We start from the raw sequence: 57671 nt of genomic DNA, 5'->3' as shown, positions 1-57671 counted from the left end.
CAATTCGGGAAGTTTATTGATCCGATGTTGCACTTGGCGTATCACGGTGTTCATGGGGTGAGTGAACCTCGTTTGATTTCGCAGGAGATGTTTAATAAGGTGATGCTTCCGTATTTTAATCCGCTAACGTTCGGCAATTTTTATTCGGATAAAAATGTGTATGACATGTTGATTACGGATGAGCATCACCCTGACGTTGTGTTGAAGTGTGTGAACAGACAATATTTTGATGATGTGAATAAAGATTTAACACCACAAGAAGCTCGTGACCGCTTGCATCAATATGAAGAGGATTTGATTATAAAAGATAGTAAAGCGAATGATGGTAAAGGTGTCGAGAAGCTTCGTTATCTTGAGGGGCAGTTTGAGTTAGAGGGTGACGTGGTTGACTTTGATAAGTTGCACGAAACATTCGGCAAGGATTACACGATTCAACGTATGATTCGTCAACACGCACTTATGGCGAAACCTCATCCTGAATCGGTAAATACACTTCGCATGGTGACGTTGCGTTGGAATCATGATATTCATTATTTGTTGACGTATGCGCGTTTTGGGTCGGACGGTGCGATTAAAGATAACGGTGGTGAAGGTGGCATCTGTGTCGGTGTGCGTGATGATGGGTCGTTTTTACCGTATGGCGTTTGTAATGACGCGTCAATTGTTCATGAGCATCCAACGAGTGGGGTGTCGTTTGCGGGTTTAGATGCGATCCCTCATTTTGATGAGTTTATTTCGTTTGTTAAAACACTCCACCGACGGATTCTTCATCATAATTACGTGTCGTGGGACATTGCGATGGGTGAAGATGGCAATCCGATTTTCATCGAAATGAATTTCCGTGGGCCAGTGTGGAAATATCAATTGGCAAACGAGAAGCCGTTGTTTGGTGAGATGACGGAGGAGATTATACAAGAAGTTCAGAATCAAAAATAATTTTATATATTGTTCTAAAAAACTCCTTTCTTATGCCGATATAAATAATAGAGTATAGGGAAGGAGTTGTTTTTTGATGAAGGTTGATCACGTTTTATCAAACCCTCAACTCCTGCAGCGGTCGGGGACATCGGAGGGACCATCACAAGCAGAGAAAACGAAACCGAAATTGCAGGCGATGAATCATGAGGCAAGTTCTAGACGCGAGAGTTCTGATGAGGACATGACGCGTGAACGAGCTCAGGAATTAGTCGAGGGAATGAATGAATTTCTGGAGCCTGCCGATACGTCAATTCGTTACGAAATGCATGAAGATTTAGATCGTTATTATATTTCTATAGTAGATAAACAAACCGATGAAGTCGTCAGAGAAATTCCGCCTAAAAAATTGCTCGATGTCTATGCAGCAATGGCAGAATTCATGGGCTTTATCGTTGATGAGAGAATTTAGCGAAAGAGGGTGAAGGTTATATGGTATCAAATAATATGGATACAATGCGTATGACCGGTTTTGCGTCAGGTATGAATATTGAAAGTATGGTTAACCAGTTAATGCAAGCAGAAAGACAACCACTTCAACAAATGAAGCAAGACCAGTTATGGTTAACTCAACAGCGTGATGCCTACCGTGAAGTTAATTCGAAAATGTCAGAGTTTGAAAATATGTTTTTAGATATGAAATTATCTAGTACTTATCAGGGTACTAAATCAGAATCGTCTTCTGATGCAGTATCAGTTTCATCAAGCAGTGACGCAGGTGAGACAAATTTCCAAATCGATGTTCAATCATTAGCTAGTAAGGCGATTCGGAAAACAGATTTAGCAGATGGAGAGCAATTATTTGGTGATAATTTTGATCCTACATCTTCTTTCGAGGATCAGGTGAACGTAACACAAAACCAAATTGATTTTACTTATCATAATGAAAATGGTCCACAAAATGTTAGTGTGGATTTAACTCAAATGGAAGCTGGTTATTCATTAAATGATGTGTTTGATGAAATAGAAACGCAAAGTGATGGTAATGTTAGAGGGTTCTATGATGAAACGGCTGATGAAGTGTTTTTAGAACGTGCAGAATCAGGTAATTTTAACGAAGGTGGAGCTGAAATCCAATTTGCTGCCGGCTCTTTTCTTGATGAAATGTTTAAAATGAACCCTGATGATGCAACAGAGCACGGTGGAACTAATGCTAGTTTTACTTACAATGGTGTGGATATGGAGTCAACTAGCAATAGTTATGAGTTAAATGGTGCGACATTACAGTTCAATCAAACGACTGATACTCCTGCAACTATTTCAATAGAAAAAGACATTGATGGTGCAGTGAAGGATATAACAAATTTTGTCGACAAATATAATGAGTTAATAGGGTTTATGAATGAAAAAGTGAATGAGCCTAGGAATCGTGATTACCCACCATTGACTGAATCTCAGAAAAGTGAGATGAGTGATCGTGAGATAGAACTATGGGAAGAAAGGTCAAAAAGCGGTGAACTTAGAGGTGACACAATTGTCCGTGGGGCTGTTTCAGACATGCGTACCTCGTGGTATGAAGAAGTGAACAATCCTGATAGTGATTATAATTCGATATTCGAAGTTGGGATTACAACTGTCAGTGCGTTAGATGTTGGCCCTAATGACCAAGGTAAATTAGAAGTTGATGAAGAAAAATTAAGAGAAGCTTTAGAAAATGATTCAGAAGGTGTTTATAAATTATTTTCTAATGATACAGAAGACAATAGCCGAGGACTGCTAAATCGCGTAGAGGATTCACTTGAGGGTACTATGGACCGCATAACCGAAAGAGCAGGTCGAGTTACTGATACAGATTTTGAATACACTATGGGCCAAGAATTGATTAGTATGACTGAACGCGTATCAGATTTCGAGCGACGTATGCAACAAACGGAACAGCGTTATTGGGATCAGTTCACTCGTATGGAACAAGCGATTCAAAAAATGAACGCACAATCACAACAAATGCAACAACAATTAGGCGGTATGATGTAATAAAAGGAGTGTGGCACCATGTCTTATGGACAGGCGTATCAAGCGTATCAACAGAACTCGGTAACAACAGCATCACCAGGGGAGCTAACATTACAGTTGTTTAATGGGTGTTTAAAGTTTATAAAAGTTGGTAGAGAAGCTATGGAAAATAAAGAAATAGCGAAAAAAAACACAAATCTACAAAAGGCACAGAATATCATTAATGAATTGATGATAACCCTAAATCCAGATTACGAGATCTCAGATCAACTGATGTCATTATATGATTACATTAACTATTGCTTGCGTCAGGCGAATATTAACAATGACGAGGCTATGTTAGATGAGGCGAATAATATGGTGCGTGAGATGCGTGATACGTGGAAAGAAGCGATTAAGCTTGATCGTCAAAACAAATATGCATCAGGAGCTCAAGGGTAATGTCAGCGGTTAAAGCGCTCTATACTTTAACGAAACAGATGCACGACATGTTTGAGCGTGCCAATGATTACAAGCGTGAAGAGTTAATCGAACAGTTTAATGATTTTGTAGCGAAGCGGGGACAGCTCATTGAGAAGCTCGGTGGCGAGTTGACGGATGAGGAGAAGCGTTTGGCACAAGAGACGATTAAACTTGATGAAACGTTGCGCAAAAAGGCTGAGCAATACATGAATGGGTTCCAAAAAGATATCGCATCGTTTAAGAAACAACAAGCTGGCAATAAAAAATATATCAATCCGTACCAAAGCTTACGCGGCAAAGATGGCGGATTTATTGATAAGCGAAATTAGATGTAAGCCGATGAGAGGTGGAAGCCTTTTGTCGGTTTATTTTATTTGCGTGGAACTAGCGTGGTTGCGGGCTTTTGTCACAATATCGACAAAAAATTCGAAATTTTTTGGAGGTTTAGGCAGGAGTTTTTTGGGGTATTGTTGAATGTAAGCTACATAGACGAAAGGAGGACTTGCATATGATTTACAACGTAAGAGGAGAAAACATCGAGGTAACAGATGCGATCCGCGAATATGTGGAGAAGAAGATTGCGAAGTTGGAGCGTTATTTCGACACGCCACCGTCTTCCGATGTTCATGTTAATTTAAGTGTCCATAATGCAGAGCAACGTATTGAGGTGACGATTCCAATGCCTAACTTATTGTTACGTGCTGAGGAGTCACACAATGATATGTATGCGGCAACTGATTTAGTGGTGGACAAATTAGAGCGACAAATTCGCAAATATAAGACGAAAATTAATCGCAAGTTCCGTCAGCAAGGAGCTCCGAAACACGTATTTGCTGAGCTAGAAAAGGAAGCGATCAGTGACCAAAGACAAGAAACTGAAGATGACGCGATTGAAATCGTGAAGAAAAAACAATTCGACTTAAAACCGATGGACGAGGAAGAAGCTGTCTTACAAATGGACATGCTCGGTCACGCGTTTTATGTCTTTGAGAATTCAGAATCAGGCGAAACAAACGTCGTCTACAAACGTAAAGATGGAAAATATGGCTTAATCGAGCCGAACGCATAAGGTTAGTTGTTTGAAGAGGCGCCCGCTTTGGTCGGGTGCCTCTTTTTCTGTGTTCAGAGGTTGTAAGTTTTGAAATAAATAGGGCGATTTATTTCAAAAATAGCTGTAGTTATTTCAAAAGTGAGTCGATTTATTGAATAAATGCGCGGGGTGCGGCGTTTGAGTCAAGATTTGGACAGTTTGGTGCAAGGGATGCAGGAGGTTGAATCAAGTGTCGCGGAAAGTGAATCAAGATCACCCCAAACACAAACTTAATCAAAATAAATTTTTGTGCTATAAAAAGCATTTATCTCGTTAAAATCATCATGTTTTGACAAAATCGAAAAAATAATCGTCGTTTCAATGAAATTTCCTGATTTGACGGGGGCTACACAGCTTACATAAACCGTGGTATAACTAAGTTACAAGATCATGAAGGGGGAATACGAGATGACTCATCAATTAAAGTGCCTCGAATGTTCAAAGCTTCAAAAGCAGATCGAACGTCAAAGCGAAATGATTTCCCAACTAATGCGTATTGTTGCAGCGACTAACGAACGTGTCGTGTCGTTAGAAGAACATGTAACCTCCGAACCCAATGTTAATGTATCCTTTCCCAACTATCCCTCCACCCACATAAGATAACCGCCTTTGTGGTCTTGTGTTGGAAGACCAGCTTTCCTCACCCGCAAGCTGGTTTTCTTTTTTTATCGAGGGAAGAATCGACAAAATCACCCGTATTCTGTTAGTTGTCATGATAGAAATGGTAGTGTTAATATTAGTATTGGAGCATTGTAAACAAAGGAATACGAGGTGCGAATACATGAAGCAACTATTAACCAAAGTATTTGGGGATTTGAATGAGAAACAATTAAAGAAACTGCGGAAAACAGCAGATCAAATTGAGTCGCTCGAATCGGATATTGAACAGTTGTCTGATGCGACGTTACAGGCGAAAACAGATGAATTTAAATCGCGTTATGAATCAGGGGAATCGCTTGATGCGTTATTACCTGAAGCGTATGCGGTCGTGCGTGAAGCGGCACGTCGTGTGCTTGGCATGCGTCCGTTCTACGTGCAGCTGATCGGAGCGATTGCGATTCATAACGGCGATATTGCCGAGATGAAAACCGGTGAAGGTAAGACGCTTGCTTCGACTATGCCGGCTTATTTAAATGCGTTGTCAGGCCAAGGCGTGCATATTATCACAGTCAACGATTACCTAGCATCGCGTGACGCGGAAGATATGGGCGAGTTGTATAATTGGCTCGGCTTAACAGTCGGTTTAAACACGAACGAATTGGATAAAGAAGAAAAACGTGAAGCGTATAACGCAGATATTACGTACGGAACGAACAACGAGTTTGGTTTTGACTATTTACGCGATAATATGGTGTTGTATAAAGAGCGTCGCGTGCAACGTGAATTAAATTTTGCGATTGTGGACGAAGTGGACTCGATTTTAATTGACGAAGCGCGTACACCGCTTATTATTTCAGGGTCTCAGAAAAAATCGCAAACGAACTATGTCCAAGCCGATGCGTTTGTGTCGACGCTTACTGCAGAAGAGGATTATACGTTTGATGAAAAATCGCGTAATGTCCAGTTGACAGAATCGGGCATTACGAAAGCGGAAAATTATTTTAACATCGAAAACTTATACGACTTAGATAATGTGTCGCTCACGCATCATGTTAATCAAGCGTTAAAAGCACGAGTCGTGATGCAGCGCGATACTGATTATGTCGTGGAGGAAGATCAAGTCGTTATCGTCGACCAATTTACAGGTCGCTTGATGAAAGGTCGTCGTTACAGCGATGGCTTGCACCAAGCGATTGAAGCGAAAGAAGACTTGCAAATTCAAAAGGAAAGCATGACGCTTGCGACGATTACGTTCCAGAACTTTTTCCGTATGTATAACAAGTTAGCAGGTATGACGGGTACGGCGAAAACGGAAGAAGAAGAATTTCGCGATATTTACAATATGAATGTCGTGTCGATTCCAACGAATGAGCCGATTGTTCGTGATGACCGAGCTGATTTAATTTATAAGTCGATCGAAGGTAAATATAAAGCGATGGTGCAAGATATTAAAGAGCGCCATGAAAAAGGTCAACCGATCTTAGTCGGTACGGTATCGGTTGAGTCATCTGAAGTGATTTCGGACCGTTTGAAAAAAGCGGGCGTCAAGCACAATGTGTTGAACGCGAAAAACCACTTTAAAGAGGCTGAAATTATAGAAAAAGCTGGTGAACAAGGTGCTGTGACGATTGCGACAAACATGGCTGGTCGTGGTACGGACATCAAATTAGGCGATGGCGTGAAAGAACTCGGTGGCCTTGCCGTTGTTGGTACAGAGCGTCACGAGTCGCGTCGTATCGATAATCAGTTGCGAGGTCGTTCGGGTCGTCAAGGGGACCCAGGTGTCTCGCAGTTCTATTTATCGATGGAAGATGAGCTCATGCGTCGTTTCGGCTCAGAGCGGATGCACGCAATGATGGACCGTTTCGGTATGAGTGATGATCAGCCGATTGAGAGTAAAATGGTTTCACGTGCGGTTGAATCAGCTCAGAAACGTGTAGAAGGTAACAACTTCGATGCGCGTAAGCAGATCTTGTCTTATGACGATGTGCTTCGTGAACAGCGTGACATTATTTATGAACAGCGTAATGAAGTGCTCGAGTCAGAGAACTTGCGCAGCATTATTATCGGTATGATCCAATCAACGGTGAAGCGTAACGTTGAGGTTTATACGCAAGAAGAAGACGATGAGGATTGGGATTTAGAAAGCTTAGCGCAATTCTTGCAGGCAAATGTGCTTGAAGTGGATGAAATTACAGCCAATGACTTGAAAGGTAAAGAGCCAGATGAAATGGTCGAGCACGTCATGGCGATCGTTGAGAAGAAATACGATGCGCGTGAAGAAGAGTTAACAGACGAACAGATGCGTGAGTTCGAGAAAGTGATTTTACTCCGCACCGTCGACTCGAAGTGGATGGACCATATCGACCAGATGGACCAGCTCCGCCAAGGTATTCACTTGCGCGCGTATGGTCAAAATAATCCGTTGCAAGAGTATCAAATGGAAGGCTTCTCAATGTTCGAAGACATGATTGCGTCGATCGAACAAGAGGTTTCGCGCTATGCGATGAAAGCGCAAATCCGTGAAAACTTGCAGCGTGAAGAAGTCGCACAAGATGCGAAAGCCGTCTCAGGTGGTCGCCCACAAGAAGAGAAGAAACGTCAGCCGATCGTGAAGAAAAAAGAAGTCGGCCGCAACGAACCATGCCCTTGCGGTAGCGGTAAAAAGTATAAACATTGCCACGGTGCATAATATAAACATGATGAAACCCGTTCTGATTTAAGTCAGAGCGGGTTTTGTTTGTGTGATTAAGCGCACAGACAATGGTGAAGGTTTCGTGTATGGTGAGGTTGACTCACATTTGGGTTTTGTTGATTCAGACTTTGAAGTGCTTGCTTCACTTTTATATTCGCTTGCGTAAAACTCAGTGGTTCTTGATTCAAATTAGAACGCGCTTGAACCAGATCACGCTCAGGATGTTCTTGATTCAGATTTCCGAAAACTTGATTCATAATGCTAATGTTTTGCGCCACTTCTTAAATCACTTGCACCAAATTCCAACCCGCTTGACTCAAACTCGAACAATCTTGAATCAACCTCACACTACACTCCACCATAACGACATCGAAATTATGACAATTTGCGTATAGACGGGTGAAGAGGCTGTTATTCCCGCGTTTTAGTGGTATAATATGGTTAGTATTAAAAGTAGAGGTGACAAAACGCGTTATGGATTTAGCAGATATTCGCAATGAATTAGACAAGATGCATGAACAACTCGACAACTTTAGGGGGTCTCTTTGACTTAACGAGTTATCGAGATCGTATCGCTGAGCTGAATGATCAAATGATTGATCCGTCGTTTTGGGATGATCCGTCAGCGGCGCAAAAAGTAATTAATGAATCGAATCAATTAAAAGAGCTCGTGAATGGTTTCGACAAGCTTAAAGAGGACCTCGACAATTTAGAGGTGTCGTATGAGCTTGTGAAAGAAGAAAATGACGCGGAACTATTCGCGGATTTAGAGGAGCAAGTACAGTCAACGCGCCAGGCGATTGATCAGTTTGAATTAAATATTTTACTGAGTGATCCGTATGATTCGAATAGTGCGATTATTGAAATTCACCCAGGTGCTGGTGGCACGGAATCGCAAGACTGGGCGCAAATGTTACTTCGGATGTACACGCGTTACGCTGAGCGAAAAGGCTTTACAGTGGAAACGCTCGATTATTTGCCGGGCGATGAAGCGGGTGTGAAGAGTGCGACGTTGCTTATTAAGGGTCACAACGCATACGGCTATTTGAAGGCGGAAAAAGGCGTGCACCGTCTCGTGCGAATTTCGCCGTTTGATTCGTCAGGTCGTCGTCATACGTCATTTGCGTCGCTTGATGTGATGCCTGAATTTGAGAATGACGAAATCGAAATTGAAGTGAACAATGACGATTTGAAAGTCGATACATTCCGTTCTAGTGGTGCGGGTGGTCAGCACGTCAATACGACTGATTCAGCTGTGCGCATCACCCATATCCCGACGAATACGATCGTGTCTTCTCAAGCCGAACGTTCGCAAATTAAAAACCGCGAACAAGCGATGAAAATGTTGAAGTCGAAATTGTATCAACGAGAGCTTGAGCGTCAACAAGAAGAAATTGACGAAATTCGCGGCGAACAAAAAGAAATCGGCTGGGGTAGCCAAATTCGCTCGTATGTTTTCCATCCGTATAATATGGTGAAAGACCACCGGACGAACGTGGAAAACGGAAATACTGAAGCGGTGATGAACGGCAATTTGGATCCATTTATTAACGCCTATTTACGTTCACAAGTTGATGGTTAATTTGTGAGCGTTTAGGGAACATATAAAGTAAAACTTAAAGGAGGTCAATGACATGAAGAAGTGGTTATTAGTAGGTTTTATCAGTTTCATGATGGTCCTAGCCGCATGTGGCGGTGGCGACGATGGTGGAAGTTCTGACGGTGGAAATGCTGATGGTGGCGATAGCGCTAACGAAACAGCACAAGGTGAAGAGCTTTACCAGCAAAACTGTGTGTCATGCCACGGTGAAGACTTAGGCGGCGGCGCTGGCCCAGATCTTACAACAGCTGGTGACAATTACGACCAAAGTGAAGTCGTTTCAATTATTCTTGAAGGTCAAGGCGGCATGCCAGCCCAAGACGTGAGCGATAGCGAAGCAGAAGCTATTGCAGAGTTTGTTTTAAGTCAATAATGATTCACCTAGTTCCCTTTCAGCCTAATGGTTGAAAGGGAACTTTTTATGTTGTGATTAGTTCATAATATGTATGAATTAATCGGATAGAATAGCGATCTTTATTGTTGATATTGTGAGTAGCGAAGGTGGCGACTCCTGCGGGAACAGCACGAGTCTCGAGATCCCGAGAGATGCACCTGCGTCTTCTAGCATTGCTTCGAAGTAGGCTTCCTCGGTGCAAGTTGCAGGGTAGCATACTCGATGATGTTGCCTGGCTCGAGCCGTGCCCGCGGAAAGCGTCCACCGTAAGCGGATCACAATATCAACAAGGGACTTTTATAGAACATTGTTTTAAAGCTTATCAGTTATTAGTGACAAATCCTCACACAAGTTATCCACAATTGAAAAGAAAATGTAATATAATTCCCGCAGAATATTCGACGTAAACATGTTATAATACCAATTAAGCGCGATTTTATAAAACAAATAGTAAACCATATGTCGTTTATGATAAAATATTGAAAAAGAAATAGAGGAAATAGCGCTTTTTTGGCATGTCTGAAAATGCCTCACTTAACTTCAAGAATAATAATATGTGTTGCATCGCAGCAGGGGGAACAAGGTGAGTCAGTATGATCGAAATGAAAAATGTACATAAAGTGTATGACAACGGAGTGACCGCATTGAGCGGTATCTCAACAAAAATAGAGGCTGGCGAATTCGTATACGTCGTTGGCCAAAGTGGTGCTGGTAAGTCGTCCTTTATCAAATTAATGTATCACGAAGAAGTACCAACAGATGGGAAAGTCAATATTAATCACATTGATATAGGTAAAATGAAAAAGCGACAAGTGCCATATTTGCGACGGAATATTGGGGTGATTTACCAAGATTTTAAATTGCTTCCGAAGTTAACAGCGTACGAAAATGTCGCGTTTGCGTTAGAGGTGATTGAGGAAAATCCGCGCAAAATTCGTCGTCGCGTCATGGATGTGTTGGATAAAGTCGGCTTGAAGCATAAAGCGCGTTTTATTCCAGCACAATTATCGGGTGGTGAACAACAGCGGGTTGCGATTGCGCGCGCTATTGTAAACAATCCGAAAATCGTGATTGCCGATGAGCCAACGGGTAACTTAGACCCGGATACGTCGTGGGAGATCATGCGGATTTTTGAAGAGGTGAATGATACAGGCACGACATTAATTATGGCGACGCACAGCCGTGAGATCGTCAACAGCATTCGCAAGCGTGTCATTGCGATGGAAAATGGACAAATCGTTAGAGATGAGCATCGAGGGGAATACGGCTATGAAGATTAGTACATTATCACGTCATATGCGAGAAGGCGCGAAGAACTTGATCCGAAACAGCTGGATGACCGTCGCAGCTGTCGGGGCGGTTACGACGACACTCGTGTTAGTCGCCGCGTTTTTGATTTTAATGTTAAACTTAAACCAAATTGCTGAAAATATCGAAGCCGACGCGGAAATTAGAGCGTTTATTCAATTAAATACAAATGATGAAGATATTGATGCAGTTGGCCAAAAGATAGAAAGTATCAACCAAGTATCCAGTTATGAATTTTCATCGAAAGAAGACGAGTTAGATAACTTAATCGAAGATCTTGGTGATGAAGGTGAAGCATATGAACTGTTTGAACAGGACAACCCGTTAAATCATGTTTATATTGTGCAAACGGAAGAAGCAGAAGATTTAGCACCTGTGGCAGCTGAGATTGAACAATTCAGCGAAATAGAAAGTGTCGAGTATGGTAGTGAAACGGTCGAGCGGTTACTGCAATTTAATGAGTACGCGCGTTATGTCGGGATTGGTTTCATTGCGGCGTTGTTATTAACAGCGATTTTCTTAATCTCGAACACGATTAAAATGACGATAACAGCACGTAGTGACGAGATTGGGATTATGCGACTCGTCGGTGCGAAAAATAGTTTCATTCGCGGTCCGTTCTTCGTTGAAGGGTTGTTAACAGGTGTGATTGGTTCAATTATTCCGATCACAATCGTGTTAACGGGTTACCACTTCTTATATGTGAACTTGAACGACCGCTTGAATTTCCAATTTATTGAGCTATTACCGTGGAACCCATTTGCTTGGCAGCTGTCACTCATGCTACTAGGTATTGGCGCGTTTATCGGTATTTGGGGAAGCGTCATGAGTGTGCGCAAGTTTTTACGTGTTTAACACATAACCTATCTACCAACATTTAACCACAAAAGGGGAGAAACAATGTTGACGAAAAAATGGATGATCTTTTTGTCGTTAACCGTCGTCTTTGCTGGCGTTATGGTCTGGACTGGAACTACGACAACTGAAGCGAACGAATCGACTGATGAAATCGAACAAGAGTTGAATGAAGTTCAAGAAGAACGTGAATCAATTACAAACGAATTAGATAATTTACAAGAACAACTTGATCAATTAGAGCAACAACAAGCTCAAACAGAGGACGAATTGGCGCAAATTAATAACGAAATTCAACAAGCCGAATTAGAAGTGCGCCAAAAAGAATTAGATATTGAAAAAACAGAAACCGAAATTCGTCAACTTGAAGCAGAAATTCGCAAGTTAGAAAATGAAATCGAACAGTTAGAAGCTGAAATCAAACAACTCGAACAAGAAATTAAAGAAACGAAAGAACGAATTGCCGAACGTGAAGTAGTACTTAAAGACCGACTCCGTTCATTGCAAAAGAATGGCGGTTCCGTACGATACTTAGAAGTGATTTTGGGAGCTAGTGATTTCGGTGACTTTATTAGTCGTACAACGGCTGTTAATAAAGTGATGGAGCAAGACCAGGACATATTAGATCAACATGCGGCTGACAAGAAACATTTAGAAGAAACAGTCGCACAAGTTGAAGAAACGAAAGCGGAAGTAGAAGACAATAAAGCGTCTGTTGAACAAAACAAGCAAGAAGTCGAATCGAAACAAGAAACACTTGTCGCACAAAAACAAGACTTAGATCAATTGATTGCGAATTTAAATGATCGTCGTGAAGAACAAGAAGTGATTTTGGCTAACTTAGAACAAGAAGAAGATGAACTTGAGTCTTACCGCGTGTCGTTAGCTGAAGAGGAAGATATTTTAAAAGCGCGTGAGAACTCGTTACAACGCCAAATCGAGCGAGCAGAGTCTGGACCTCCAGCGAGTAGCAATAGTAGCGCGACATTTATAACACCAATGGATGGCTATTTAACGTCGAATTTCGGTCATCGTTGGGGGCGTCAACACTTCGGAACGGATATAGGTAACTTACCGAACCCGACGACGCCGATTTATGCGGCAGCATCTGGTGAAGTTTATCGTGTCGTTTCAGGCTGTGTCGTCGGTGATCGTAGTTGTGGTGGCGGTTATGGTAACGTCGTTTATATGACGCATTACATTGATGGTGTAGCATATGATACGGTATATGCCCATATGACGAGCGTGAATGTTAGTGTTGGACAAACAGTGGAACAAGGTCAACAAATCGGACGTATGGGTAACACAGGAGCGTCAGGTGGCCCGCACTTGCACTTTGAAATTCACCGTGGTGGTGGATGGAACAATGCGAAGTCGAACGCCGTTGACCCAAGACAATATATTAGTGTTCCGTCACGGTCACAATTTTATTCTCGTTAACGCTTAACGGTCGTTAATTTTAAAGCATCGCACGTTATGTGTGGTGCTTTTGTGTTATACTATGGAAAACGGATTCATAATAACCGTGCAAAGATGAAGGTTGATTTTATAGAAAAGTGGTGAACCGAGTTGAATTTAAGTCGTAAATATTTAGTTGTGTTAATATTAGTTGCTTTCCTAATCGGTGGGGCTCTGTCAGCGACAGCGGTTTCCATGGTTGCTAATGGTGATGAACCAAATGAGGAGACAGCGTCGGAAGAATCAAATGACACGGATCAATCAAGTGATTCGTCGACAGAAGACAATAGTGATAGTGAAGACGTGAGTTCTGATGCATCAGCTGAAGTGGATCAGATCAATCAAATTGTCGATGCCATTAATGAATATTATATCGATGACGTGGACCGTGAAACGTTGTACGAAGGGGCATTACAAGGTGTCGTAAATGCGTTAGACGATCCATTTAGCCAATACATGGATGAGGAAATGACTGATCAGTTTAATCAGTCGCTTGAATCATCGTTTGAAGGCATTGGCGCAGAGGTAACTGAGCGTGACGGGTTTATTACCGTCGTATCCCCGATTAAAGATTCGCCTGCAGAAGCAGCCGGCTTGCGTCCGAACGATCGTATTTTAGCTGTTGATGGTGAATCTGTAGAAGATCAAACGGTACAAGAAGCGGTTCAAATTATACGCGGTGAAAAAGGGACGGATGTTGTGTTAACGATTCAGCGCCCAGGTGACGATGAAACGTTTGATGTCACGATTACACGCGACGAAATCCCGTTAGAAACGGTACATTCATCGGTTCAAGAGTATAACGGCAATACGGTCGGTGTGTTAGAGATTACGTCATTTGGAGAAGGAACTGCGCAAGAGTTTGATGATGCGTTAACATCACTTGAGGAAGATGAGAATATCGATGGTTTAGTCCTCGATGTTCGCGGAAACCCTGGTGGCTTGTTTAACGCAGTGGAGAATATGTTGTCGCATTTCGTTTCAGATGAAGACCCATTCGTTTATACGAAGCGTCATGATGCCGAGCGCGACCCATATTATGTAGACGGTGAAGGGAAACCGGATTACCCTGTGACAGTGTTAATTGATCAAGGTAGTGCGAGTGCTTCGGAAATTTTAGCCGCTGCTTTAAACGAAATTCACGGTTATGATTTAGTCGGGCAAACAACGTTCGGAAAAGGTACGGTTCAACAAACGATGCCACTTAATGAAGGAATGCTTAAGCTAACGGTCTTTAATTGGATTACGCCTGATGGCAACTTAATCCAAGATAAAGGCGTTGACCCGACGATTGAACAGCGTCAGCCGGAGTATTTCTACACAGGATTAATTCAAAGCGACGAACCACTTGAATATGATATGACAGGCAATGAAGTAGAAAAGCTTCAAATCATGTTAGAAGGTCTTGGCTACGATGTGTCACGGACAGATGGCTATTTTGATATGGATACCGTTGCAGCTGTCGAACATTTTCAAGATGAGAATGGTTTAGATGTTACGGGATCTGTCGGCGAAGAGACAGAATTGCAGTTAGAAGATATGATATTAGAAGCCGTACAAAATCCAGAAAATGATGTCCAATTAGATCGTGCAATTGAAGCGTTATATGAGTAAAACGAAGGATGGCTCTGCAGTGGGTCATCTTTTTTGCCTAGATTTGTAGATGTTGCAGGATTTTCATTTTAAATCGCGAAACGAATACGTTAGGTGAACTGGTAAAAGGGGAGATCGAGATGTGGCAGACGTGGTTGACAGAAATCGGACTAGGCATCGCATGGTTGTTTGCGCAACCTGTATTATATATCGCAATTTTGTTTTCATTTCTGATTGGGTGGTCACGGATTAAACAAGATCGCAAACAATTTGGTCACCGCGTGTTTCCGTTACATGCGGAGTGGCGAGGGACGTGGCTCCTCGGGTTAGTTTTGGGGATCATATTATCAGCTGGTTTTGTGTTAACTGGTATGGTTGTCACATGGGAATGGCTCGCATTGTGGACGGCAGTGTTTATCGTCATGTTTTTAACGGGGCAAGTCGCGTTGTTGTCCCCCGCGTACACACTCGGTTTATCGATTGTGATCATCTGGCTTTTAGAACGATTTGATGTTGTTGTTTGGAATGAGGCGGTGACTGATCGATTGTATCAAGTGTCGCTTGAAGACATGGTTTATCTGTTACTCGCGCTATTGTTGGTTGAAGCGATTTTCATTGTGATGACGAAGCGGTCACAAACGTTTCCGAGGTTGTATGCAGGCGATCGTGGTAAAGATGTCGGGGCGCATCGAGTAAGTCGGTTAATGCTTGTGCCATTGTTAATACCGCTACCAGGTGGCCCGTTGTCGTTAGTTGATTCATTTAGTTGGTGGCCTGTGTTTGCCACTGAATCCATTGGCATGCAGTTTGTAATGTTTCCGTATGTCGTTGGTTTCGCGCAAACGTTCCGCGGCGTGTTTAGTGACCAAGGGGCGAAGCGGATTGGTTTAAGTTTGATGTTACTGGTAGTTGTGTTGACCGCTGTATGGGTCCCGCTCGCCACGCTACCATATGTGTTAGTATCGGTTGTCGCTAGTGCGATAGTGTTGCGTGCGGTCATTAGTCTTGTCGTGCGTTTCTTTGACCGTGAGCGTAGACCCGTCTTCAGACCCGAGTCAGAGGGGATTACGATTGTCGGAGTTGTTCCTGGTTCCCCGGCTTCGGATTTAGACGTGCAAATTGGCGAAAAAATCGAGCGTGTCCATGATGTACCGGTACGTAATGAGTATGAATTTTTCGATGTTATGAGCGAAAATCGAGCTTATTGCAAATTAAATGTGCGCGATTTAAATGGCGAGACGAAATTCGTGCAACGGTCGATTTACGAAGGCGAAGATCATCAATTAGGGTTTATTTTCGTGAAAGAAACCCCGCGCTTTTCGTTACAATCATCAGAAACGTTATCTAGATAGGACGACATCTCATCTTATCCCGAGCGGGTAGGATGAGTTTTTTGATTAACGGGAATATTTGATGGCGATATCGTCGGTTTCCGAGCATTTATCGCCGAATTAGCGAATTTATCGTCGCAATCTTAACTATTTCGTCGAGTCAATCATATCTTTTGCAATCAATGGTCTGACAAAATATGCTTAATATATGACTGTTTGCGCAGGGATCCCACTGTGCAAACGAATGTTCGTGTATGTTATAATATAAATTGATGGAATTACATGAAAAAGTGCGGGAATCGAGCTAAAAAGTGCCGGAATCCAAAGGAAAAGTGCAGGAATCAAGCTAAAAAGTGCGTGAATCCCAAGGAAAAGTGCAGGAATCAAGCTTAAAACTGCGAGAATCCTAAAGAAAACTGCTTGAATCAGGCAATGAATATAATGAAACGATGGGGTTGATAATGTGGCGGAAGCATTTCAGTTAGAGTCGCAATTTGAACCACAGGGTGACCAGCCGCAAGCGATTCAACAGCTTGTGAATGGTGTGAATAATGGTAAGCGTCATCAGACGTTGCTCGGTGCGACGGGGACGGGTAAGACGTTTACGGTGTCGAATGTGATTACGGAGATTAATCGGCCGACGCTTGTGATTGCGCACAATAAAACGTTGGCGGGACAGTTGTATAGTGAGTTTAAAGAGTTCTTTCCGAATAATGCGGTAGAGTATTTTGTTAGTTACTATGACTATTATCAGCCAGAAGCGTATGTGCCGCATTCGGATACATATATCGAGAAGGACGCGAGCATTAATGATGAGATTGATAAATTACGGCACTCGGCGACGTCTGCGTTGTTTGAGCGGGAAGATGTGTTGATTGTGGCGAGTGTGTCGTGTATTTATGGCCTCGGTTCGCCGACAGAGTATCGTGAGCTCGTGTTATCGCTCAGGACGGGTATGCAAAAAGAACGCGATGAAGTGTTGCGCAACCTCGTTGATATTCAGTATGCGCGAAATGACATTGACTTTCAGCGCGGTACGTTCCGGGTGCGTGGTGATTCGGTGGAAATTATTCCGGCGTCGCGCGAGGAGCATTGTATTCGGATTGAATTTTTCGGCGATGAGATTGACCGGATTCGTGAAGTGGATGCGCTGACGGGTGAAATTTTGGGTGACCGCGATCATGTTGCGATTTTCCCGGCATCTCACTTCGTCACGCGTGAAGAAAAGATGAAAAAAGCGATTCAAAATATCGAGCAAGAGTTGCAAGAACAGTTGGCGTATTTTAAAGAAAACGATCAGCTACTCGAAGCGCAGCGGCTCGAGCAACGGACGAATTATGATTTGGAAATGATGCGTGAGATGGGTTTTTGTTCAGGTATTGAAAACTACTCACGTCATTTATCGTTTCGGGAACCTGGCTCAACGCCGTACACGTTACTCGATTATTTCCCAGATGGGTCGCTTATGGTCGTAGATGAGTCGCACGTGACGCTACCGCAAGTGCGGGGCATGTTTAACGGGGACCAAGCGCGCAAGCAGACATTAGTCGATCACGGTTTCCGTTTGCCGTCTGCGATGGATAACCGACCGCTGACGTTCGAAGAGTTCGAAAAACATATCGACCACGGAATTTATGTGTCAGCGACGCCTGGCCCGTATGAACGTGAACATTCGCCGGAGATGGTCGAGCAAATTATTCGACCGACGGGATTACTCGATCCAGAGATTGAGGTGCGTCCAATTAAAGGTCAAATCGATGACTTGATCGGTGAAATTAATAAACGAGTTGATCGTGACGAACGTGTCCTAGTGACGACCCTAACGATTAAAATGTCAGAGGATTTAACGAATTATTTACAGGAAATGGGCATTAAAGTGGCCTACTTACACTCGGAAATTAAAACGCTTGAACGTATTGAAATTATTCGTGATTTAAGACTCGGTAAATACGACGTCCTTGTCGGAATTAACTTGTTACGTGAAGGTCTTGACTTGCCAGAAGTGTCGCTCGTTGCGATTTTGGACGCTGACAAAGAAGGCTTCCTCCGTTCTGAGCGGTCGCTCATTCAAACGACGGGTCGTGCGGCGCGTAATGCGGAGGGTCGCGTGATTATGTATGCGGATAAAATCACCGATTCAATGCAAGTCGCAATCGATGAAACGTATCGCCGTCGTGAGAAGCAAATCGCTTATAACGAAGAACACGGTATTACGCCGACGACGATTAAGAAGGAAATTCGTGATGTCATTAAAGCAACATATGAATCAGATGACGAGGAATCCGACCAAAGCACGGCACAGCAATATAAACATTTATCGAAAGACGAAAAAGCCGAAGTGATCGACCAGCTTGAAACGGAAATGAAACAAGCGGCGAAAGACCTCGACTTCGAACGCGCGATGGAGCTGCGTGATGCGATGCTCGAGTTAAAAGCGGAAGGGTGAACGACATGAAATCTATAACAGTACAAGGCGCCAGAGCTCACAATCTAAAAGACATTGACGTAACCATTCCGAAAAATCAATTCGTGGTTATGACGGGCTTGTCTGGTTCAGGCAAGTCGTCTTTGGCGTTCGATACGATTTATGCGGAAGGTCAGCGTCGTTATGTCGAGTCGTTGTCGGCCTACGCGCGTCAGTTTTTAGGCCAAATGGACAAGCCAGATGTCGATGCGATTGAAGGGTTGTCGCCGGCGATTTCGATTGATCAGAAAACGACGAGTCATAACCCGCGTTCGACGGTCGGAACGGTGACGGAGATTTATGACTATTTACGCTTGTTGTTTGCACGTGTCGGCCAACCGATCTGTCCGATTCATGGTGTGGAAATTTCAGCCCAAACGGTTGAACAAATGGTCGATCAAGTGATGGAACTAGAAGAACGAACGAAAATGCAAGTGTTAGCACCGGTTATTTCCGGTCGTAAAGGTGAACATAAACGCGTCATGGACAATTTGAAAAAAGAAGGTTATGTCCGCCTGCGCGTGAACGGTGAAATGCGCGAAATAACCGAAGAAATAGAACTTGAAAAAAATAAAAAACATACGATTGAAGTCGTCGTTGACCGTATTATCGTGAAAGAAGGCGTGGAAGGGCGATTGAGCGATTCGATCGAAACAGCGCTTAGTATTAGTGGAGGACAAGTGATTATCGACCTGATTGACGGGGACGACTTGTTGTTTAATGAACATCATGCTTGTCCGGAATGTGGCTTTACGATTTCAGAGCTCGAACCACGCTTGTTTTCGTTCAACAATCCATTAGGTGCTTGTAAAACATGTGATGGCATTGGGCAAAACTTAGAAGTCGATATTGATCTCGTCATTCCGGATTGGCATTTGTCGCTTAATCAGCATGCGATTGCCCCGTGGCAGCCGATTTCATCGCAATATTATCCGCAGCTTTTACAGTCAGTTTGCGATCATTACGGCATTGATATGGACAAACCTGTAAACGAGTTGCCTGACGATCAATTAAATAAAGTGTTGTATGGCAGCGGCGATGAAAAAATTTATTTCCATTATGAAAATGAACGCGGTCAAGTGCGGGAAAACGAGATTTTCTTTGAAGGTGTCTTAAATAATGTCGCTCGTCGTTACCGCGAATCGAGTTCGAGCTTTATTCGCGAGCAGATGGAGAAATATATGGCGCAGTCGCCGTGCCCGACGTGTAACGGGTATCGTTTGAATGAAGAGGCGCTCGCGGTAAAACTGTCGAACAATCATATCGGAGAAGTGACCGAACTGAGTGTGACGAACAGCTTGAACTGGGTCAAAGCGTTATCGTTAAATGACAAAGACCGCAAAATCGCGGACATGATTATTCGCGAGATTCAAGACCGCTTGTCGTTTTTAATCAATGTCGGCTTAGAATATTTAAACTTGTCGCGTTCAGCTGGGACATTATCAGGCGGTGAAGCGCAGCGTATCCGTTTAGCGACGCAAATTGGCTCAGCGCTAAATGGCGTGCTTTACGTGTTAGACGAGCCGTCGATTGGCCTGCATCAACGCGATAATGATCGTTTAATCGAAACGCTAAAGCAAATGCGTGACCTCGATAACACGCTCATTGTCGTGGAACACGATGAAGATACGATGTTAGCGGCGGATTATTTAATTGACGTCGGTCCAGGTGCGGGTGCCCAAGGTGGCGAAATCGTCTCGAGTGGCACGCCTGATGAAGTGATGAATGATGCCAATTCGTTAACGGGTCAATATTTGAGTGGCGAGCAGTTTATTCCAGTACCACATGAGCGTCGTCCGATCAATCCGGAGCGTCAATTAACGATTCGTGAGGCGACGGCGAATAACTTGAAACAGGTGGACGCATCGATTCCGCTCGGTTTAATGACGGTCGTGACCGGCGTTTCTGGTTCCGGAAAGAGTACGCTCATTAACGATATTTTGTTTAAAACATTGTCGAAAACGCTCCACCGCGGTAAGACGAAACCTGGTGAGCACAAGGTGATTGAGGGGTTAGATCAATTGGAAAAAGTGATCGACATCGACCAGTCGCCAATTGGCCGCACACCACGCTCGAATCCGGCAACGTATATCGGTGTCTTCGATGATATTCGCGATGTGTTTGCGCAAACGAGTGAAGCGAAAATGCGCGGATACAAGAAAGGCCGTTTTAGTTTTAACGTCAAAGGTGGTCGTTGTGAGGCGTGTAAAGGTGATGGGATCATCAAAATCGAAATGCACTTTTTACCGGATGTGTACGTGCCGTGTGAAGTGTGTCATGGTAAACGGTATAATCGCGAGACGTTGGAAGTGAAATATAAAGGTAAAAATATCGCCGACGTGCTCGAGATGCGCGTAGAAGAAGCACTTGAGTTTTTCGAAAATATCCCGAAAATCAAACGCAAACTGCAAACGATTTATGATGTCGGGTTAGGCTATGTTAAACTCGGACAGCAAGCGACAACATTGTCGGGTGGTGAGGCGCAACGAGTCAAATTAGCGAGTGAATTGCATCGCCGCTCGAATGGAAAATCGCTTTATATTTTAGACGAGCCGACGACAGGCTTGCATACCGATGATATTGCACGATTACTGACTGTCTTACAACGCTTAGTCGAAAACGGTGATAGTGTGATTATCATTGAACACGATTTAAATGTGATCAAAACTGCGGATCATTTGATTGACCTCGGCCCTGAAGGCGGTGACGGAGGTGGCGATATAATCGCGACCGGCACGCCGGAAGAGGTAGCAGACATCGACGCGTCGCATACAGGGCGCTATTTGAAAGGCGTCTTAGAACGTGACCGAGCACGAATGGCAGAACGGTTAACGACATAAGGGGGAGAAAACATGAAAGCAATTGAAATGGAACAGGTGCAAGATTTGCTCGACCAATTTGCCAACGAACCTGTTTATATACATTTAGAAACGACAAATGGTGCCTATGCGAAACATTTCGATTCAAACGCGCACAATGTTGGCGCTTATATACGCAATGCACAAATCGAATACGAACGCGGCACGATTGTTGAATCAGATGGGACGTATCGTGTTGGTCTCAAAACGAACGGTTGGGTTTACGCAGAAGGCATTACAGACTACGAACTAAACGATGATGGGCAATTGTTGTTAGCGGGGCATGACGATGTTGGACGTCTCATGGTCGCGCTACAAATTAGTCGCACACCGTTTAAGATGTAAGGGGGGAATAGCATGGTAGATTTTGCAAAACATGAACAAGTGGTCGTCATTTACCCACACCCAGATGATGAATCGTTTGGCACGTCAGGCACGATTTTAAATTTCCGCGATGCAGGTGTGCCTGTCACATATTTATGCGGGACGCTAGGTGAAATGGGCCGCAATATGGGGACGCCATTTTTTGCGAACCGCGAAACGTTACCAGAAATCCGTAAACAAGAATTAATCGATGCGTGTAACGTGTTAGATATGGATCTCGTTATGCTCGGTTATCGCGATAAAACGTTAGAATTCGAATCGAAACAAGAAGTGGCCGCGAATTTGAAAGAACGAATCGAAGCGGCGGGTGCTACGTTAGTGATCACCTTTTACCCGCCGTACGCTGTGCACCCGGACCACGATGCGATGGGGGCGGCAGCATTTGAAGCTGTTCGTCAAATGGATCACGACAAACGCCCTGAAGTATGGGCGACAGCGATTTCGAATGACCGCGAAGCTAAATTAGGCGAGCCCGATATTGTGCTCGACACAGAATCTGTCTTTGACCGTAAACTTGCAGCGATCAAATCGCACAAATCGCAAGCAGAAGGTATGCTTAAGAAAATGCAAGAGAGTTCGAACTTCGTAGGTGAGTACGAAAGCGCGTTGCAACGATTACGTTACGAATCATTTTATAAAGTCGATGTTGACGACGTGATGAGCTAACACGTTTGTCATGACTCACCAGAGGGAACAGTCATATTATAGGAAATACTACTGTTGAAGTTCAGATTTTATTTATTAATTGGAACAGAGCGCTTAGTTGTTGATCTTGTGAGGAGCGAAGGTGGCGACTCCAGCGGGAACAGCACGCGTCTCGAGACCCCGAGAGATGCACCTGCGTCTTCTAGCATTGCTTCGAAGTAGGCTTCCTCGGTGCAAGTTGCAGGGTAGCTTACTCGATGATGTTGCCTGGCTCGAGCCGTGCCCGCGGAAAGCGTCCACCGGCAGCGGATCACACGATTAACAACGGACTTTAATAGAGTGTTGAAAGTATTTAAAAGGAGGTTTCACCTGATGAGTCAATCACGACGTCGAATACTAGAATTGTTAGAAGAAGGTCATATTACGGCTGAAGAAGCGGATATGATGTTAAATGAATTAGGTCAAGATTTTAACAACACATCCGAACAAGCGTCAGAAGACGACAGCCAGACCGATAAACGCGAATCAAAATTCACACAACGATTTAAACGTGATTTCAAACAAATGGCTGAAGGCGTTAGCCAATTTGTCGGAGATACCGTCCAACGATTTAACCCAAAAGACGTGAAACGCTTATTTCACTTTGATGACCATAACGTGAAACAAATCGCCGTTGACTGGCAAAACGGGCCGATTACCGTCAAACCATCAGACGATCATGTCATAAAAGTTCAAGTTGAAGGTAAAGTTTTTAATCAATCGGACGGTAACGAGGCGGAAACATTGTTTGACCAATCGACTGTCGTCACGATAGAAGGCGATCAACTCGTCCTACGTCAAAAACGAAAAGATATGTTCGTCAATGCGACGATTTACGTACCTGACCATACGTATGATGACATTGATATTCAAACAGTGAGTGGTTCGGTTAAGTTAATGGATTTAACAAGTCACACCTCGTCGTTGCAAACGGTTAACGGCAGTGTGAAAGTGTTAGGGCATGAAGCAGATTCAGCTCAAGTGGAAACGCGTCATGGTTCGATTAAGTGCGATGATGTCGCGTTTGATTATGTTAAACTCGAAACGACAGTTGGTTCAGTTCATTTTGACGGTGAAGCGGATGAAATCGATACGAATGTCGTGACAGGAACGGCGAAGATTTTACAAGACCGTGATGACGCCAGCCGTATGGATATTAATGTGACGACCGGAGCGATCATGTTACATGTACCAGATGACATGCGTGTGAATGGCAAAGCATATACTAGCTTGAATAGTGTGGATGTTGATATGGATGATGTCACGATTCAAGAACTCGGCGATCAAAAAGTGAAACGCCAAATGCAGTTCTTTCACGGGGAATCAGACGAACCACGGTGTGACATTCGTTTAGCGGCGAAAACAGGAAACATTAAAGTGAAGCAGTCTTAAGGGAGTTTTCATATGTTCAAAAACTGGATTATTTCCATTCTTGTAAATGCGATCGCGATTTTTGCTGTTTCAGAATTATTGGATGCTTTTCAAGTCGATGGCATAGAAATTGCGCTACTAGCCGGCCTTATTTTATCGTTATTAAACGCGATTGTGCGACCAATTCTCGTGTTCTTTACGTTACCGATCACGTTTGTCACGCTCGGTTTGTTTTTATTCGTGATCAATGCGATTACATTGATGCTCACGCAATGGCTTATCGGACCAGGATTCGTCATCGACGGATTTGGCTGGGCCATTTTAGCCGCCATTATCGTGTCGATCCTCAACTTTTTATTACAAAACTTATTTAAGCAGATGTTTAAATAAAAATCACGGCCGCGGCCGTGATTTTTTCGTTCCAATGTTCCAATTATGAAATAAATCCCCCGATTTATTTCATAACTGCCCGAAGTTATCTCAAAACTTAAAGCAGTTATCTCATAACTAAGTAACTTTATTAAATAAATGAAGCGAATAACTAAAAATCGTCAAGTTAAAAAGGCTTTCTCATAGCGGTCGGTATGATAAACTGTAGGTAGAGTGATTCAACGAGGAGGATTGACGGTTGTGAAAGTCCGAACACAAGATTTAATCGAACGATTTGAGATGGAGCTCGTCGCAGGTAAAGACGGCATTCATCGCGAAATCGTCACGAGTGATATATCGCGTCCCGGCATGGAAATGGCAGGTTATTTCACCCATTATCCGAAAGAACGACTTCAATTAATGGGACGAACGGAATTGTCGTTTTTATACGATTTAACCGAAGACGAAGTGACCGACCGTATGGAAAAAATGTGCACCGACGTAACACCAGGGATTGTGATCACAAGAGGCATGGATGTGCCACAGACATTAATCGAAGCAGCAGACGATGCAGGCGTTCCTGTCATGCGTTCGCCGTATAAAACGACGCGTGTCATTAGTCGGTTAACGAATTATTTAGAAACAAAATTTGCGCCAACGACAGCTGTCCATGGCGTATTAGTCGATATTTATGGTGTTGGCGTGCTCATCACAGGTAACAGTGGTATTGGTAAAAGTGAAACGGCACTCGAACTCGTGAAGCGCGGTCACCGTCTTGTCGCTGATGATAACGTCGAAATTCGTCAAGAAGACTATGACACCCTCATCGGTAACCCGCCAAACTTGATTGAACATTTACTTGAAATTCGTGGACTTGGTATTATTAATGTCATGACGTTATTTGGAGCGGGTGCTGTACGTAATTTCAAACGAATCTCGCTTGTCGCTCATCTCGAATCATGGGATGAGGAAAAACAATACGATCGTTTAGGCCTCGATGAAGAAACGATGCCAATCATGGATGTTGATTTGCCGAAATCGACGATTCCTGTACGACCGGGACGAAATCTATCGGTTATTATTGAAGTGGCTGCGATGAATTTCCGGTTAAAACGGATGGGTGTCAACACAGCTGAAGAATTTACACAACGACTCAATTCGGTTATTGATGTCGATCACAATGAAATAGAGTAAGGAGCGAGAAAACATGTATGAAGCTTGTCAGTATGAAGCATACGACCGCGTGTTTTTACAGCTAGGTCCGTTTCCGATATATTGGTACGGCGTGTTAATTATGCTGGGTGCGGTCATTGGTCTAATTATGGCGACACAAGAAAGTAAACGATTGAATTTACATAAAGATTTCTTCGTCGATTTGCTCGTCTTTGCGATTCCGGCAGCCATTGTCGGAGCGCGTTTATACTATGTCGCGTTTGAATTTCAAAATTATAATTCACTGATCGACGTGATTGATATACGTGAAGGTGGTCTCGCCATTCACGGAGCCCTTATCGCGTCTGTGCTAGTTACTTATTTTTATACGAAAATAAAAAACGTCTCATTTTGGAAAGTGGCTGATATTGCAGCGCCGAGTATTTTGTTCGGTCAAATGTTAGGGCGTTGGGGTAACTTCATGAACCAGGAGGCTTATGGAGGCCCGATTTCGCAATCAGCTTATCAAAATTTCCATCAATATATTCCGGACTGGATTATGAATAACATGTGTGTCGATGGGGTTTATCATCATCCAACCTTCTTATACGAATCGATGTGGAGTTTACTCGGGATCATCTTATTACTCGTGCTACGTTATAAAGTGAATCCGCGTCGCGCTGTTATTTTCTTATCGTATGTCATGTGGTATTCGGCCGGGCGTTTCTTTATTGAAGGGATGCGCACGGATAGCCTGTATTTAGTGGGTGATTTGCGTGTGGCTCAACTGATTTCCGTCTTATTAATCATGGGTAGTCTGTACGTTCTCTATTACCGTCGTAAGCATGGCTATGATAGGGTGTTATACGATGGTACGCGTTTAGACAAACCGCAATCGAAAAACAAAAAGAAAAAGAAGAAAAAGTAAGTCATAGGTTTTTGGTAAAACCCGTTGTTGATATTGTGATCCGCTTACGGTGGACGCTTTCCGCGGGCACGGCTCGAGCCAGGCAACATCATCGAGTAAGCTACCCTGCAACTTGCACCGAGGAAGCCTACTTCGAAGCAATGCTAGAAGACGCAGGTGCATCTCTCGGGGTCTCGAGACGCGTGCTGTTCCCGCTGGAGTCGCCACCTTCGCTCCTCATAATTCAACAACTCAGTGCTAAATCTATCGAAAATCAACACTAAACTTTAACAGAGTTAAGTCTTAAAGGGAGGTTTACGCTTGGGGGCGACACTTAAAAATGGCTTCATGAGCGGGTTGAACGTGACATGGGCCTTAAGTAAAATTATATTTCCGATAACGGTCATCGTCATGATGCTTAGATATACACCGTTGTTTCCAATGTTTATGAGTTGGCTCGAGCCTGTCATGAAGTTTTTAGGCTTGCCTGGCGAAGCAGCGGTCCCACTCGTGTTAGGAAATTTGTTGAACTTATATGCAGGGATCGGCGCGATTGTCAGCTTTGATTTTACGGTCAAAGAAGTGTTTATTTTGGCGATTATGCTGTCCTTTTCCCACAATTTAATTATCGAATCGGCTGTCGCATCGAAAGTCGGTGTTAACTTTTGGATTATCGTCGGTGTGCGTGTTTTTTTAGCGGTTTTATCTGCTGTTTTAATTAGTCTGTTTTGGCAAGGCGGCGGTGAGATGGCACAGTACGGCCTGATTTCGAATGAAGGGCCTGCGCCTTCAGGTTGGATGGAAATTACCATGACAGCCTTCGAAACAGCGATTCTTAGTATTGTACAATTAGCCGCGATCGTCATCCCGCTCATGATCGGGATTCAATGGATGCGCGATACGAAATGGCTCGATTGGATGTCGAGAAAGCTAGCTCCTGCCACACGTGTCATTGGTGTGCAACCGAATGCGTCGACGACACTTGTAGCAGGTCTTACGATTGGTCTGGCGTACGGCGCTGGGTTGATGATTCAAGCGGTGCAAGAAGATGGCGTCTCGAAAAAGGATATGTATCTCGTCTTAATTTTCCTCGTCACATGTCACGCGGTCGTGGAAGATACGCTCGTCTTTATTCCGCTCGGTATTCCGGTTTGGCCATTGTTGCTCATACGTTTAACCGCTGCCATTGCACTAACAGCACTTGTCGCTTATATTTGGCGACGAATGGAGAAAAATAAAACAATCGATTCTGTAAGAGAGGATGTTCCAACATGACGGTCAAAACATTATTATTTGATTTAGACGGCACGCTAATTGATTCAAACGACTTAATCGTCGAATCATTTCGCTATACATTAAAAAAACATACAGGTCGCGATTATGAACGCGATGACATTTTACCGTTTATCGGTCCGCCATTAGGTGACACGTTGCAAACGATCGACCCAAATCAAGTCGATGAGATGATGGCGACGTACCGCGAACACAATTTGTCTAATCACGATGCTTATATCAAAATGTACGACGGCGTTTACGATGTGATTCGCCAATTGCACGAAGACGGCTATCCGATGGCGATTGTAACAACGAAGATTCAAAGCTCGGCACGGAAAGGGCTTGAATTAACCGGGCTTGATCAATTTTTCGATGTCGTGATCGGATTAGATGATGTTGAGGCGGCGAAACCATCTGCTGATCCGGTATTACGCGGCATGCGAGCATTAGGTGGCGAGATCGAATCGACGCTCATGGTCGGCGATAATTCGCACGATATTGAAGCGGGTCAAAATGCGGGTGTACAAACGGCCGCTGTCGGTTGGTCCGCAAAAGGGCGTGACTACGTTGCGTCATTCAAACCGGATTATATTTTAGATGACATGGCTGATTTACTCGATATTGTAAAGGGGTGAAGCGCATGCGCAAAACGACGCGCTATCCGGTCACACGATCGAATTCACTTTGGCAAATCTATAAAACCGTGCCGTTTTTGAAAGTGTGTAAAAATTTTATCGCGATCCAAATCGGCCGCTATACACCGTGGTTAAAGGTAAAAAACGGGATTTACCGCACGTTTTTACGCATGTCCATCGGCGACGAAACAGCGCTTGCACTCATGGTCATGCCTGATTTGATGTTTCCGGAAAAAATTACGATCGGGAGAAATTGCGTGATTGGTTACAACACGACGATTTTGGCGCATGAATATTTAATCGACGAATATCGGTTAGGTGATGTCGTCATTGGCGATAATGTCATGATCGGAGCGAATAGTACGATTTTACCTGGTGTGACGATTGGCAACGGCGCGATCGTTTCTGCTGCGACACTCGTCCATGAAGACGTTCCAGCAGGCGCGTTTGTCGGCGGTAACCCGATGCAAGTCATTTATACGAAAGAAGAACGCGAAGCAAAACAATGATATAACACTTAAACAACTGCTACATGAATAACGACGTCACGTCTTATTGATGTAGCCTTTTTTTAATGTTTGAAAAAGTTGCCAATAAGGAATAACATCATATATATCACATACATAAAAGGATTGAGGGGGCGGTAAGATGACACAATACATTTTATCATTAGACCAAGGGACGACGAGTTCGCGTGCGATGTTGTTTAATCATGACGGTGAGATGGTTGACGTGGCGCAACAAGAATTCGAACAATATTTTCGGAAACCAGGTTGGGTTGAGCACGATGCGAACGAAATTTGGACGTCAACTCAACATTGCATGACGGAAGTGCTACGAAAAGCGGATGTTGATGCGTCGCAAATTGCAGGCATTGGTATTACGAACCAACGCGAAACGACTGTTGTTTGGGATCGCCAAACGGGGAAACCGATTCATAAGGCGATTGTCTGGCAGTCGCGGCAAACGGAAGATATTTGTACCGATTTGCGCGAGCGTGGGCTTGAAGAGACGTTTCGGACGAAGACAGGGTTGCTTTTGGACCCATATTTTTCTGGAACGAAAGTGAAATGGATATTAGATCATGTCGATGGGGCTCGAGAACGGGCGGCAAACGGTGAGCTCATGTTTGGGACGATTGATACGTGGTTAATTTATAAGTTAACGGGTGGCGACGTTCATGTGACGGATTATTCCAATGCGTCACGGACGCTTATGTTTAATATTCACGACTTAGAATGGGATGATGAGTTGTTGTCGCATTTAGACGTACCGAAAAATATGCTGCCGACTGTGACGAACTCATCAGAAATTTACGGCCATACGGTTAGCTATCAATTTCAAGGTGAAACTGTTCCGATTGCCGGCGCTTGTGGTGACCAGCAAGCCGCGTTATTCGGGCAAGCCTGTTTTGACAAAGGGATGGCGAAAAATACGTACGGCACGGGTTGTTTTATGCTCATGAACACGGGTGATGAAGCGGTTAGCTCAAATAATGGTTTATTAACGACGCTCGCTTGGGGCATTGATGGCCGAGTCGATTATGCATTAGAAGGAAGCATTTTCGTCGCTGGGTCTGCCATTCAATGGCTTCGCGATGGGTTACGCCTAATCGATTCCGCACCGAAAAGTGAAGATTATGCGCAGCGAGTTGAGTCAACTGATGGCGTTTATGTCGTTCCGGCGTTCGTCGGCTTAGGGACGCCGTATTGGGACAGCCAAGCGCGCGGGGCGATGTTTGGCTTAACGCGTGGTTCCGAAAAAGAACACGTCGTACGCGCCACGCTCGAATCACTCGCCTATCAAACGAAAGACGTCGTCAATGCGATGATTGACGATGCTGGTTTACAGTTGAAAACGTTACGCGTCGATGGTGGTGCTGTGAAAAATAACTTTTTAATGCAGTTTCAGAGCGATATGTTAAACGTCGCGGTGGAGCGTCCAGTCGTCAATGAAACGACAGCGTTAGGGGCTGCGTATTTAGCAGGTTTAGCCGTCGGTTTTTGGGACAGTCAAAACGATATCGCAAATCAATGGAATGTCGACGAAACATTTGAGCCGAATATGGAAGATGACGTTCGTGATGAAAAATATGACGGATGGAAACGCGCTGTCAAAGCAACGCAGGCATTTACATCGTAATCGTTAGACAGGAAGGATGATGACATTGAGTACATGGACGAACTTAGATCGAGAAAACAATAAACAATTATTAGATAAGTCTTATGATGTAATTGTGATCGGTGGCGGCATTACTGGCGCAGGGATCGCCCTTGATGCGGCCACGCGCGGAATGAACGTGGTTGTGCTTGAGATGCAAGATTTCGCAGCCGGGACATCTAGTCGTTCGACAAAACTTGTGCACGGCGGCTTACGTTATTTAAAGAATTTTGAAGTCGGACTTGTTGCGGAAGTCGGGAAAGAACGCGATATTGTGTACGAGAACGCGCCGCATATTACGACGCCAGAATGGATGATGCTTCCATTTTATAAAGGTGGCAATTTCGGTCCGATTTCCACGAATATTGGATTACGAGTCTATGACTTTTTAGTCGGTGTGAAACGAGCTGAACGCCGGAAAATGTTATCGGTTGATGAAACAATGAAGCGCGAACCATTATTGAAGCGTGACGGGTTGAAAGGTAGCGGCTATTATGTCGAGTACAAAACAGACGATGCCCGCCTCACGATGGAAGTGATGAAAAAAGCCGTCGAAAAGGGTGCCGTTGCGTTTAATTATATGAAAGTGGAGCAATTGTTGCATAACGACGGTAATGTGATTGGCGTTCGAGTGAATGATGAAGTGAATGGCGACACCCATGATGTCTATAGCCATTACGTCGTGAATGCGACAGGGCCATGGGTCGATGAACTCCGCACGTTAGACCAATCGAAAAAAGGGAAAGAACTATTCCATACGAAAGGTGTTCATCTCGTTTTTGATCAAAATGACTTTCCGTTACAACAAGCGGTTTATTTTGATGCACCAGATGGTCGGATGATTTTTGCGATCCCGCGCGATGGTAAGACGTATGTCGGCACAACGGATACACCTTATGACGGTGACTTGGACCATCCTGTTACGACGGAAGCGGATAAAGCATATGTGTTAGATGCGATCCATCAAATGTTTCCGGATGTGCACGTGTCAGACGCGGATATCGAATCAACATGGGCTGGCATTCGTCCGCTCATTCACGAAGAAGGAAAAGATCCATCCGAAATTTCTCGGAAAGATGAAATATTAGAGTCAGACTCAGGCTTAATGTCTATTGCAGGCGGTAAATTAACGGGTTACCGTCAAATGGCTGAGGACGTCGTCGATTTAGTTTGTTCAAAACTAAGAACTATCGACGGCCGACCATTTGTGAAATCGCAAACGAAACACTTACCACTTGCAGGCGGTGAAGTCGGTGGCTCGAAAGGCTTTGCCGAGTTGACGCAGCGGATTTTGCATGAGACTACACAAGAAAAAATCGACAAACAGATCATGGCAACGTGGCTTAACCGATATGGCGCGAATACTCGTTTAGTCTTAGATTATTTCATCGCATTGCAAGGCTATGATGAACAGGCACGTGCCGTACTAGCGGAATTGCATTATGCGATTGATCATGAAGCCGTTTATAAGCCGGTTGATTTCTTGATACGACGCACAGGCGATTTATTTTTCAATATCGAAGGCGTCAAAACGCATAAAGAACGAGTTGTTTCCGAAATGGCGAAACAATTCGAATGGACAGATGAGCAGTACGAAGCTTACTTGGATGAAGTTGATCAACTCATAGCGGAAGCGGAAATGGGATAAAGATCGGAAAATCCTTGGCGACTTGAGCCAAGGATTTTCTGTCGCGCTCAAAAATAATCTGTCGCTCTTATGATTTGGCTCTGTTAACGTTTAGTGTTGATTTTGATTGATTTAGCACTGAGTTGTTGAATTGTGAGAAGCGAAGGTGGCGACTCCAGCGGGAACAGCTCGAGCCGTGCCCGCGGAAAGCGTCCACCGACAGCGGATCACAATATCAACAACGGACTTTAACACAGCCTATGATTTAATCGCGACTATCGCTTTGTCGAATGGTGTTATGTTATACTTAATCAGGATTAGCAAGACTAGGAGGCCTTTATGCGCACGATGTTTCGAGAAACGGATATACCAAACAAGGTCGCAACGTTTCGACACGACGGGGATTTTTATTTTACCTATGGCGTTAAAGCGTTTAAGCGAAAAGATTTCCAAAAAGCTGAAAAATGGTTCCATAAAGCGTTAGACATGGACCCGAACAACGCACTCTATTTGTGTCAGTTGTCAGTGTTATATACAGAATTGCATCAATACCACAGAGCGAACGATTTATTGCAACAAGTCATTGATACGAGTGAAGAGCCTTATGTGGACTGTTATTATTTAATGGCGAATAATTACGCGCATTTAGGATTGTTTTATGAAGCAAAAAAATCGGCTGAAACGTATCTTGAGCTCGATCCTAACGGTGATTTTAAACAAGAAACAGACGAGTTAATTGTGATGTTGGATCAAGTGATGGTCGATGATGCCGAAGATGACGAGTTAACGTTTGATGCGGAAGATGAATTCATGCTTTATCAAGAAACGGCATTTTACCATTTAGAACATGAAGAATGGGAAGAAGCGTTAACGGTGTTAGAGGAATTAATCGAGACGTTTCCAGAATATTTGCCGGCGAAACATGAGTACGCGTATACCTTATTCCAACTAGGATCTACTGAAGACGCGATTCAATATGAAGAAACGTGGCTTGATCAAGATCCTGATTCGTTAAGCAGTCGCATGAATTTAACGTATTTTTACGATCAGATCGGCCGAACAGATTTAAGTGAGCCATTATTAGAGCAACTCAAACATGTGTACCCGACGTATTTCGAAAAACAATTAAAATTGGCGGTTACGATCGCGCAAGTAAATGACCATGCTGAAGCCATCAAACGCTTCCGTAAACTAAAATCCGACCAGGTAACGAATTATTTAAGTTATTATTTATGGTTCGGTTATGCGCTTCGGGCTTATTACGGTCAAGACAACGCGAATGTTGTGTGGAATGCAGCAAAAGAACAGCATCCAACGATTGAACGTTTGTTACATGCACATGGTTGGGTATAGTTAGAATAGGATAACAAAATACCCCTGTGAGCATATTAATTGTCGCTTTTAAGGGAATATAATATGATAAGAGTAGATTGAATTAGTTAGTTCGGATTAAAGGAGTTGACAGTATGAGTGAAGAAAAAATTTATGACGTGATTATTGCTGGCGCAGGACCTGCTGGTATGACAGCGGCCGTTTACACATCACGCGCCAATTTAGATACATTAATGCTAGAGCGCGGTATGCCTGGTGGTCAAATGGCTAATACGGAAGACGTTGAAAACTTTCCTGGTTTTGAGCATATTTTAGGACCAGATTTATCGACGAAAATGTTCGAGCACTCAAAGAAATTTGGTGCTGAATATGCTTACGGTGATATTAAGCAAATTATCGATGGTAAAGAATATAAAACAGTCATTGCTGGTAAGAAAGAATACAAAGCACGCGCTGTTATTTTAACGACAGGTGCTCAGTATAAGACACTAGGTGTACCAGGTGAAGCGGAATATTCTGGTCGCGGCGTATCGTATTGTGCCGTATGTGACGGGGCTTTCTTTAAAGATAAAAACCTTTTCGTAATCGGTGGCGGTGACTCCGCTGTTGAGGAAGGTATTTATTTAACACGTTTCGCGAATAAGGTCACGATTGTGCACCGTCGTGATGAACTACGTGCGCAAAAGATTTTACAAGAGCGTGCGTTCGATAATGACAAAATTGATTTCTATTGGAATACAGAGTTAAAAGAAATTAAAGAGCAAGATGGTAAAGTCGGCAGTGCTGTACTTTATAACAATGAATCAGGCGAAGAGCGTGAGGAAGAAATCGATGGTGTCTTTATTTATATCGGTATGCTACCGTTAAATAGTGCGTTTACTGATCTTGGCATTACGAATGACGAAGGCTGGGTTCAAACAGACGAGCAAATGCAGACGAAGATCCCGGGTGTGTTTGCAGCTGGTGACATTCGCGATAAAGAATTACGCCAAATCGTCACAGCAACAGGTGATGGCAGTATCGCAGCGCAAGCAGCACAACATTATATTGAAGATCTTATGGAAGAATTAGAAGCGGCGAAATCGTAATCGTAACGGTCTCTTAATCAGCCTGTAACACAGGTGAAACATTAGGCTGTTATAATGAACGTAATAATTGACCCCCTTTATTCTATAGAGCTTCGATTAGCACAGGTAGATGGACGCATATCTACCTGTGTTTTTCTGTTTACATAAAGAAAACGGATACTTGAATAGTCAGGTTGCACTTGAGCGTGTATAATTGTAAGTGATCAAAAAGATGAGGGTGATGAGAATGGAACAAACGCCTCAAAAAGTAGAATTAGTTATTATTACAGGCATGTCAGGTGCCGGTAAAACGATTGCGATCCAAAGCCTTGAGGATTTAGGGTATTTTTGCGTCGATAATTTACCACCTGCTTTATTGCCAAAATTTATTGAACTGATGAAAGATAATAAAGAAAACAAACGGTTAGCGGTCGTCATGGATTTGCGTGGCCGTGAATTTTTTGATTCGTTATATGATAACTTGAATGAATTCACGAGTGATGAAGCGATTTCTGAGCACATTGTCTTTTTAGATGCTGATAAAGAAACGCTCGTGCAACGTTATAAAGAATCACGTCGGTCGCACCCGTTAGCACCTGAAGGATTACCGCTAGACGGTATTAACCAAGAGCGCGCCATTTTAGATGAGTTAAAGGGACGTTCGCAAACGATAATTGACACGTCTGAACTGTCAGCGCGCCAATTACGCGAACAAATTATAGAACAATTTAAAGAGAAAAAGCAACACGTCTTCTCGGTCGAACTCGTGTCATTCGGTTATAAGCATGGTGTCCCGATCGATGCAGATTTGTTGTTTGACGTTCGTTTTTTACCAAATCCGCATTATGTTGAATCGATGCGCGAGTTAACGGGGCAAAATCAAGAAGTTTCCTCATATGTTTTGAAATGGAAAGATACGCGTAAATTTTTACGAAAATTGATGGATTTATTAACGTTCATATTGCCACACTATGAACGTGAAGGTAAAAGCCAACTCGTCATTGGCATTGGCTGTACGGGCGGTCAACATCGTTCCGTTGCATTAGCCGAAAAGATTGCCGCAGAGATTAGTCAAGAATATTCAGCACACGTCTACCACCGCGATATTAAGAAAGGGCATAAGGTGCAATCATGACAAACGTAAATGGGCCGAAAGTTGTTGTTATCGGTGGTGGTACAGGACTACCTGTATTATTACGTGGTCTGAGGAAATTCCCGATTAATTTATCCGCAATTGTGACTGTGTCAGATGACGGTGGTAGTACAGGACGATTGCGCGAAGATTTGAGCATGCCAGCTCCAGGCGATATTCGTAAAGTGATTGCTTCGATGTCAGATGTGGAACCGACGTTATTAGAGTTGTTTCAACACCGATTTGAAGATGGCAACGGTTTGTCTGGCCACGCATTAGGTAACCTCATCTTAGCTGGGATGACGTCGATTACGGGTGATTTTTATAAAGGGATAAAAGAAATCTCTCGCGTATTTAACGTGAAGGGGCGAATTTACCCGATCGCGAATGAAAATATGTATTTGAAAGCAGCATTCTCAGATGGAACAGTGGTGCGAGGCGAGTCGAACATTCCAGAAGTTAACAAGCCGATCGAGCGTGTGTTTTATGACCCGCCTCATGTTCAGCCGTTACCGGAAGCTGTTAATGCGATTAAGCAGGCTGAATTAATTGTCATAGCACCGGGAAGTTTGTATACGAGTATCATTCCGAATTTAATTTCCCGGGAAATTAAAGACGCTTTACGTCAAACGAACGCACAAACGGTCTATGTATGTAATGTCATGACACAACATGGCGAAACAACGGGCTATAAAGCGTCGGATCATATTAAGGCGATGCACCGCCATGTTGATGATTCATTTGTCGATTCGATTGTGATTCACGGTGAGCAGATTGAAACGACAATCAAACAAGAATATGAGAAAGAACAAGCCGAACCTGTGGTATGTGATCGGGATGAATTAGAAGCGATGGATGTCGAAGTAATTAAAGGGGATATCGCCGATTTACATACGGATGGCACATTAAAACATCATGAGCATAAAATCGCAAAACTTCTTTATGAATTGTTATAATGGTGGATAGGTAAATGGAATGAAGGGGAATTACTATGTCATTTGCATCAGAAACAAAAAAAGAACTGACAGCTGTTGAGACGGATGAATGCTGTCAACAAGCGGAATTATCGGCACTTATTCGAATGAACGGCTCACTATCATTTTCGAATCGGAAGTATATGCTTGACGTTCAAACCGAAAACGCCGCAATTGCACGCCGTATTTATACATTGATTAAACAGGTGTATAACTATCCAGTCGAATTACTCGTACGTAAAAAAATGCGTCTAAAGAAAAATAATATTTATATCGTTCGTATGGTAGAGGGCGTTGAGCACGTTTTAACCGATTTGGGTATTATGGATGGTCCATTATCATTTAACAGACACATTCCGGATGGTTATTTAACACAAGATTGTTGTAAGAAATCGTATTTGCGTGGGGCGTTTTTAGCTGGTGGATCGGTTAATAACCCAGAAACGTCGTCTTACCATTTGGAGATTTTTACGTTATATGAAGAGCATAATAATGCATTAGTCGATTTAATGAATGATTTTGATTTACATGCGAAAACACATGAACGAAAAAAAGGTTATATTAATTATTTAAAAGAAGCCGAAAAAATTACCGAGTTTTTAATTTTAATTGGCGCTCACCAAGCGTTATTGAAATTCGAAGACGTCCGGATTATGCGTGATATGCGTAATTCGGTTAATCGACTTGTGAACTGTGAAACGGCTAATTTAAACAAAACGATTGGTGCTGCCTTCCGCCAAGTCGAAAACATTCGTTATATAGATGGCGTCGTTGGCATTGAGTCGTTACCAGAAAAACTACGTGAGGCAGCCGAATTACGTATGAAGCATCAGGAAGTGTCGTTAAAAGAATTAGTCGATTTAGCGGAGTCAAGTTCGATTAGTAAGTCAGGGTTAAATCATCGCTTTCGAAAAATCGATGAGTATGCCAAGAAATTGCGTAATGGTGACCTTCTCGAGAAATAAACAGACTATTCGAACATTTGGATATGTGCTATAATATATACTATTAGACATAACAGACGATAAGGATAACAATTTAACATAGAGAGGGGAATCACTGTGGTAGAAAAGCAAGTTGTCGTTCAACTAGAGACAGGATTGCAAGCCCGTCCTGCGGCCAAATTCGTTCAAGAAGCTAATCGATTTGCGGCTGATGTGTTTCTTGAAAAAGGTGAAAAACAGGTGAATGCGAAAAGTATCATGGGTGTTATGAGCTTGGCGATTGGAACAAATGAAGAAGTAACATTGAAAGCAGAAGGCGCTGATGAAGAAAGCGCTTTAAGTACATTAGCGGCGATGATGGAATCGTCAAGCTAAAATAAGGTCGAATGAGAACTACAGTCTTTAGAGGCTGTAGTTTTTTTGTGCCTCTTTTAAGTTATCTCAAAAATTCCTCTACTTTTGAAATAACTGCGTCCACTTTTGAAATAACTTCCCCTATTTTTGAAATAAGTCCAGTTAATTATTTCAAAAATGAAAGGTGTTATCTCATAAATAGGACTCAGCCTTTTATATGGCTTCCGAATCAGTTTTGAGTGATTCTTCTGAAAAAAAGATTACAAAATGTTTCGACTTATTATATAATAGAGTTAATTGACGGAGATGCGGGAGAGGACGACGATGAGAGCGACAGTGATTACTTTTTTGACTCTATTAGTAACCTTATTGTTTTCGATAGGGGCTTCGTCTGCGGAAACAATGCCGGGAAAAACGGATGTTGCGGTTGATAAGCCCAAGTGGACGATTACATTTGATCAACCGATTGATTTTGAAACAGTGGATGGTGAAGTATCATTAATAGACGATAATGGTGACACTATTTCAATGACATTAGAACAACAATCAGATGATCAGTTACTCGTCATTCCTAATAGAGAATACGACTATGAAACAACGTATCAATTAACGATTGGTACTGGCGTTGAAAGTGCACAAGGGGAGCCGTTACAAGAGTTAGTAGAATTTCAATTTACAACAGCATCGCAAGTAGAAGACGTTGCTGTGCCAGCATGGGCTTCGGATATCGTTACGTCTGCTGAAAACACTCCGCGATTAGATACGTTAGATAACCACCATCGTGGAGAATGGCATATGTATCGCGAATCATCGATTGATTTGCGAGGATTAGCTTATGAAGGCGATGATTTAGTGGGTGGATTTACGAAAGCGCCAGGTGATGATATCGCAGGTGTTGCCGTAGGGGATTCATTGTCTGACTATGAAGCAGCCAATTTAGGCGATGCAGAATCAATATTAGAAGTCGGTGATAGAAGATACCAATTTGATGGTAAAGGCGAGCGTTATTTGCATACGATTGATGGTCATCAAGTGATTTATTACTATGACGTTCATGATGATCGAATTGCGACGATTCAATGGTTGGGCGATCAATATTTCGGTTCAGGTGGTTATCACGGCACGTTGTCGAATGTAGAAGACAGTGAGCAATTGATGATGTATTTAATTAATCAAGAGCGTGCGTTACGCGACTATAATACATTGACATTAGATAGCACGATGAGTGACATTGCTCGTGATCATGCGATTGATATGAAAGAACGTGATTACTTTGCTCATGATACACTTGAAGGCATAACGCCACGCGATCGTATGGAAGAAAGCGGTTATCCGCTAGCTTATTCAGGTGAAAATATTGCGGCTGGACAAGGTTTTGTCTTAAGTGCACATGAAGGATTGATGAATTCGGAAGATCATCGAGATAATTTGTTGTTTGATGACTATGACTATATTGGAGTAGGCATTACCCAAGGTGACAGCACATTCACAAATTACTTTGCGCAAAACTTTTATAGCTTACGATAAAAAGATCGCCTCTGCTCACATGCAGAGGCGATCTTTTTGCGTACGAAACCTGCAATTTTTAAATAAATGACTGCACTTTTGAAATAAATCAATCGATTTATTTCAAAAGTAAGAGCAGTTATCTCAAAAGTACGTCTAGTTATTTCAAAACTAAGCGCGGTTATTTAATAACTCATGAGCAGTTAAATCGATTTGAGCAGTAATCGTTTTAAGACGGTGGAAAAGGAGTGGGGGAGCTCGCTTAATTGTGGTACGAGCATGTGCTCACGTCCGTAAATATTCCGCATGAGCATCGCTTCGTGCTCAGCGATTTCGCCGTCACCTAAAAAGATTCCCACGACATCGACACCTTGTTTACGCGCCTCGATCACCGCTTCATTCGTATCAATAATCCCATTCTCGCTATAATCAAACGCGGATGGTTCCCCGTCAGAAAAGACGAGTAAAAAGCGATCCTTTTCACTTCTGTCTAACAATTCATCTGTCGCCACCCGAATCGTAAAGCCGTCCCGATTATCTTCTTCAGCATCGAGTTGCAAAATGTTTGGCCCGGCTTTAGACGTTAGAGCATCATCAAACGTCACGACGCGATGAAAATAGTTCGGTTGTTCATCTTCCTTCGTCGCAAAGCCGTCTTCCCAAAAGCCGATAATATTATGTGGGATGCCGAGTTCGCGTAAGACTTCATGAAACAAAATCGCAGCTGATTTCGTGTCGTCCATCTTATTAAACATCGAAGCCGAACAATCGATCAACAGGGTAAACACCGCGTCGATTTCGTTGCTCTCTAAATCTTGTTTATAGAACACACGCGCTTCATTATCAATCGCTAGCGGAAGCAATTGTTTCTTATCAAGTCGACCGGTCATTAAATTCGTTCGCATCGCATTTTGTTTCTGGTCGAGCGCTTTCCAAATCGTTTGGGCTAATTGGCGTCTTAGTGGATCAATCGTTTGCAGTAAGTCATGGTACTGAGTCATATCTGCTTCTGACGGTTTAGTTGGCCAAACATCATACGCCACGGCATTAGCATTTTCTTTACCATAATCGTGACCGTCGCTCGATTCTTTTTCGCTTTTACGCTCATCTAAATCGTCTAAATGGGCGTACTCACTCTGATCGGTTTGGGCCGACATACCTTGAACGCTTGCCATCGCTTGATCGCCTTCTTCCGTTTCGCGAGCGCCGTCACCGATCATCGTCGTTTTTGTTCCTTGGTCTAATTCAAACTGCATGAACGTTTGGTCGTCGTCTTTATTTTCGTTTTCTTGATGCCACGTCGAAAACCGTTCGTATAATACGTCATCACTCGATGTGTCATCTTGATCATCATTGTTAAGCGGGTCGACACGTTTTAATTCATCAATCACTCGATCTGCTTGAAGCTCTGACTTGTGTTGGATAGGATAAACAAAATAACGATTCATCATATCGTCATAGTCATCCTCGATCGCGTCTAGTATCTCTAATGTAATCCGCATGATATCACGAGTTGATTTCGCTTCAAACACACGTTCAAGTAACGGACTTAATCCCGTTAGCGTTCGGTATTGAGTTTGATTCGCTTGTGGGAATGTCTGAAACGGTGAATCAGCTGTCACAGACAAATAAATCATACTGAACAGTTCATCCGTCTCATAACTTCGGGTGATCGACGTTTGGCGTTGCGTTTCAAAATAATGCCGGTACGTTTGCTGTCGCGTGTCGAACCACCGTTTTGTCCCAGGACGTTGCTTGCGAATGATGTCTTCAAGCCTCAGATCTTCTAACAACGTAAACAACTGCTCAGCCAACAACGGTAGCTGGCGCCGACTTGCTTGTGCTTTGAATGCAACAAAGTCACTGACACTTGTTTCATACAATGTCCCAAGCACTCGCAATAAGATATCCGTTTTATAGCCGATTGTCTGCACGTCGAACCGGTGATCCCAAAAGTGACTCGCCGTAATTTGTCGGTCGTCAATATGAACCGTCGCGCCAAAATGGTAGTCAAACTCTAAATCAGCCTGCTTCGCTAACACATTGACGAAATCGCGCAGTGACGCGAGTTGATTCGTATCGATCACTTTATCATTAAATTTCACGCCATCACCTCATTCAAATAACGTGTCAGCTACATTGCGAACCGCTTCTTTTTCACGGTCGTCTTCTAATTTATCTACAATGGCACGTTGAATCGCTCGTTTCGCCGGAATAACAGCTGCTAAATCGCACGCGTCAATTAACGCACGAATACTGGCCGCATCTTCGGCGATTTTGCCTTGTTCAGCCACTTCAATTAAATCGCTAGACAGTTGAATAAAACGATCAATCATCGTATTATCGTTAAGCGCTGTCTCTGACTGAATTAACGTTTTCAGTTGCTCGCCACCAATATACGAAATATCGAAGACAATGAAGCGGTTTTTGAGTGCTTCATTCAAACGCGTCGTCCCGATATAGCCTTCGTTAATCGCAGCGATGACGTTGAACCCTTCTTTGGCGACAATTCGCTCATTCGTTAGCGGATTTGTCACCGTTCTTCGGTAGTCAAGCGCGCCGTTAATAAGCGGCAATGTTTCTGGTTTTGCCATATTAATTTCGTCGATATATAAAATATGGCCGTTTTCCATCGCTTGGACGAGCGGACCAGGTACAAAATCAATTTGTTGCTGACCATTGTCATCATACTTAATCGTTTTAAACCCTAAAAAACTTTCCGCATCTAAATCGACCGAGCAGTTCACGCTGAAAACAGGCTGTGCCATGTAATTCGCCAGGGTCTCAGCCAGTTTCGTTTTACCCGAACCAGTCGGCCCTTTCAACAACACATTTTTTCCTTGCGCTAAAGCGACGAGCGCATCGGTCAAAATCGTCTCATCATATGGTATGTAGCCGCCTTCTGTTTTTAAATAATCAAAATCGGTATCCGTCGGTCGTTTATGTTTGATCATCGTATCTATTTCATTCGGCAAATCAATCGCCATATCGTTCACTCCTTTATCTCACTCTATCTATCGTATCACGGAAGCGTGGAAGATGAAATTCGCATGATTGTTCGGTTTGTTCGCTATCGATCTCAGGAATAAATCGTCGCAATCCAAGTTTATCACCGAAATCAAAAATATATCGCCGACTAGACAAAATCAAAATAAAAACGCCCGCGCGTGGCGGGCGTTTCCATCATCACCATTTATTTTTCCATCACTTCGTCGATCAAGCCATATTCTTTCGCTTCATTTGCGGACATGAAGTTGTCACGATCAGTGTCGCGTTCAACGACTTCGTAAGGCTGACCAGTACGTTCAGATAAAATTTGGTTCAGTTTCTCGCGCATTTCAACGATACGCTTAGCGTGGATTTGGATGTCAGATGCCTGACCTTGCGTACCACCTAATGGTTGGTGAATCATCACTTCACTGTTTGGTAGACCATAACGTTTACCATCTGCACCTGCAGCTAGTAGGAATGCACCCATTGATGCTGCCATACCAACGCAAATTGTTGAAACGTCAGGCTTGATGAATTGCATCGTGTCATAAATTGCCATACCAGCTGTAATTGAGCCACCTGGTGAGTTAATGTAAAGCGAAATATCTTTGTCCGGATCTTCCGCTGCTAAGAATAACATCTGCGCGACAACAGAGTTCGCAATGTTATCGTCAACTGGACCACCAAGCATAATGATGCGGTCTTTCAGTAGACGCGAGTAAATATCATAAGCACGTTCCCCGCGGTTCGTTTGTTCAATGACTGTAGGTATTAAATTCATATTTTGTCACTCCTTATAATAGGTGTATTTTATGTTCTAGCTTTATCATACCTGTTTGGTCAAGAAAGGTCAAACGAAAAACTTAAACCTTTTGACCATTATTCATCTTCCCATTTTAAACACAAAATAAACGTTGTCAAAAGATTCAGCGTCGCTTCTTGCAAAAGGAACGAGAACGAATTATAATGACTAGTGCAGTTCTTTTTTCGCCCTCGTGGTGTAACGGATAACACACAAGATTCCGGTTCTTGCGATAGGGGTTCGATTCCCTTCGAGGGCATATATTAAACACTCGCCATGCCAGCGTTCATCAAACATCAGAACCTTCGATTACCCCTCGAAAATATAGACTATCCGTTTTTTAAAAATAACACGCAAGACTAACACGAACCTACAACTCGCTTCCGCTTGCATTTCTTGTAAAAGGAGAATTTTATGAGACAAAACGCAAGTAACTTAAACTCTCAATCTAAAAGCCGTCGAAAAAACGGAATGAAATTGGATGACAAAGCATTAGAAGCTGTCAAAAAGTTTGATATTAATAAAGAAGGTATGAAGAGGAAATCTGTAACATTTAATGAAGCAGCAGATGATTTTATGGATTACTGTGATTTAAAAGGATTAAGAGAAGATACGAAGATTTATTATAAAAAAGAATTGAAACAGATTCGATATCATTTAATGGATTTAAATATCACTGAACCCCTCTCGAAGGATATGAGTCATTTAACTGAGAAACATATTTATGATACTTTAAGATTCATGCAAGAAAAAGGATATAAAGTGAGTACAATCAATTCGAGATTAGTTGCTCTAAAATCATTTCTAAATTGGGCAGTTGACAGACAATACTTTAACCAATCACCAGCTTATAACATTAAGAAATTACGTCAACGTCATGATGTGGGACCTACATTCAATAAAACACAGTTAAGAAAACTGTTATCGGCTCCTGACATGCATAGCTTTCCCGGCTTTCGTGATACATGTGTGATGACTTTATTAGCTGATACTGGTTGTCGTGTCAGCGAATTAGTTGCTTTGAAATTGAATGATATCGATTTGAGTGAATCATTGGTGATGTTTAACGAAACAAAAAATGGTATGCCAAGAACGATTCCCTTAACAAATAGATTGAAAAAGTTGTTAGGAATATGGATAAATGATATAAGAGGTCATTGTGATAATCATGCTCTCTTTATTACAGTTGATAATTCACCAATCAATGTTCGTACAGTACAAGAACAAATCAAATTTCATAGTAGAAAAACGGGTGTAGAAAATGAAGTAAATGCTAGCCCACACGCTTTTCGTCGCACGTTTGCGAAGAATAAAATTGCTGCTGGAGTCAATATTTTTGTAGTCCAAAAATATATGGGACACTCATCTTTAGATATGTTAAAACGGTATGTATTAATTTATGGGCCAGATTTAAAGGAATCAATCGAAGAAGGAATAGAGTAGAATAGAATAAAATAAGAGCAGAAAACAAAATTGTTTTCTGCTCTCGAAATATTAACCAGTTTTTGAATTTAATGATTCTAATAATGAATCAAACAGCCACTTATTTGAGTTTGACTCCTCATTAGAGAAATATGCCTTAATGTCATTAGCGCTTTTTTCTTCTTCAAATAAGTTTTTAATTGTTTCAAATTCATTTTGCATGTTTTTAGTATCAGCAAAGTGTTGAATAGTATACAATACTCCTCTGATAAAATTTTGGTCAGTATTACGATTCTCAAGAATAAATTGGAACTGGTCAATCATAAATTCAATATCAGAATCTATTTCATTTTTCTTATAGCTCGAATTATCATTCGTCATGCTCAAAACATTATCAGTTTGTTCTTTCTGAGTCTGGCGTTTATTTTTATTTATAAAATGCTTCTTGGCATCTGGAAATGTTACTGATTTTGGTTTATCATTGCTTGTTATGTAATAATATTTAATTTTTTCCTCATCAGTATCTTGAATAACATACCATTTTTCTCTTTCTAGTTTAAAGGTTGCTTCTCCCTTACTTCCTGCTTTTTTTTGCCCCTCGCTAGGTTCCATATAACTTGAATAGACACCTTTTCCACTTTCAGTATTATAATCAGTAAGCTCTTTCACAAACCCAGAGTCTTTATATCTTTCTTTCCACTTCATTTTATAGGTTACCATTTTAATTCCACCTTTTATGTGATTTATTTTGTATACATTTATCGTATCAACTAATTAAATTTTTTAGGGGAAAAAAGGCAATAAATTTAATAGAAATTTTATTTTTTTATTCAGAACCCTTTCATGTCAGTAATTATCGCATGTTATTTTGTTAAGTTATTATGTAATGTAATGCTTAATCTTAATGCTCTTCATTTGTTCAAAGTCCCCATAAATTTAATGAAATACTATTAATATAAATTAATCATACAAATTGGTATTTTCTATATATAAGTCATCAATTTCTGTATCAGTTAAATTATCTGTCAAATAATGATGTTCGAAAATATTAACAGTTTTTTTATGTCGTTCTTCCATTGCTAATTCTGCCATATCTAATTCATTTACTTCTAAAAGAAGTTGTTCCAAATATTCTTCTTCCATAATTTCTTCGAAGCATTCTCTACACAGACTGTCGTTTTTTTGAATCCAAATTCCGTCACAATAATTACATAGCTTAAATTCGTTGTTCATGATAAATTCCTCCTAGTTTTTTTCGAGTAAGAAATGAATTACGTTTGAGAATGTTTTTATTTTCATCTCTATATTAATCGTAACAAATTTAAAAAATTGTGGATTGAAAACGCCATTTTTTTATAAAAAATTTTGAGTAACATATAATCTTCTTGTTCCTATTTGAATGTATGACTGAAGAAAATTGTTCGTATTTGCGGGGAAGTGCATTAATTTCACTAATAGGTTAAGATTATAATTCTCTGAATTGAAACAGGGATATTAATCAATTCGAAACGGACATTTGATAACGGGCGATGTTGCATCCGCTTCACGCCAAAAAGGGTTGGAGTGAGTTTAATAGAAGTACTTAAACCTATGGTGTTTGCTTGTTGAAGAAACAAGGAAGGAGAAAAAACATTTTTTGTCGAAATAAATCTCTTAGTAAACGAGGTAATAAGGAGATAAAGATGATATGAACTACAATCAATTACTACATAACGCTTATGTTAAACGCTGGGAATCATTAACTTTATCTATCCAAGAGTTAGAAGATATAGATAGACCGACCCATCCATTGTTATTAAAAGTAATGGATGAAATCGGCTATCATGATTCAGATATTAAACTTATGGTTGTAGGAAAAGAAACTAATGATTGGGAAGGACCGTTTGGTTATTATAACGTAGAAGGCTTACAAGATTTCTATGAAACATTCATGAAGGAATCTAATAAAGCTAAAAAGACTACTTTTTGGCGTTATATGAGAGGATTTAGGCATCACATCGAAAAAGCTTATCCAAATTTGACTGTTTCAACCATTTGGAACAATATTCATAAACTTGGTCGAAATGGAGAAAAGGGTAAGCCAAATGCCAAGATACAAGAAATCACACAAAAGCATTTCAATGTATTTGAAGACGAGTTGAATATTCTAAAACCAGATATTGTTATATTTTTGACAGGACCAGGATATGATGCAGCATTGAAAAATCAATTACCAGGCTTAACGTTAAACTCAATTGAAGACTTTGAAATGAAGAAGATTGCTCATTGTTCCCACCCTTCATTGCCTAATGCTTCAATTAAAACCTACCACCCAGGACATTTAAACACATTAACACCAGAAAAGAAGGTATTTCACCGAGAGTCGCCTTTCCACATTGTAGAAAGAATGGTCAGCAAGATTAAAAACTAATGATAAATTGGTAAGTTGATAATTTAAGCAACCTATTATGAACGTAAAGCAAGAGAAGGGGAGGAACACATGTTAAAGAATTCTATTGCTACTCAAATCCCCGAACTTTTAAAAGATTGGGATTATGACAAAACAAAATATAAACCAGAGGACGTTACGACGGGGTCAGATAAAATCATTTATTGGACTTGTCATGTTTGTGGTCATCAATGGAGCACTCAGGCGAAGAATCGGGCTATACATAATACAGGTTGCCAACAGTGTCATAGAAGATGGAACACATCATTTAACGAACTAACTTTAGCTTATTATTTAAAAGAAATCATTCCATCAACTCAACAAAGTATTCAATTGAATTTTGGGAACTTTAAAGACGCTGATATATATATTCCAGATTTTAATATGGTTATTGAATATGACAGTTTCTATCGTCATGAAGGCCGTGAATCAAACGATGGTCTTAAAACAGAACAATTAAAGAACCAAGGTTATGAGGTTGTTCGTTTAAGAGAAAAAGGATTATCTGAGATTGTGGGTGCCAAAAATATTGTCTTAGAATTAGGACCTAATTCTAAATTTCAAAAACAAACAATTCGGGATTTGTTTAAAGAAATATTACAAGACTTAACGCTTCATAAAGCCATTCAAGACTTAAGTATTGATGTAGACCGTGACCAATTAGAGATACTCAGGCAAGTTCCATCGGTAACTATGCCAGGGAACTTATTAGATGTGAATCCTAAAGTTTCAGAAACCTGGGATGTCACAAGAAACTATCCTTTTAATCCCGAACACTTTAAGCCCAGTTCCAACTATAAAGTTTGGTGGCGGTGTGCTGAGAATCATAGTTGGCCAACACAAATTAATGTACGGCATAAAGGCCATGGTTGTCCTTATTGTGCTGGGATTCGAGCAACATCTGATAAGACACTAACTGTGGTTAATCCTAATTTAGCAAGTGAGTGGGATTATGATAAAAATGAATTAAGCCCAAACAACGTAGCTGCTCACTCGAACCAACGCTTTTGGTGGATTTGTCCTGATTGCCAATCGTCTTATGATAAAGCTTCAAATGAACGAATGGCTGGAGAGAACTGTCCGTATTGTGCGGGTAAAAGAACTAACAAAACGAATAGTTTGACCACCCTTTTTCCTGATATAGTTAAGGAGTGGAATCCCAGTAAAAACGGGGATTTAACACCAGATGATGTAACAAAAGGGTCAAAGAAATACGTGTGGTGGATATGCCAAAAAGGACATGAATGGAAAGCCCCTGTATATTCACGAACAACAGGTAACAAAGGCTGTAAAGTTTGTTATGAGCTATATGGCCGAAGTAAACCAAGAACACTTCGTGACCCAACGGAAAGTCTTGCAAGTAAAGCGCCAGATATTGCGAGCCAGTGGCATCCAACGAAGAATGATATAAGTGCATTAGAAGTCGGAAGAAGTGCGCGTTATAAATTTTGGTGGTTATGCCACCAATGTGGCTATGAGTGGCAGAAAGCGCTCGATAGTAGGAGTTCAAGTCAATGCCCTAACTGTAAACAAAAAACCTAATTATACCGAAAAGAAGGGTGGAATGATAAATTGATTCCATCCTTCTTATTTAATATAGGTGCTGCATATCAGAATATAAGCTTTCAGTAGTTAATGTTTACTGAGTATGACCATTCGTAAGTTTCCTTCAATGTGTGACACCTAGCGTATGATATTATATGACACCTTACATCACCTATCACATGACATACGATGGATGATGTCTTATGATAGAAGACAGCTTATATACATTGTCATATGACGAGTGACACCATCATACATCAAGTGACACGTTTCATTTCATCCCAGTTTCCTTCCTAGTTCTAATCCTTCTTCTTTCTAAACAACTGCTCGTGATGCTGTTCCAGGTTCGATTCACACATAGATTGATGAGATAATAAATGACCAAATTTAAAATGATAATGGCCGTGAATGTATTGACTTGGAATCACATAATCAAGGTTAATATCAATTCCAGGATACATCATGCTTAATTCGTGAAAGAACGGAGCAGGAACTGAACTTGTGACTTTGATTTCATAGATTAATTGACAGTCGGACCCAAAGTAAACATCATAAATTTCTGATGGGGTATGTAAAGGTGTTCCCCAGTGTTTATATTTTTGAAATTTTTCCTTTAAGTGTTGAAATGACAATTGATACTTATCATGTTCTACAAGTGATTGAATCTTTCTTAGTTTTTCTGGGTTACCAGTCAGACTGACAGTTAAGAAAATCGACATGTTAATCTCCTTAGTTAGAAAAATATTTCTAGTAATAACGTGTCGATTCTTAGAAACTGAAAGAAAAGGAGAGGAGAACGAGGAAGTGAACTGAGAAGGTCATGATTCACTGAATATACTTACAGAACCATCTCAGTTCTTTCTCAGTTCTGTCATGCAATATATAGTACAGATTTTTACAACTAAAAGCATATACTATTGCATTTAAAAAAAGAACCAGAGAAGCTTCTCATTATGTAATGTAAGTTATTTTCCGATGGTTACTTTAAATGCTTTAGTCTTTGTTTTAATTGGATTTTCGCTTTTGATACATTACCTTATTTTCCTGTAGTTATTTTCAATATGTGATTTTTATGTGACCTATAAACTACAAATTAAAAACATAATAACCTTCACAGTTAGAAATTAATCTTAATACTAACCAATCATAGAAATAACTATTATAAATAGCTAACAAGGTAAGTATTTATTTTTATACACGTGTGAGTCAAAATAAATTTTTTATTAGTCTGTAGTGGTAGTTATATTATTAAAAGTTTTTAGGTTGTCATATAGGTTTATTTAAAGATGAAATAATAGGAGAACTCATAATCAGTACAGTGTTTATTATGCAAGTAGTGGATATTCATTGTAATTTTTTTTATAATGGGTGACAGTTAAAATGTTTGGGGGGGCTTAAATATGTACCATGAATTAAATATAGGCATCGATATGGGAAGTTCCAAGTTTCTAACTGAAAACACTGCATATTTTTTAGGTTTATTACTAGCAGATGAAAGTATAGCTCTTGAAGGGCGAACTCACTGGATTGCGCCTGTTAGACATAACCCTAAGAAGTATGATATGACTAGTTTGGAGCACCATTATTACCTAGTGAAAAGCCTTAGTGAACAAATAGGAAAAGAAAATAAAACGTTTTTTATTGACTACTTTAAAAGTATAGGTGTGAAATTTTCTAAATTTAATGCAGGTAAATACGGGTTTGTAACACTTTTCGAACAAACAGAAGATGAATACACATTGGAAAAACTAGTAGATGACATTTTTCAGCCTCTAAAGAACTCATCTCATACTGTTTTACAGGCCTTTCTAGTAGGCTGCTTTGATGGAAGAAGTTCTTATGATAAAACATATAAATTTATATCACTTGATATACAAAATCAGAATCTTTTTAATTTAATAGCTGAACTAATATCAAGATTAGGAATAAAAGCAAACTTAAATAATTCACATAACGCAAGGAAACGTAATAATTCTGGTAGTACGCCACGTGCAGGGCAAATTAGAATTAAGTCTCATGAATATCTTGAGAATATAGGCTTCATATCACCCATAAAATTTGAAAATGCTGTTCAAGGGGTTCTTTCTAACTATCAGTTGAAAACGGAACCAATTTTAAATGAATTAAAAACTATTGTTGTTGAGGAGGAGTGAAATTATGAATTTAAATAAAATCTTATATGGACCTCCAGGAACTGGAAAGACATATCACATTCAATCATTAACTGAGAATTATGTAGATTATAATATTAGTGATTGTGAAATTAAACAAATATATACAGATAGGTCTGAAGATTGGCTTGCTGTTGCTCTGATAATTTTACAAAATAATAACAATGCAAGTGTTCATCAAATTGATGATAAGTTACAGGACATTGAAATTAATACTAATACTAGCACATCGACAATTTTAGAGCAAAGAAGTTTAAATAATGATGACCATTTGACAGCTCATATTTTACCGAAGGTATTCGTGCGTAATGATAGAAATTGGAGTGTTGAATTTAAAAATTTGCAAAGTTTTGAGGATGGTATTATAAATGACTACTTTGATGAAGATATAGTTAAAGAGAGGTATCGCTTCGTAACATTTCATCAATCTTTTGCATATGAAGATTTTGTTGAAGGAATAAAACCTGTTCTACATTCAAATGAAGAATTAGAAGTGGACGAAGCTGAACATAAAGGCCACTATAGTAATGAATTATCATATGAAATAAATGATGGGGTTTTTAAAAGTATTTGTGAAGAAGCTAAACAGGAACCATATAAGGATTTCGCTGTTTTTATAGATGAAATAAATAGAGGGAATATTTCTGAAATATTTGGTGAACTAATCACTCTTCTAGAGGATGATAAAAGAATAGGAGAAGAAAATGAGCTGTTTATTACTCTTCCATACTCAAAAGAGAAGTTTGGTGTACCTAACAATTTAAGAGTAATAGGCAGCATGAATACTGCAGATAGAAGCATCGCACTAATAGACATTGCGTTAAGAAGAAGATTCCAATTTGAAAGCTTGTATTGTAATTATAATATTCTCAAAAATACGCTGAATAGAAAAGGAGTAGACGCTGAGAATATTAATGGAGTAAATATAATAAAATTGCTTGGGTATATTAATAAAAGAATTGAAGTATTAATGGACGATAAAAACTATGCAATTGGTCATGCTTTTTTTATTAATATAAGAAATCTTGAAGATGTGATTGAAGTGATGAAAAATAAAGTGATACCACTCTTAGAAGAGTATTTTCATGATGATAAAGAAAAAATCCAGTATACACTTAATGACCTAGATGAAAATGGGGATTTAAAGGAAAGTGCCATTTTTAAGCATAATTTATTAGAAGCAGAAACTTTATTTAATTATCTTCCTGAGTATGGATTAGAGGACTTTAAAAGTTTTTATGTAGCTGAAACTATTGATTCTCAAGCTTTGAAGAAGGTTTATAATGAGTAAAACATATTTAACTGCTATTGAGCATGAAAAAATTAAAATTAGTAACTCTCAGATGTCAGGTGTAAAGAGTATTTCTAGCAAGGATAGTTCATATTTATCTACACTTGAAAACAAATTAGACCAAAGTTTTATTAAATGGAATAAAACTTCCTTAACTTTTCAACAGTGGGTTGGGGTTATAAGTATGCCAGATAGTGTGGTAGAAATACTACCTAAAATAAGTGACACCGAGAATAACTCTGGTGTGAGAAGTTCAAGAGAAGCTCTGATTCATATGTTACACACTGCTTACGATATACCTATTAAAAAGGGTATAATTGCTGAATTAAACTTTAGCAAAAGAGGTTTTTTGGATATCTTTGTTACTTTATTTTTAAGAGAAACTCAAAGTCAGTTGAAGCGAGGGATAATAAAGGGTTATCAAAAGGTCGGTAACAATTTGTCAACAGTAAAAGGTAAAATAAATTTCAGGGAGCAGTTAAGAACGAATGTCATTGATAAAAGTAAATTTTATTGCAATTATTCAAAATTCACTGATGACATATTTATTAACAGGATTATTAAATACACTTTAATTTATTTGAGGAATAAACCAATCAGTGCAGAAAATAAAAACCTAATTAAGCAACTACTGGTGTATCTGGAGGGTGTAACTGTTTGCGATGTAGATATGAAATCTTTAGACGAGATAACATTTGATAGAAATAGCAAACGATTTAGTCAAACTATAGAATATTGTAAGCTTTTACTAAATTCTTATGTATTAGATTTAAAAATAGGAGATAATAAGGTGAATCATCTATTGTTTGATATGAATAAGTTATTTGAGAAGTACATATTTAAAATTTTGAGAAACACATATAAGAATAATGTGTACTACCAACCGAGTGCTTATCTCTTAAAAAACATCGACTTTCCTCATAAAAAACATAATCGAATAAGTCCCGACATTGTTTTGAATAATGAGGAGGGTACTAACCTTATAATAGATACTAAGTGGAAAGTAGTTAACAATTTCGTTAATGAAAAAGACGTATATCAAATGTTTACCTATTTAAATACATTGGAAAATTCTAAAGAAGCTATACTTTTATATCCTAAAATCAATAATAATGATAAAATAGTAGGGAAGTACAAATATCAAACTTTGTACCAAGAGCATAATTTAAGTATCCAAACAATTGATTTATCTGTAACGAGTATAGAAAGACTTCAAGAGTTTTTTTCTGATGTATTAGGAAGGTGAACCTACATGTCTTTAGATAAAAGTAATATCTCTGTTAATATTATTAACGATGATTGTGTAAGTGTATTAAAAAGTTTACGTGATAGCTCTGTTGATTTAATTTTGACAGACCCCCCTTATAATTTGGGGAATTTTATGAGGGATAGACAAACAAACTTAAAAAAAATGAGAGATAATTTTTTTGGTGCTGCTGGATGGGATGATTTAGAGTACCAAGAATGGTCTGAAGGTATGTATACTTTTTTTGAAGAAGCAAATAGAGTCCTAAAGAAAAATGGTTCTATGATACTTTTCATGTCTCTTATGAAGGTTGAAACCATAATTAAAATAGCTTCCCATAACAAATTTTATTATAAAACAACAGGGGTATGGCATAAAACTAATCCAATGCCTAGGAATATGAATTTACACTTTATTAATTCAGTAGAGGGTTGGATTTATTTTGTTAATGACGGTAAGACAGGAACTTATAATAATAATGGTAAGGCGTATCATGACTTTATAGAAACAACTGTAGCTACTCAGGCGGAGAAAAAGTTTGGAAAACATCCTACTCAAAAGCCCGAAGCGTTGTTTGAACATTTTGTACAATTACTCACTGATGAAGGTGATACAATTCTTGACCCATTTATGGGGAGTGGAACATCAGGTGTGGCTAGTAAAAGGAATTCTAGAAATTTTATAGGTGTTGAACTTAATGAAGAATATTTTAATATCTCTAAAAAACGAATTAACCAGACAACTATTGAACCTAAAAATTTCACACTAGAAATTTAAAATTATTTTATACTTAACTACAATATGGTGATGAATATGTTAAAAGTCATGGACCTCTTTTCTGGAATAGGAGGTTTGTCATTAGGATTTGAGCAAGCAGGATTTGAAGTGGTATTAGCTAACGAACTAGATGAAAGTATTGCTGAAGCATATAAGTTTAATCATCCAAAAACTGAGATGATAAATGAAGATATTTCTCAATTGGACCTAGAAAATTATTTACAGGAATATATCGGTGTAATTGATGTAGTAGTTGGTGGACCTCCATGTCAAGGTTTCTCTCAAAAAGGAGCCAGGGATTTATTAGGAGACGATAGAAATTATCTTTTTAGGAAGTTTTATGAAGTAGTGAAAATAATTCGGCCAAAGTATGTTTTGATTGAAAATGTCCCCAATATACTAACTGCTCAAAAAGGATTGTTTAAAGAAGAAATATATAGTCTTTTTAAAGGTCTGGGCTATGGTTTAGATTCCTCGGTATTAAATGCATTTGATTTTGGAATACCTCAAATTAGAAAAAGGGCGTTCATTGTTGGAAAGTACAGGGGTAATGTTTCTCTACCCCTTGGAAACTTCTCGGAGCCGGTTTGTATAGAAGATGCAATTAGTGACTTGGCTTATTTGAATTCGGGTGAAGGGAAGATAAAGCAAGAATATTTAACCCCCCCTTCAACTAAATATCAAGCAGTATTAAGGGAAAATTCAAAAACATTGTACAACCATGTATCAACAAAACATTCTGAAGTAGCTCTAAAAAGAATGAGAATGATTCCTGCAGGAAAAGGAAGAGAGGTATTGCCACAGGAACAGTTAACAAAATCTATATATAGCGGTACATGGGCTAGGATGATTGATAAAGAACCTTCTGTAACTATAACTACCAGATTTGACACTCCTTCTTCAGGTAGGTTTACGCACTATTTACTTGATAGAGCAATCACAGTTAGAGAAGCTGCCAGAATACAATCTTTTCCCGATAATATTGTTTTTTGTGGTTCTAAAGGTTCTCAGATGAAACAAGTCGGAAATGCAGTTCCACCCTTATTAGCTAAAGAAATTGCTAATAGTATATATCATGACTATATAAATGAATCGATTACAAAGTGAGGACGGAACAGGGTTTTATTTTAGTTAGTTAAAAAGGAGGAGCAAATAAGCTCCTTCTTTTTTTATTGTCTTACTATTTATTATGTGTTTCTTGGTTTAGCCGGTACGTATAAAAATTCTTTGGCACGCTATAGACAATTTATGATTCATCATCAACATCGATACTATAAAGCTCATGTTCATGAATAATACCATGCTCACTTTCCTCTAATTGATATTCTGCATAGCGTCGTTTGCCACGAAAAATAATTTTCATGATTCGTTCATACAATGATTTGGTATAACTGATGGAATCAGATTGTTTTAGTTTCCAACGCAATACATCTAATTTTTCTTTCTCCGATGGTGTTAACAACACATTCTGCTTTTTCTTCCCATTGTTATCCAAGTTTCATTCCTCCAATAAAGTGATGATTATTTTACTAGCTCAACTTTATTCAAACCAGTTCTGATTGGCGTCGTTGCTGAGACTTGCTTGGTTTAATGAAACCAAATTCAATCATCATGCATTCTTCAACTTGTTCCAAGACATCTTCATTTACGTCACAAATTTTTGTATGTACGTCATCTCTATCAATAACGCTGATTTGCTCACATAAGGCATATGAGGTTGATGCTAAACGTCCATCTAAACAATCTTCTAAGTCAATTTCTGTATGTGTGGGCATACCTTTATTTTTGGTTGATAGGGGAATGGCAACGGTTGTGGTACTAAAGCGATTCCCTAAATTGTTTTGAATAATTAAGCCTGGTCGAACGCCTTTTTGAACACTGCTTCCGTCTGTTTCGCCGAAATCTACATAATGAATACTGCCTCGTTCAATTCTCATTTTACATCATCCTTTTCTATGTTTATTACCTTATAACATAGATTTTTTAAATGGGTGTAAAAGGTCAGAAGTATCCAGTTTACTTCTAAGTTCATTCAAATAGCCAGTCAATTACTTCATATAGTTTTGAAAGCTAAAACCTAAGCTAAAGTTAATACAACAAAGTAAACCTGAACGATATAAAAAAATCGTTCAGGTTTTCTGCTTGATTGATGCTTCACTAATATTCATTTGAAAGCACTTGACTGTCGTGTTTTTTAAACAGTCACCTTTAGTAAAGCTTGAACACTTTTATCATAGCCTTAATTAAGCGAGATAAATTGTTTTAAGAATTTAAGAACATTAGGAAAGGTGGTCTTATTTTAGGTTTTTAAGAAGACATGACGAATTTACAAACTTATGCATCAGATACATGCATGTTATCTATATTTTTATCAATTTCTGTAGTACTTATATTATTACCAAATAAAACATGGAGCTGTTTTTTTGCCTGTAGTTTAACATTTTCATCAATATTTGATATAACCTGAGCTATGGCATCAAAAAGTTTGTCTAAAGTAACTTCATTCTTACGAAAACCAGCCAATGCCTGAAATATTATAGTTCTATTTTTTTCGGATATTTCTGGTTTGTCCATAGTATAATATAATATAAGAGCTACATAGACAACTTTAAAACCGTAGTACTTTGAAAATTTCTTTATTTTTTCCAAAAACTTATTGTTAGACAAGCATTGCGAAATGTATTCTTCAAGTTTTGTTCTGTTAATTTTACTCGTATCAATGTCCAAGTTCTCTAGCTTTATTTCTGTTTTACTGCTATCTTTTTTAGGGACTCTAGAGAAAAAAACTTTATGTTCATAGTAATTTTCAAGTATTTGCATTTCGTATTCACTCATATCACTTTCCAATAAATTTTCTATGCTTTTTCTTATGTTTAACCTAACACTATTATCATTTTGGTTTTGATTACATCTTTGTAATGAAATTTTAGCGTCAAGTTTTATCCTGTTAATTTTACTCATATTAATCTTCCAGTTCTCTAGTGTATTTTGCAAGAGAAAAATACATAGTTTTGCAATCAAAAATACATAAGATTGCCAGCCCTTTTTCGCTATTCTTGATTAGATAGTGCGTGCTTCACTCTAAAGCTATCTCCAGTGAAGTTTAGTACATGCGCATGGTGGATCACGCGATCCACTAAAGCAGCTGTTAAACGTGAATCTGAAAATATCCGGTTCCATTGACTAAATTCTAAATTGGACGTGATCATTAAGCTTTTTTGTTCATACCACTCAGAGATGAGTTGAAATAACAGCTCTGCTCCTTCTTTTCCGAATGGAATGTATCCCATTTCATCTAATACGATTAAATCAACCGTTTTAAACTTGTTCCTAAAGTTTCGTAATTTTCCGTCTTGCCACGCTCTATCTAATTGATCAACGAGATCTGAAACACGGAAGAATCGGACCTCAAAACCATTTCGACAAGCTTCCCGGCCTAACGCTGTTGCTAGATGGGTTTTACCTGTTCCTGGTGCTCCTGTTAAGATG

52 protein-coding genes and 1 tRNA gene (1 of these 53 running past the window's edge) are annotated in these 57671 nt (G+C 40.5%); 43 read left to right on the top strand and 10 right to left on the bottom strand.

All coding sequences use genetic code 11. From position 1 onward, the window contains the following. From ABID56_RS05265 to ABID56_RS05100, 34 genes are all read left to right on the top strand, one after another. A protein-coding gene (locus ABID56_RS05265) for a sugar-transfer associated ATP-grasp domain-containing protein (RefSeq protein ID WP_354219572.1) crosses the window boundary here: on the top strand, positions 1-936 show its 3' portion. 447 nt of this gene lie to the left of the window's left edge; 936 of the gene's 1383 nt are visible here — the last part of the coding sequence; the start codon falls outside the window, past its left edge; it ends in the stop codon at positions 934-936. A gap of 76 nt (positions 937-1012) precedes the next feature. After that, on the top strand, positions 1013-1387 hold the full coding sequence (gene flaG / locus ABID56_RS05260; protein ID WP_354219571.1) for a flagellar protein FlaG: 375 nt from the start codon (positions 1013-1015) through the stop codon (positions 1385-1387). 20 nt (positions 1388-1407) lie between these two features. Further along, positions 1408-2949: a flagellar filament capping protein FliD gene (gene fliD / locus ABID56_RS05255; protein ID WP_354219570.1), complete on the top strand. Its 1542-nt coding sequence runs from the start codon at positions 1408-1410 to the stop codon at positions 2947-2949. An 18-nt stretch (positions 2950-2967) separates the two neighbouring features. Continuing rightward, complete coding sequence (fliS, locus tag ABID56_RS05250) at positions 2968-3369, top strand: flagellar export chaperone FliS (protein WP_354219569.1); 402 nt, start codon at positions 2968-2970, stop codon at positions 3367-3369. Continuing rightward, positions 3369-3719, top strand: a complete 351-nt coding sequence (fliT, locus tag ABID56_RS05245; protein ID WP_354219568.1) for a flagellar protein FliT — start codon at positions 3369-3371, stop codon at positions 3717-3719. Before fliS ends, fliT begins: the two co-directional genes overlap by 1 nt. Positions 3720-3898: 179 nt before the next feature. After that, positions 3899-4459 carry a ribosome hibernation-promoting factor, HPF/YfiA family gene (gene hpf / locus ABID56_RS05240; RefSeq protein WP_354219567.1) on the top strand — a complete coding sequence of 187 codons (561 nt, stop codon included), beginning with the start codon at positions 3899-3901 and terminating at the stop codon, positions 4457-4459. A gap of 802 nt (positions 4460-5261) precedes the next feature. Further along, on the top strand, positions 5262-7772 hold the full coding sequence (secA, locus tag ABID56_RS05235) for a preprotein translocase subunit SecA (RefSeq protein WP_354219566.1): 2511 nt from the start codon (positions 5262-5264) through the stop codon (positions 7770-7772). A 477-nt stretch (positions 7773-8249) separates the two neighbouring features. Next, positions 8250-9357 (top strand): peptide chain release factor 2 gene (gene prfB / locus ABID56_RS05230; protein ID WP_354219565.1). Its coding sequence is split into 2 segments (ribosomal slippage): positions 8250-8321 and positions 8323-9357, totalling 1107 coding nucleotides; the frame shifts between segments, so codons are not numbered across the junction. A 52-nt stretch (positions 9358-9409) separates the two neighbouring features. Next, a complete protein-coding gene (locus ABID56_RS05225; RefSeq protein WP_354219564.1) occupies positions 9410-9748 on the top strand; it encodes a c-type cytochrome in 339 nt (112 codons plus the stop codon). A 614-nt stretch (positions 9749-10362) separates the two neighbouring features. After that, positions 10363-11049, top strand: coding sequence for a cell division ATP-binding protein FtsE (gene ftsE, locus ABID56_RS05220; protein ID WP_354219563.1), 687 nt, complete (start codon positions 10363-10365; stop codon positions 11047-11049). Continuing rightward, a complete protein-coding gene (ftsX, locus tag ABID56_RS05215; protein ID WP_354219562.1) occupies positions 11039-11932 on the top strand; it encodes a permease-like cell division protein FtsX in 894 nt (297 codons plus the stop codon). Before ftsE ends, ftsX begins: the two co-directional genes overlap by 11 nt. 45 nt (positions 11933-11977) lie before the next feature. Continuing rightward, positions 11978-13372 carry a murein hydrolase activator EnvC family protein gene (locus ABID56_RS05210; RefSeq protein ID WP_354219561.1) on the top strand — a complete coding sequence of 465 codons (1395 nt, stop codon included), beginning with the start codon at positions 11978-11980 and terminating at the stop codon, positions 13370-13372. A 129-nt stretch (positions 13373-13501) separates the two neighbouring features. Next, a complete protein-coding gene (locus ABID56_RS05205) occupies positions 13502-15004 on the top strand; it encodes a S41 family peptidase (RefSeq protein ID WP_354219560.1) in 1503 nt (500 codons plus the stop codon). 119 nt (positions 15005-15123) lie between these two features. Further along, complete coding sequence (locus ABID56_RS05200) at positions 15124-16335, top strand: PDZ domain-containing protein (protein ID WP_354219559.1); 1212 nt, start codon at positions 15124-15126, stop codon at positions 16333-16335. A 442-nt stretch (positions 16336-16777) separates the two neighbouring features. Further along, positions 16778-18760, top strand: coding sequence for an excinuclease ABC subunit UvrB (gene uvrB, locus ABID56_RS05195; RefSeq protein ID WP_354219558.1), 1983 nt, complete (start codon positions 16778-16780; stop codon positions 18758-18760). A 5-nt stretch (positions 18761-18765) separates the two neighbouring features. After that, positions 18766-21618 carry an excinuclease ABC subunit UvrA gene (gene uvrA / locus ABID56_RS05190; protein ID WP_354219557.1) on the top strand — a complete coding sequence of 951 codons (2853 nt, stop codon included), beginning with the start codon at positions 18766-18768 and terminating at the stop codon, positions 21616-21618. Between the two features lie 12 nt (positions 21619-21630). Further along, positions 21631-21981, top strand: a complete 351-nt coding sequence (locus ABID56_RS05185) for a YojF family protein (protein ID WP_354219556.1) — start codon at positions 21631-21633, stop codon at positions 21979-21981. 12 nt (positions 21982-21993) lie between these two features. After that, complete coding sequence (gene bshB2, locus ABID56_RS05180) at positions 21994-22686, top strand: bacillithiol biosynthesis deacetylase BshB2 (RefSeq protein WP_354219555.1); 693 nt, start codon at positions 21994-21996, stop codon at positions 22684-22686. Between the two features lie 351 nt (positions 22687-23037). Then, positions 23038-24096 carry a DUF4097 family beta strand repeat-containing protein gene (locus ABID56_RS05175; RefSeq protein WP_354219554.1) on the top strand — a complete coding sequence of 353 codons (1059 nt, stop codon included), beginning with the start codon at positions 23038-23040 and terminating at the stop codon, positions 24094-24096. Positions 24097-24108: 12 nt separating this feature from the next. Beyond that, entirely contained in the window at positions 24109-24465 is a 357-nt protein-coding gene (locus ABID56_RS05170; protein WP_354219553.1) for a phage holin family protein, read from the top strand. Positions 24466-24696: 231 nt separating this feature from the next. After that, complete coding sequence (hprK, locus tag ABID56_RS05165) at positions 24697-25638, top strand: HPr(Ser) kinase/phosphatase (RefSeq protein ID WP_354219552.1); 942 nt, start codon at positions 24697-24699, stop codon at positions 25636-25638. Between the two features lie 13 nt (positions 25639-25651). Next, on the top strand, positions 25652-26524 hold the full coding sequence (gene lgt / locus ABID56_RS05160; RefSeq protein ID WP_354219551.1) for a prolipoprotein diacylglyceryl transferase: 873 nt from the start codon (positions 25652-25654) through the stop codon (positions 26522-26524). A 300-nt stretch (positions 26525-26824) separates the two neighbouring features. Beyond that, a complete protein-coding gene (locus ABID56_RS05155) occupies positions 26825-27778 on the top strand; it encodes a nucleoside recognition domain-containing protein (protein WP_354219550.1) in 954 nt (317 codons plus the stop codon). After that, the gene (gene ppaX / locus ABID56_RS05150; RefSeq protein WP_354219549.1) at positions 27775-28413 is read left to right on the top strand and encodes a pyrophosphatase PpaX; all 639 of its coding nucleotides are present in this window, start codon (positions 27775-27777) and stop codon (positions 28411-28413) included. Before ABID56_RS05155 ends, ppaX begins: the two co-directional genes overlap by 4 nt. 5 nt (positions 28414-28418) lie before the next feature. Next, the gene (locus tag ABID56_RS05145; RefSeq protein WP_354219548.1) at positions 28419-28922 is read left to right on the top strand and encodes an acyltransferase; all 504 of its coding nucleotides are present in this window, start codon (positions 28419-28421) and stop codon (positions 28920-28922) included. Positions 28923-29061: 139 nt separating this feature from the next. After that, positions 29062-30555 carry a glycerol kinase GlpK gene (glpK, locus tag ABID56_RS05140; protein ID WP_354219547.1) on the top strand — a complete coding sequence of 498 codons (1494 nt, stop codon included), beginning with the start codon at positions 29062-29064 and terminating at the stop codon, positions 30553-30555. 19 nt (positions 30556-30574) lie between these two features. Beyond that, on the top strand, positions 30575-32221 hold the full coding sequence (locus tag ABID56_RS05135; RefSeq protein WP_354219546.1) for a glycerol-3-phosphate dehydrogenase/oxidase: 1647 nt from the start codon (positions 30575-30577) through the stop codon (positions 32219-32221). A 318-nt stretch (positions 32222-32539) separates the two neighbouring features. Beyond that, positions 32540-33553 carry a tetratricopeptide repeat protein gene (locus ABID56_RS05130; RefSeq protein ID WP_354219545.1) on the top strand — a complete coding sequence of 338 codons (1014 nt, stop codon included), beginning with the start codon at positions 32540-32542 and terminating at the stop codon, positions 33551-33553. Between the two features lie 113 nt (positions 33554-33666). Further along, positions 33667-34620: a thioredoxin-disulfide reductase gene (gene trxB / locus ABID56_RS05125; RefSeq protein WP_354219544.1), complete on the top strand. Its 954-nt coding sequence runs from the start codon at positions 33667-33669 to the stop codon at positions 34618-34620. A gap of 226 nt (positions 34621-34846) precedes the next feature. Continuing rightward, positions 34847-35734 (top strand): RNase adapter RapZ, encoded by an 888-nt coding sequence (gene rapZ / locus ABID56_RS05120; protein WP_354219543.1) that lies wholly within the window; start codon positions 34847-34849, stop codon positions 35732-35734. Continuing rightward, the gene (locus ABID56_RS05115) at positions 35731-36687 is read left to right on the top strand and encodes a gluconeogenesis factor YvcK family protein (RefSeq protein ID WP_354219542.1); all 957 of its coding nucleotides are present in this window, start codon (positions 35731-35733) and stop codon (positions 36685-36687) included. The genes rapZ and ABID56_RS05115 overlap by 4 nt, the downstream gene beginning before the upstream one ends. Positions 36688-36722: 35 nt before the next feature. Continuing rightward, positions 36723-37670: a DNA-binding protein WhiA gene (gene whiA, locus ABID56_RS05110; RefSeq protein ID WP_354219541.1), complete on the top strand. Its 948-nt coding sequence runs from the start codon at positions 36723-36725 to the stop codon at positions 37668-37670. Positions 37671-37766: 96 nt separating this feature from the next. Then, positions 37767-38024 (top strand): HPr family phosphocarrier protein, encoded by a 258-nt coding sequence (locus ABID56_RS05105; RefSeq protein ID WP_354219540.1) that lies wholly within the window; start codon positions 37767-37769, stop codon positions 38022-38024. Between the two features lie 303 nt (positions 38025-38327). Then, on the top strand, positions 38328-39530 hold the full coding sequence (locus ABID56_RS05100; protein WP_354219539.1) for a CAP domain-containing protein: 1203 nt from the start codon (positions 38328-38330) through the stop codon (positions 39528-39530). Between the two features lie 182 nt (positions 39531-39712). Here the strand turns inward: ABID56_RS05100 and ABID56_RS05095 are convergent, their stop codons facing one another. The 3 genes from ABID56_RS05095 to clpP form a co-directional block, all read right to left on the bottom strand. After that, the gene (locus ABID56_RS05095; protein ID WP_354219538.1) at positions 39713-41614 is read right to left on the bottom strand and encodes a vWA domain-containing protein; all 1902 of its coding nucleotides are present in this window, start codon (positions 41612-41614) and stop codon (positions 39713-39715) included. A 9-nt stretch (positions 41615-41623) separates the two neighbouring features. After that, positions 41624-42496 carry an ATP-binding protein gene (locus tag ABID56_RS05090; protein WP_377946361.1) on the bottom strand — a complete coding sequence of 291 codons (873 nt, stop codon included), beginning with the start codon at positions 42494-42496 and terminating at the stop codon, positions 41624-41626. A gap of 206 nt (positions 42497-42702) precedes the next feature. Next, positions 42703-43281 (bottom strand): ATP-dependent Clp endopeptidase proteolytic subunit ClpP, encoded by a 579-nt coding sequence (gene clpP / locus ABID56_RS05085; RefSeq protein WP_354219537.1) that lies wholly within the window; start codon positions 43279-43281, stop codon positions 42703-42705. Between the two features lie 208 nt (positions 43282-43489). On the opposite strand from clpP, the gene ABID56_RS05080 reads away from it, so the two are divergent. Continuing rightward, positions 43490-43561, top strand: a tRNA-Arg gene (locus ABID56_RS05080). A gap of 155 nt (positions 43562-43716) precedes the next feature. Then, entirely contained in the window at positions 43717-44745 is a 1029-nt protein-coding gene (locus ABID56_RS05075; protein ID WP_354219536.1) for a tyrosine-type recombinase/integrase, read from the top strand. A gap of 51 nt (positions 44746-44796) precedes the next feature. Here the strand turns inward: ABID56_RS05075 and ABID56_RS05070 are convergent, their stop codons facing one another. Both ABID56_RS05070 and ABID56_RS05065 read right to left on the bottom strand, forming a co-directional pair. Further along, positions 44797-45444 (bottom strand): hypothetical protein, encoded by a 648-nt coding sequence (locus tag ABID56_RS05070; protein WP_354219535.1) that lies wholly within the window; start codon positions 45442-45444, stop codon positions 44797-44799. 240 nt (positions 45445-45684) lie between these two features. Further along, positions 45685-45957 (bottom strand): hypothetical protein, encoded by a 273-nt coding sequence (locus ABID56_RS05065; protein WP_354219534.1) that lies wholly within the window; start codon positions 45955-45957, stop codon positions 45685-45687. Between the two features lie 454 nt (positions 45958-46411). Here ABID56_RS05065 and ABID56_RS05060 point away from each other — a divergent pair, with 454 nt between their 5' ends. Then, entirely contained in the window at positions 46412-47134 is a 723-nt protein-coding gene (locus ABID56_RS05060; protein ID WP_354219533.1) for a hypothetical protein, read from the top strand. A gap of 69 nt (positions 47135-47203) precedes the next feature. Beyond that, the gene (locus tag ABID56_RS05055; RefSeq protein WP_354219532.1) at positions 47204-48694 is read left to right on the top strand and encodes a zinc-ribbon domain-containing protein; all 1491 of its coding nucleotides are present in this window, start codon (positions 47204-47206) and stop codon (positions 48692-48694) included. Between the two features lie 302 nt (positions 48695-48996). On the opposite strand, the gene ABID56_RS05050 is transcribed toward ABID56_RS05055, so the two are convergent. Next, positions 48997-49416 carry a hypothetical protein gene (locus ABID56_RS05050; protein WP_354219531.1) on the bottom strand — a complete coding sequence of 140 codons (420 nt, stop codon included), beginning with the start codon at positions 49414-49416 and terminating at the stop codon, positions 48997-48999. Between the two features lie 681 nt (positions 49417-50097). Here ABID56_RS05050 and ABID56_RS05045 point away from each other — a divergent pair. From ABID56_RS05045 to ABID56_RS05025, 5 genes are read left to right on the top strand one after another with little or no spacing between them, the layout of a single operon-like run. After that, on the top strand, positions 50098-50850 hold the full coding sequence (locus tag ABID56_RS05045; RefSeq protein ID WP_354219530.1) for an LAGLIDADG family homing endonuclease: 753 nt from the start codon (positions 50098-50100) through the stop codon (positions 50848-50850). Positions 50851-50854: 4 nt separating this feature from the next. Further along, positions 50855-52159 carry an AAA family ATPase gene (locus tag ABID56_RS05040; protein ID WP_354219529.1) on the top strand — a complete coding sequence of 435 codons (1305 nt, stop codon included), beginning with the start codon at positions 50855-50857 and terminating at the stop codon, positions 52157-52159. Next, complete coding sequence (locus tag ABID56_RS05035) at positions 52152-53405, top strand: McrC family protein (RefSeq protein ID WP_354219528.1); 1254 nt, start codon at positions 52152-52154, stop codon at positions 53403-53405. The genes ABID56_RS05040 and ABID56_RS05035 overlap by 8 nt, the downstream gene beginning before the upstream one ends. Positions 53406-53411: 6 nt before the next feature. Continuing rightward, positions 53412-54182: a DNA-methyltransferase gene (locus tag ABID56_RS05030; RefSeq protein WP_354219527.1), complete on the top strand. Its 771-nt coding sequence runs from the start codon at positions 53412-53414 to the stop codon at positions 54180-54182. A 36-nt stretch (positions 54183-54218) separates the two neighbouring features. After that, a complete protein-coding gene (locus ABID56_RS05025; protein ID WP_354219526.1) occupies positions 54219-55289 on the top strand; it encodes a DNA cytosine methyltransferase in 1071 nt (356 codons plus the stop codon). Positions 55290-55428: 139 nt separating this feature from the next. On the opposite strand, the gene ABID56_RS05020 is transcribed toward ABID56_RS05025, so the two are convergent. The 4 genes from ABID56_RS05020 to ABID56_RS05005 all read right to left on the bottom strand — a co-directional run. After that, positions 55429-55677, bottom strand: coding sequence for a hypothetical protein (locus ABID56_RS05020; RefSeq protein ID WP_354219525.1), 249 nt, complete (start codon positions 55675-55677; stop codon positions 55429-55431). Positions 55678-55726: 49 nt separating this feature from the next. Continuing rightward, on the bottom strand, positions 55727-56119 hold the full coding sequence (locus tag ABID56_RS05015; protein WP_354219524.1) for a type II toxin-antitoxin system PemK/MazF family toxin: 393 nt from the start codon (positions 56117-56119) through the stop codon (positions 55727-55729). A 397-nt stretch (positions 56120-56516) separates the two neighbouring features. After that, complete coding sequence (locus tag ABID56_RS05010) at positions 56517-57143, bottom strand: P1/P2 acidic ribosomal protein (RefSeq protein WP_354219523.1); 627 nt, start codon at positions 57141-57143, stop codon at positions 56517-56519. 89 nt (positions 57144-57232) lie between these two features. Beyond that, positions 57233-57671, bottom strand: a 439-nt coding sequence (locus ABID56_RS05005; protein WP_354219522.1) for an ATP-binding protein, incomplete at its 5' end; no start/stop codon positions are given.

Origin of the sequence: Alkalibacillus flavidus, from assembly GCF_040545925.1 — a bacterium.
GTDB classification, from domain to species: domain Bacteria; phylum Bacillota; class Bacilli; order Bacillales; family Alkalibacillaceae; genus Alkalibacillus; species Alkalibacillus flavidus.
This window is presented reverse-complemented; position numbering and strand designations above follow the sequence as displayed.

Bases quoted from the DNA above. Each gene is read 5' to 3' on its own strand.
- flaG (WP_354219571.1), top strand. From the start codon at position 1,013: ATGAAGGTTGATCACGTTTTATCAAACCCTCAACTCCTGCAGCGGTCG.
- fliD (WP_354219570.1), top strand. From the start codon at position 1,408: ATGGTATCAAATAATATGGATACAATGCGTATGACCGGTTTTGCGTCA.
- fliS (WP_354219569.1), top strand. From the start codon at position 2,968: ATGTCTTATGGACAGGCGTATCAAGCGTATCAACAGAACTCGGTAACA.
- fliT (WP_354219568.1), top strand. From the start codon at position 3,369: ATGTCAGCGGTTAAAGCGCTCTATACTTTAACGAAACAGATGCACGAC.
- hpf (WP_354219567.1), top strand. From the start codon at position 3,899: ATGATTTACAACGTAAGAGGAGAAAACATCGAGGTAACAGATGCGATC.
- secA (WP_354219566.1), top strand. From the start codon at position 5,262: ATGAAGCAACTATTAACCAAAGTATTTGGGGATTTGAATGAGAAACAA.
- ABID56_RS05225 (WP_354219564.1), top strand. From the start codon at position 9,410: ATGAAGAAGTGGTTATTAGTAGGTTTTATCAGTTTCATGATGGTCCTA.
- ftsE (WP_354219563.1), top strand. From the start codon at position 10,363: ATGATCGAAATGAAAAATGTACATAAAGTGTATGACAACGGAGTGACC.
- ftsX (WP_354219562.1), top strand. From the start codon at position 11,039: ATGAAGATTAGTACATTATCACGTCATATGCGAGAAGGCGCGAAGAAC.
- ABID56_RS05210 (WP_354219561.1), top strand. From the start codon at position 11,978: ATGTTGACGAAAAAATGGATGATCTTTTTGTCGTTAACCGTCGTCTTT.
- ABID56_RS05200 (WP_354219559.1), top strand. From the start codon at position 15,124: ATGTGGCAGACGTGGTTGACAGAAATCGGACTAGGCATCGCATGGTTG.
- uvrA (WP_354219557.1), top strand. From the start codon at position 18,766: ATGAAATCTATAACAGTACAAGGCGCCAGAGCTCACAATCTAAAAGAC.
- ABID56_RS05185 (WP_354219556.1), top strand. From the start codon at position 21,631: ATGAAAGCAATTGAAATGGAACAGGTGCAAGATTTGCTCGACCAATTT.
- bshB2 (WP_354219555.1), top strand. From the start codon at position 21,994: ATGGTAGATTTTGCAAAACATGAACAAGTGGTCGTCATTTACCCACAC.
- ABID56_RS05175 (WP_354219554.1), top strand. From the start codon at position 23,038: ATGAGTCAATCACGACGTCGAATACTAGAATTGTTAGAAGAAGGTCAT.
- ABID56_RS05170 (WP_354219553.1), top strand. From the start codon at position 24,109: ATGTTCAAAAACTGGATTATTTCCATTCTTGTAAATGCGATCGCGATT.
- lgt (WP_354219551.1), top strand. From the start codon at position 25,652: ATGTATGAAGCTTGTCAGTATGAAGCATACGACCGCGTGTTTTTACAG.
- ppaX (WP_354219549.1), top strand. From the start codon at position 27,775: ATGACGGTCAAAACATTATTATTTGATTTAGACGGCACGCTAATTGAT.
- ABID56_RS05145 (WP_354219548.1), top strand. From the start codon at position 28,419: ATGCGCAAAACGACGCGCTATCCGGTCACACGATCGAATTCACTTTGG.
- glpK (WP_354219547.1), top strand. From the start codon at position 29,062: ATGACACAATACATTTTATCATTAGACCAAGGGACGACGAGTTCGCGT.
- ABID56_RS05135 (WP_354219546.1), top strand. From the start codon at position 30,575: ATGACATTGAGTACATGGACGAACTTAGATCGAGAAAACAATAAACAA.
- ABID56_RS05130 (WP_354219545.1), top strand. From the start codon at position 32,540: ATGCGCACGATGTTTCGAGAAACGGATATACCAAACAAGGTCGCAACG.
- trxB (WP_354219544.1), top strand. From the start codon at position 33,667: ATGAGTGAAGAAAAAATTTATGACGTGATTATTGCTGGCGCAGGACCT.
- rapZ (WP_354219543.1), top strand. From the start codon at position 34,847: ATGGAACAAACGCCTCAAAAAGTAGAATTAGTTATTATTACAGGCATG.
- ABID56_RS05115 (WP_354219542.1), top strand. From the start codon at position 35,731: ATGACAAACGTAAATGGGCCGAAAGTTGTTGTTATCGGTGGTGGTACA.
- whiA (WP_354219541.1), top strand. From the start codon at position 36,723: ATGTCATTTGCATCAGAAACAAAAAAAGAACTGACAGCTGTTGAGACG.
- ABID56_RS05100 (WP_354219539.1), top strand. From the start codon at position 38,328: ATGAGAGCGACAGTGATTACTTTTTTGACTCTATTAGTAACCTTATTG.
- ABID56_RS05090 (WP_377946361.1), bottom strand. From the start codon at position 42,496: ATGGCGATTGATTTGCCGAATGAAATAGATACGATGATCAAACATAAA.
- clpP (WP_354219537.1), bottom strand. From the start codon at position 43,281: ATGAATTTAATACCTACAGTCATTGAACAAACGAACCGCGGGGAACGT.
- ABID56_RS05075 (WP_354219536.1), top strand. From the start codon at position 43,717: ATGAGACAAAACGCAAGTAACTTAAACTCTCAATCTAAAAGCCGTCGA.
- ABID56_RS05070 (WP_354219535.1), bottom strand. From the start codon at position 45,444: ATGGTAACCTATAAAATGAAGTGGAAAGAAAGATATAAAGACTCTGGG.
- ABID56_RS05065 (WP_354219534.1), bottom strand. From the start codon at position 45,957: ATGAACAACGAATTTAAGCTATGTAATTATTGTGACGGAATTTGGATT.
- ABID56_RS05060 (WP_354219533.1), top strand. From the start codon at position 46,412: ATGAACTACAATCAATTACTACATAACGCTTATGTTAAACGCTGGGAA.
- ABID56_RS05055 (WP_354219532.1), top strand. From the start codon at position 47,204: ATGTTAAAGAATTCTATTGCTACTCAAATCCCCGAACTTTTAAAAGAT.
- ABID56_RS05050 (WP_354219531.1), bottom strand. From the start codon at position 49,416: ATGTCGATTTTCTTAACTGTCAGTCTGACTGGTAACCCAGAAAAACTA.
- ABID56_RS05045 (WP_354219530.1), top strand. From the start codon at position 50,098: ATGTACCATGAATTAAATATAGGCATCGATATGGGAAGTTCCAAGTTT.
- ABID56_RS05040 (WP_354219529.1), top strand. From the start codon at position 50,855: ATGAATTTAAATAAAATCTTATATGGACCTCCAGGAACTGGAAAGACA.
- ABID56_RS05035 (WP_354219528.1), top strand. From the start codon at position 52,152: ATGAGTAAAACATATTTAACTGCTATTGAGCATGAAAAAATTAAAATT.
- ABID56_RS05030 (WP_354219527.1), top strand. From the start codon at position 53,412: ATGTCTTTAGATAAAAGTAATATCTCTGTTAATATTATTAACGATGAT.
- ABID56_RS05025 (WP_354219526.1), top strand. From the start codon at position 54,219: ATGTTAAAAGTCATGGACCTCTTTTCTGGAATAGGAGGTTTGTCATTA.
- ABID56_RS05015 (WP_354219524.1), bottom strand. From the start codon at position 56,119: ATGAGAATTGAACGAGGCAGTATTCATTATGTAGATTTCGGCGAAACA.
- ABID56_RS05010 (WP_354219523.1), bottom strand. From the start codon at position 57,143: ATGAGTAAAATTAACAGGATAAAACTTGACGCTAAAATTTCATTACAA.